Below are 57,671 nucleotides of genomic sequence, written 5' to 3' on the forward strand. Positions count from 1 at the left end.
GAAAGCTGTTTGACCAGTTACTTTCATTATTTGCAAATACACTGACTTTCATTAGTGAACGAGTTTTTCCAACAAAACCAATCTTAAATCAAGAATTAGAGCAAAAACAACTTATATTACCTGGAGGAGAAACAGGAGTACTGGATGTCGAAAATGTTTTAAATTTGCAGAGTTCTAAAGTTTTGAATGTCATTGTCATGTTTATCATTTTCATAATCGTTTGTCTTGTCGCTCTATATGTATATAAAAATGTTAAAAATTATAAGCGGCAATCTATTGATTCATATTCACCTTCCAATGGTTTTTTCTCATATATCTCGCCATTTATTGAAAGAAAAGGGATTAATCCTCGATATAGTGATGTAGATAATGAGATTAGAAAAGCAATAAGGTCACTTGAAAAATACGCAAATAAAAGGGATTTGGGTCGCTATTCAAATGAATCATTAAGAGAATGGATTAGTAGAATCGGTGTATCAATGTCTAAAGAATCCGTTACTATTTATGAAAGTGTGAGATATGGAAGTGTACAGGCAACAACTATGGAAATTAATCTTTTTTTAAAAGATATGAACACAGTAAAAGGGAAATTAGGAGAAATAAGTAAAAAAATGAAAGAATAATGGTGCAATAGTTGGGTATATATTTTTTTAAGTGCATTTTTGGTGCTCAACCATTGACGAATCACCTAAAATTGGCTACTTTTGTATTAGGAAGCACAATAAATTTTTGCTTTGGGAAAAGGAGACGATTAAGAATGATTGAAAAACAATTTACAGTAACGTCTGACACAGGAATTCATGCAAGACCTGCTACAATGCTAGTACAAACTGCAAGCAGATTTTCATCTGATGTTCAACTAGAATACAAGGACAAAAAAGTTAATTTAAAATCAATTATGGGTGTAATGTCGCTTGGAATCGGCAAAGGGGCTAACATTACAATCAGTACAGATGGAAACGATGAAGAAGAAGCAATGGCTGGAATTGAGGAATTGTTCCAAAAAGAAGGACTTGCTGAGTAATGTCCACTATTTTAAAGGGGATAGCAGCATCTAGTGGAATTGCCATCGGAAAAGCATATCGGCTAATAGAGCCGGATCTTTCATTTAGTAAAACCGCTATCTCTAATGCTGATGATGAAATCAGCAGGCTTCATTCGGCAGTAAATTCTGCCAAAGCGGATCTAGAAGTAATTCGGGGGAAAGCATTAGTAGATCTAGGAGAAGATAAAGCGTCGATATTTGATGCTCATCTCCTAGTATTAAGCGACCCCGAATTATTAACATCCATTGAGGATAAAATCAGAATGGATATGAAAAATTGCGAAAGCGCTTTAAAAGAAACAACGGACATGTTCGTTTCCATGTTTGAACAAATGGAAAATGAATATATGAAAGAGCGAGCGGCAGATATAAAAGACGTGTCAAAACGAGTAATGGCTCATTTACTCGGAGTCAAGCTACCAAATCCAGGCTTAATTGCTGAAGAAGTAGTCATCATTGCAGAGGACTTAACACCATCTGATACTGCCCAATTAAATAAACAGTTTGTAAAAGGATTTGCCACTGACATTGGTGGGCGTACGTCACATTCAGCTATCATGGCACGCTCGATGGAAATTCCTGCTGTGGTAGGTACGAAAAGTGCATCAAACGCGATTGAAAATGGCGATATAATTGTTGTAGATGGACTTCATGGCGAAGTACATATTAATCCAACACAAGAAGTCATTAAAAAATATGAAGATGAATTAAGAAGCTTTGAGATGCAAAAGTTGGAATGGGCTCTTCTTAAAGACGAGGCAACCGAAACTCTTGATGGTAAGCATGTTGAGTTAGCAGCAAATATTGGATCTCCTCAAGACATTGAAAAAGTACTTATCAATGGTGCTGAAGGGGTAGGTCTTTATCGAACTGAATTTCTTTATATGGAAAGAAATCAGTTACCTTCTGAAGAAGAACAATTTGAGTCATATAAAACAGTCCTAGAAAAAATGAATGGTAAGCCTGTCGTAGTTCGTACTTTAGATATTGGTGGAGATAAACAACTCCCATATTTAAATTTGCCGTCAGAAATGAATCCATTCCTTGGTTTTAGAGCGATACGTCTTTGTCTCGAGGAACATGATATTTTTAGAACACAGCTTCGAGCTTTATTACGAGCTAGTGCGTTTGGAAATTTAAAAATCATGTTTCCAATGATTGCAACTCTTGATGAATTTCGTTCAGCGAAGGCATTATTGCTTGAAGAAAAAGAAGCTCTTGTTGAAAATGGAATTTTGGTAGCAGATGACATTGAACTAGGTATCATGGTAGAGATTCCATCTACAGCTGTTTTAGCAAACCAATTTGCGAAGGAAGTTGACTTCTTCAGTATCGGTACGAATGATTTAATTCAATATACAATGGCCGCTGACAGAATGAACGAACGTGTTTCGTATTTATATCAACCGTATAACCCTGCGATTTTGCATTTAGTCAAAATGGTTATAAATGCAGCGCATAATGAAGGGAAATGGGCCGGCATGTGTGGCGAGATGGCCGGAGACGAAATTGCGATTCCAATTCTTCTTGGTTTAGGATTAGATGAATTTTCCATGAGTGCTTCATCTATATTGAAGGCAAGAAGTCTAATTAAAAAGCTTAGCCAAAATGAAATGAAACAACTAGCTGAGGAAGCATTAGGAATGCAAACGGCTAACGAAGTAATGGATCTCGTTAAAAATAAAATTTTGTAACAAATTTGTAATATGTTTTATGTGTATATTTTTGAAAAGGGTGGTATAGAATAATAATCATGATTGATATGACGATCTCCTAGTCATTTCATTCTCATTTTTCCCCCTTTTTTTTGCCGGACAAATTGTCTGGCTTTTTTTTTGAAATTTAATTGGAACGATAAAGAATAGGTGTGATTAGTCTAAATTGAGGAAAAAAGTTTTATAAAGGTAAGCGATAGATTTTGTATAACCAAATAACTTTAAAATATATATGTGTTGGAGGCGTCATTCAATTTAAGAAAAACCTAAGAAAAGCGATAATTCTTTTTATAGGTACTTCAAACGTATGCAATTCTATTTAGGTAAATATTTTAATTTGAAATTAGTATAAAAGTAAGTTTTATTTAATGTTTTTTTTTGACTATTTTATAGAATTGTATCATAGACAATGTTGACGTAAAGTGCTAGTATGGTAGTATCTCAGAAGAACTTAAAAATAAAAACAACTTACAAAGATATCAACTATTAATCGTGTGAATTATGATAATATTTCTTTAAAGGAATAGATTTTGTTATTCAGTTAAGTTATGGGTATTTTTACCGGTAAAATAATATAGAGTAGAGATTTTATTAATAACTAGAAAAGGTCTGAGGTGAAAAATATTTATTCCTAAAAAAGATAGCGTTTTCAATCAATGTCCATAAGAATGACAAGGTGCAACTATTTTAATAAATTATGTAAGAGGTGAATAATATGATAAAAGTGGCAATTATCGGTAGTGGGGCTATTGCTCCATCTCATATACAAGCCTATTTACAATTTACAGAAAGATGTGAAGTTATTGCTATTTGCGATATTTATCCTGAAAAAGCAAGAAAAACAGCAGAAAAGTTTCAATTAGAATCAGAAATATATGATAATTACATAGAGATGCTCAAGAGTACAGACATAGATTTAGTTTCCATTTGTACACCACCATACACTCATGCGGACATGGCTATTGATTGTCTAAATGCCGGGAAGCACGTGCTTGTTGAAAAGCCGATGGCGTCTTCGTTGGAAGAATGTGATCGGATGATTGAAGCGGTTGAAAAAAACAAAAAGATTCTTTCAGTCGTCGCCCAAAATCGTTTTAGGACTCCAATGATGAAACTAAAAAAAGTACTAGATTCTCAGTTAACAGGTCAAATTGTCCATACACAAGTCGATTCATTTTGGTGGAGAGGTCATAGCTATTATGATCTATGGTGGAGAGGAACTTGGGAAAAAGAAGGAGGTGGCTGTACTTTAAATCATGCTGTTCACCATATTGATATTTTTCAATGGATGAATGGAATGCCTAATGAGGTTACCGCTGTAATGAGTAATACCTCACATGATAATGCGGAGGTTGAAGATATTTCAATCGCTATTTGTAAATATAACAATGGAAGTCTTGCTCAAATTACAAGTTCTGTTATCCACCATGGAGAGGAGCAGCAGTTAATTTTCCAAGGTAAAAATGCCCGTGTTTCTGTTCCTTGGAAAGTAAAGGCTTCCCAATCACAAGAAAATGGCTTTCCATTAGATGACCTGCATTTAGAAAAGAAAATTACAGAATTATATTCTAGTCTTCCTGAAGTGGAATATGAAGGACATCCAGGTCAGATAGATGATGTCTTAACTGCAATTGAGGAAAATGACGAAGTATTAATCAGCGGGAAAGAAGGCAGACAGACTCTAGAATTGATTACAGCAATCTATCAATCTGCAAGTCTAGGCGGTACTGTTAAACTACCATTAGATAAATCATGTCCATTTTATACGAGAGAAAGTGTAATGAAAAATGCCATTCATTTTTATGAGAAAAAAACAAGTGTAGAGAATTTTACGGATAATAAGATTTCAACAGGCGGTAACTATTGAGGAGGAATGAACACATGAACAAAAATGACGGAATGAATTACGCTCCAAAAGGAACAAAATTAAAAAAAGTAGTCGATAAGGGAGAATTCTTATTTGCTGCCATTGGTTTAGATCATGGGCATATTTATGGTATGGCAAATGGACTGATTGAAGCTGGTGGAGAACTTGTGGCTGTTTACGATCCGGATCCTGAAAAAGTAAAAAAATTTTGTGATGCATATCCAAACGTACAAGCGGCTGAATCTAAGGAAGAGATATTAAATGATCCGTCTATTCATCTTATTGCCTGTGCAAGCATTCCTTCAGACCGGGCTGGTGTTGGATTGGAAGCAATGGATCACGGTAAGCATTTCTTTGTAGATAAGCCAGCATTCACAACATTAGAGCAATTGGAAAAGGCCAAACAGAAAACAGCCGAAACAGGATTAAAATGGGGCATCTATTACAGTGAAAGATTACATGTAGAGAGCTCGATATTTGCAGGTCAACTTATAGAAGAAGGTGCAATAGGAAAGGTTGTTCAAGTAATGGGGACAGGTCCTCACAGAGCAAATGTTCAAAATCGACCTGACTGGTTCTTTGATCCTAAATATTACGGAGGAATATTATGTGATATAGGCAGCCATCAAGTCGAGCAATTTTTATTTTTTGCAGGTGCAAAAGACGCTGAAGTTTTACATAGTAAAGTAGGAAATTATCATTATCCTCAATACGAAAAATTTGAAGACTTTGGAGATGCCACTCTAGTAGCAGATAATGGAGCGACTTTCTATTTCAGGGTTGATTGGTTTACTCCAGATGGGCTAGGTACATGGGGAGATGGAAGAGTATTGATACTTGGAACAGAAGGCTATATAGAAGCGCGAAAATATATTGATATTGCTCGCGATTCTAGTTCTGACCACGTTTACTTAGTAAATAAAGACGGAGAAAAGCATTTCGAATGTGCTGGTAAAGTAGGTTTTCCATTTTTTGGAGAGTTCATCCTAGACTGCCTAAACGGCACGGAGAATGCGATGCCGCAAGTTCATGCTTTTAAAGCTGCGGAATTATGCATAATTGTACAAGAAAAGGCAATGAGAATACAAACGAATGGCCAAATGCTTCATAAATAGGAGAAATGATCATGATCGAAATAATCGGAGTACATCATATTAGTTTATCAGTTACTAATTTAGAAGAATGTAAACATTTTTATGGGAACATTCTTGGCTTAGAGGAAATAAAGAGACCAAATTTTAATTTCAACGGTGCTTGGTATCAAGTTGGTCATCAACAGCTTCATTTAATTGTGCATCCTGAGGCAAATACATTAAGAAAAATAGAACAAGTTGATACGAAGGACGGACATTTAGCGATAAGAGTTGCTGATTATAATGCTGCTGTTAAACAATTAAAGGAACATAACGTCCCATTGATGGAAAACCACGGTTCGAAAAGTGGGTTTGTCCAAGTGTTTTGCCTAGATCCGAGTAATAATCTTATTGAATTAAATATCGATAATGCAGATAATATAACTTAAGCCGTAATTCTTTCGGCTTAGTTTTTTAAACAATGTATAGTATACTAGTATAATTAATATGGTAAGTGTTTTGAATGGAGGATTTTTTTGTGATTAATAAAGAAGCACATCGTGGTTCAACGAGGGATTATTCCTATAAAAAGCTAAAAATGAAAATTCTTAATCTTGAACTTGAACCTGGAACGAAGATATCAGAAAAAGAAATTGCCGACGAATTCAATGTGAGCAGAACGCCGGTCCGCGAAGCTTTTATGAAATTGGCACAAGAAGAATTATTGGATATTATCCCTCAAAGTGGTACGATCGTTTCTCGGATAAACCTTGATTATGTTGAAGAAGGAAGATTTATTCGAGAAAAAATTGAAAAGGAAATAGTGATGCTGGCATGTAAGGAATTCCCCGATGATTACCTATTTCGTCTTGAAACTAATCTTGCCCTACAAGAGCTTTGTATCGGAAAAAATAATTTTTATCAGCTTTATGAGCTGGATGAAGAGTTTCATCGAATACTGTTTTCCGGTGTTGGAAAAGCAAGAACATGGAAAATGCTACAGCTTTTAAATAGTCATTTTAATCGCTTAAGGCTATTAAGGTTGTCCAAAGATTCCAATTGGGAAAGTATCATTTCACAGCATAAAAAGATCTATAAACTAATTATCGAAAAAAATCCAGAAGAGGCAAGTCAAATGATGGAGCGTCATTTACAAATGGCCGTTTTTGAAAAAGAAATGCTGAAGGAGAAATACCCACATTATTTTATATAAATTATAAAAGGAGATAATCGATGATCGTTTCATTCAGATGGTTTGGTAGTAATGATGATAGTGTTTCCTTAAAACATATAAAGCAGATCCCAGGAATTGATGGAATTGTTGGGGTGTTATCAAATATTCCCGTTGGAGAGGTTTGGCCTTTTGAGCAAATAATAAAATTAAAAGAAGAAATTAATTCGAATGGTCTAAAGTTTGAAGTTGTAGAAAGTGTAAACGTTCATGAAGATATAAAGTTAGGATTACCTACTCGGGATCAGTATATTAAAAATTATAAAGAGACCATTCGAAACTTAAGCAAAGCTGGCGTAAAGGTAATTTGCTATAATTTCATGCCCGTTTTTGACTGGACTAGATCTGATTTAGAAAAAATGCTCCCCGATGGTTCCACTGTTTTAGCATATGAAAAAGAAAAAATAGAAAACATTCAGCCTGATGAGCTTATTCAAAGCATGGAGGAATTTTCTCGTACCTATTCATTACCAGGTTGGGAAAGAGAAAGGCTAATAGAAATAAAATCGTTATTCGAAAGCTATAAAGAAGTAACGGAAGAGGATTTGTTTAATCATTTACAATATTTTTTAGAGGAAATTATTCCGGTGGCTGAACAGTGCAATATAAAGATGGCGTTGCATCCTGATGATCCTCCGTGGTCAGTGTTTGGTTTGCCTAGAATAGTTATAAACAAGAATAATTTAGAACGAATTGTTAATATGGTAGATAGTCCTTCAAATGGTCTTACACTTTGTTCAGGCTCGTTAGGGGCAAATCCAGAAAATAATATTCCGAAAATCATGGAATATTTCTCCGAAAAAGGAAAGGTACCATTTGTACATATTCGTAATATTAAAATCTATGAGAATGGTGACTTTGTTGAAACTTCTCACAGGAGTGAAGACGGGTCTCTAGATCTTTATGATATTGTGGAAGCGCTTCATAGAACAAACTTTAATGGATATTTCAGACCTGATCATGGGAGAATGATTTGGGGTGAGAAAGCACGTCCTGGATATGGTTTGTACGATCGTGCTCTTGGAATTATGTATATATTGGGAATATGGGATAGTTTAGAAAAGCAAAGAAAGGGTGAAAAAAATGCTTCCAATCTATGAAGGCTTAAAAGGTAAAACGGCTGTAGTTACGGGAGGTGGTGGTGTACTTGGCAGTTATATGGCAAAAGAGCTTGCTAGACAGGGTATGAATGTAGCTATTTTAAATCGTACATTTGAAAAAGGGCAAAAGATAGTTGAAGAGATTACTAGTCAAGGCGGAAAAGGGATTGCTGTACAGTGTGATGTTGTAAACTTGGAAAGCGTTAAAAAGGCAGAAGAAGAAGTTTTTCAAATCTTTGGGAAATGTGACGTATTAATTAATGCAGCAGGAGGAAACCATCAAGAAGGCATCACGACAAATGAAATATTTTCTGTTAAAGATTTGGAGGATAATGAAGTTAAGACTTTTTTTGACTTGACTTTACAAGGTTTTGAATTTGTATTTAATTTAAACATAATAGGTACACTACTTCCTACGCAAGTTTTTTCAAAAAGAATGGTGGAAGGTAGAGGGAATATCATTAATATATCCTCTATGAGTGCCTATTCCCCAATGACAAAAGTGCCAGCTTATAGCGCTGCAAAAGCAGGCATTGAAAATATTACGAAATGGCTAGCCGTCCATATGGCAGAAGCAGGTATTCGTGTTAATGCAATTGCACCTGGATTTTTCCTTACTAGGCAGAATCAATCTTTATTAAAAAATCCAGATGGCACAAATACGAAGCGTACAGAAAAAATTTTAGCTCATACTCCAATGAAACGATTAGGAAATCCTGAAGATTTGCTTGGAACATTACTATGGCTTGTTGATGATACGGCGAGCGGTTTCGTTACGGGGATAAGTGTACCAGTGGATGGAGGATTTATGGCATATTCAGGGGTGTAAAACGATTAATAGGGAGGTTGTAATTGTATGAAGTATAGACCTTTAGGAAATACAGGAATCAATGTGAGTGAAGTAAGTTTTGGAACGTGGGCAATTGGTGGTTCTTGGGGGAAGACTAATGATGAAGAATCATTGAGAGCTTTGGAATATGCAATAGATAAGGGCGTTAACTTTTTTGATACAGCAGATGTGTATGGTGATGGACATAGTGAGGAACTTTTAGCAAAGGCAACAAAAGGTAAGGAAGATAAGGTATTTATTGCTACTAAATTTTGTAGAGCTGGAGATATACACTCTCCAGACAATTATACATATGAAGCAGTTCGGACTTATTGTGAAGATAGCTTAAAACGTTTAAATAGAGAAGCCATTGATTTGTATCAAGTTCATTGCCCGCCATTTGCCATTTTAAAAGACGGAAAAGTGTTTGAAGTGTTAGATCGCTTACAGGAAGAAGGAAAGATTCGTCATTATGGGGTAAGTGTAGAAACAGTAGAGGAAGGACTTTTTTGTTTAGACAATCCTAATCTTAAAGCGTTGCAAGTAATCTTTAACATTTTTAGGCAAAAGCCTTTAGAAGAACTCTTCCCAAAAGCAAAAGAAAAAGGAGTCGGCATTTTAGTGAGATTACCGTTAGCTAGCGGATTGTTGACCGGTAAATTTACTAAAGAGCATACTTTCGAAAATGATGATCATCGACATTTTAATGAAAATGGTGAATCTTTCAATGTAGGTGAAACGTTTGCAGGCCTGGGATTTCATAAAGGATTGGAGCTTTCAGATCAATTAAGATGGATTGCGGAAGACAGAACATCAATGGCAACAGCTTCTCTCAGATGGATTTTGGATCAGCAAGATATAAGTTGTGTCATTCCAGGTTTTAAAAACAAGAAACAAATTGAACAAAATTTAGGTTCACTTCAAGAGAAACCATTTTCAAATGAAGAACTTGAACGACTTAATACTTTTTATCGTGAAAAGGTCAAAGATTATATTAGAGGACCTTATTAAGTTATAGGCTTATCCCTATTGATATAGGGATAGCCTTATTTTTACGTCCTCCGAAAAAGACATATTAATATGTTTATATTGTAGGGAGTTAGATAAGAAGAAGTAGAATTCTATATTTGAATTGAATCCGAATCTGTTTCTCTATGAAAAACAAATCAAAGTGGATTTCATCGAGAAATTCGCCTCCATTCTCGACGAAAGTTATTCATAAATGGACTTGGTCGATAATCTACTTTTAATTCTCGATGAAAGTCATTCAAAAATGGATTTGATCGAGAAATCAGCTTTAATTCTCGATGAAAACATTTAATAATGGAGTTGGTCGAGAAAAACTTCATTATTCTCGACGAACACTCTCCAATAAAGATTAAATTAAAGGTCTTGTATTGATTTCTTCTAAAATCCGTCTGAAATATAGAAATATAAGGGATTTGATCAAAGTGATTTAGATTAACCTTACTTATTTCATTAGAAAAAAAGAGGAAAATGGTATAATAGGAATAAATTTTCATGATAGATGGGAGGACTTTTGATGGAACTAGGTCTGAAAGGAAAAAACGCATTAATCGTAGCATCGAGTCAAGGGTTAGGAAGGGCAATTGCAGAGCAGTTTGTAAAAGAAGGCACGAATGTTATGATTGCGAGTCGAAATGAAGAGCAATTAAAAACTGTACATACAGAATTAGAAAGTTTGAATGGTGGAAATGTAAGTTGGATCCGTTGTGATATTACAAATCCGGAAGAAATTAAGGAAATGGTTAACAAAACAGTTGAAGTTTTTGGTGGGATTGATATTTTAGTCAATAATGCAGGAGGACCTCCAGCTGGTGGCTTTGAAGATATGAGTGATGAGAATTGGCAAAAATCTTTTGAGCTTAATTTGCTTTCCTATATAAGAATTATTAGAGAAGCACTTCCTCATTTGAAACAAAATGGCGGGAGAATAATAAATATAGCTTCAAGTTCAATTCGTGAACCTATCCCGGGCTTAATCTTATCTAATACGTTTAGAGTTGGGATCGCGGGGTTGTCAAAAACTTTGGCAGATGAATTTGCTCCATATAATATTTTGGTGAACACAGTTGCACCAGGAAGAATCTATACTGATAGAATCAAACAACTAGATCAATCAAATGCTGAAAGAAAAGGTATTCCTGCTGAAGAAATAGCAGAAAAAGCACAAGAGAGCATTCCATTAGGAAGAGATGGTCAGCCTGAAGAGTTTGCCAAGGTAGTCGTGTTTCTGGCATCAGAAGGAAATACATATATGACGGGAAGCAGCTTTTTTGTTGATGGTGGAAAATTAAGATCACTATAGATACTAATGGAGGCGTAAATATTTTGAATACGAATAAAACAATTGGTTTTATCGGAATAGGTGTAATGGGAAAAAGTATGGCCAGTCATTTGTTGTCGGAAGGATTCAAATTATTAGTGTATAGCCGTACAAAAGAAAAGGCAGAAGTTCTATTGGCAAATGGTGCAGAGTGGAAAGAAACTCCTAAAGAAATTGCCCAAAATGCCGACATTATTATTACAATGGTAGGTTATCCTCATGATGTGGAAGAAATTTATTTCGGAGAACAGGGTCTATTTGCAGGAGTAAATAAAGGATCTGTCTTAATTGATATGACTACTTCAACCCCAACATTGGCTAAAAAAATCAATGATGAGGGAAAAAAGATTGGAGTATATACTTTGGATGCTCCTGTTTCTGGAGGAGACATTGGTGCTAAAAATGGAACTCTTTCTATTATTGTTGGGGGAGATTCTAACACCTTCGAAGAAATGAAGCCCATTTTTAAGATGCTAGGTGAAAATATCGTCTATCAAGGAGAAGCTGGTGCAGGTCAACATACAAAAATGTGTAATCAAATTGCCATTGCGTCGAATATGATTGGGGTTTCTGAAGCAATTGTTTATGCAAGAAAGTCTGGGCTGAATCCTGAAACCGTACTAAAGTCAATTAGTAGTGGAGCTGCGGGTAGCTGGTCATTGTCCAACTTAATCCCCCGCGTTCTTAAAGAAGATTATTCACCTGGATTTTTTATTAAACATTTTATTAAGGATATGGGTATTGCATTAGAGGAGGCGGAAAAAATGAATCTTCGCCTACCGGGACTTGAATTGGCCAAAAAAATGTATGATTCTCTTGCCGAACGAGGAGAAGAAAATAATGGAACACAAGCGTTAATTAAATATTGGGAATAATTATTGAAGGCATTGAAAGGTAGGATAGTATATGGAGGATCATTCCGGAATTCTGCTTGAAAGCGGAACGAATGAACTAGAAATCATTGAATTTGATATTAATAACAGTAAGTTTGGGATTAATGTTTTAAAAGTTAAGGAAATCATTAATCCTTTACCTGTTACACCTATTCCTCATGCACATCGGAATATCGTAGGGATTATTCAGCTGCGAGGGGAAGTAATGCCTGTCATTAGTTTAGAGAAAGCGTTAGGATTAACTCCAAATAAAGTTAAGAGTCCGTTGAATGAAAAATTTATTGTAGCGGAATTTAATTTACTGAAAGTTGTATTTCACGTCCACCATGTGTCAAAAATTCATCGGATTTCATGGGATAATATTGAAAAACCATCTGAACTATATGATGTTGACTCTTCACAAGTAATCGGAGTCATTAATAACCCTGATAACATGATATTGTTACTTGATTTTGAAAAAATTATTGTAGATATTAATCCTGAAGCAGGCATTCATAAAGGTCAAATTAAAAGACTTGGTGCTAGAGAACGTTCAAATAAAAAAATTGTTGCTGCCGAAGACTCACCATTATTAAGAAAACTTATTCATGAAACGTTGTCGTTGGCAGGTTACGAAAATGTTGAATTTTTTGAAAATGGTAGAGATGCACTTAGTTTTTTAGAATCTTTGGCGAATGATGGGAAAAATATTTATGATGAAGTTCAGCTTGTCATTACGGATATCGAGATGCCTCAAATGGATGGGCATCATTTTACTAAAAGAATTAAAGAGAATCATAGACTCTCAAAATTACCAGTCATTATTTTCTCATCTTTAATTACGGATGACCTTCGTCATAAAGGGGAACAAGTTGGGGCTGCGGATCAAGTAAGCAAACCAGAAATTAATGAGCTAGTATTAAAAATTGATCAGCATATTTTATAGCAAGCGTAAGCTTTCAGTGTTTGGTCCCAAGTAATAAAAACAGTAAATGTCTCTACTGTGAATATTAATAGCTGACCTTGAGTCAATGGTGCCATATATATAAACGAAAGCTTAAATATAAATGTTATGACTATTATAATATTTTATAATTACCTTGTATCAAAACCCGGATCTTTAATTAGTTCCGGGTTTTAATATTTCATCAAAAAAAACTATCACCTAGTTTTTTGAAAACAGGCTTCTGTGGTGAAGTCTGTTGATTTTTGCTATCTTCTTTTAAGCCGGTATATTGGATGAGAAGTTGTTTTGCCAAATTTAGTGACATGCGGGCTTTTGGGTTGCGGGAATGTTGATCAAGATGTCCAAGATGAGGCAAATGTTCAAAATCTTCTTTTGTTGGTGGAATATGAAAAGTATAGTCGCCACATTCAACTAATACATCAGATTGTTGCTGGCTAAATTTTGGATTTCTCGAAAAGTGAAGTCCAATTTTGGTTGCTTTTTTTTCTAGAATCATTTTATGCAAGGCGTTTTTTTTCAGGGAATATAAAAATTTGGGGTTAATTGCTGTTTTAGCATGACGATTTACTGTGAATATCGCTTGTGAAAGATTCTGTAATGTAGGTTCTAAAAGGTTGTTGGTTCGATTATCCATACATGGAACCCCTTTCCATCAAATTAAATGTCTGAATAATTAATATTATATCACTGAATTAAGTGTAAGGGAAGAAGCTTTCAATTATGAGAATATCGCTTTTACCTCTTGTACTTCTCTAATGTCAATGTTATATTTATCTATGCCCATTTTTACGCTCTACAAAGAATTGGAGATGATAAGATGAGGAAAAACAGTAGATATGAAATGATTTTCATACCAACAAACTCTGGAATGGTTAAAATATATATTTACGGATTCAAGCCCTACGGTTCTTGGGGGCATATCATTGCATCCATGAATGGTTTATCCGTCAATACTAAAGGGTATAACAGAAAAAGAACCATCGTTAAAGCGCTGGCCTTATTAAATGAATCAATTTTAAATATGAAAGAAGAATAAATAAAATTATTAACATTCCAAATAAAAACTGTCCGTTTGGACAGTTTTTTCTTTGCAGGAATTTTTAGAGGGAATCAGTGTTTTTAACTTTTAAGCAGGTATTCCGTCTGGATAAGCTGCCTAGCGCTAGATTAACTTTCTTTCGCTTTCTGTTAGCGTAAATTAAAAAAGGTTTGCCAAGGTGTCTTACTCTTGGCTATATGTGGTCATAAAGAAGTGTGTATGCTGTTTTCTGACCCACATTCTGCGAGTCTATGAAACAAAAATGTTCTACGGCAAAAGCTTCATGATTTTACTGACTGTACTGGTACAAACACAGCGACAGTGCGTTACGATTTTAGTTTTTTCTTGATCTTTCAGGGGCTTTCCGCTTTTGTTTATTTTTCGTCTAAAATGTTTTATTTTGCAAAGGCTATGGAGAGTAAAGAAATTATTCTTCTAAGCTTAGATATTTTAGTTTGATTTCTTCCTACATTCTCGTTTATAATTTTTTTGTCTTTCCAAAAGAAAGGGGCTTAAATAAAATGTCACAGTTATTAAGTATTATTCAAAGGCTTCAAGCAATGCAAAAAACAGAGGCACACGAGGATATACCTCAAAGGCTCTTCGAAGTTAACGGAAAAACGTTGTGCCAAGTTAAATATTTTCCAGGAACAAAAACATTTGAAGTTGAAGAGTATGATAAGGATTCAAACAAACAGAAATATCAGTTTGACGATATTGATATAACTGCAATTGAAATTTTTGAAATTGTACAGGAAGAAAAAAATCCCTCCTAACCCTATAGGAAATCATTTTGTATTTAGACATTAAATCGAGTAAGAATGTCATTTTCTTACCATGATTTATGTTAAAATAGAAATGAGAAGATAATAAAGAGATGAGGGAGTTTGCTTATGATTTCCTTACAAAGTCATGAATTTATGGATCCGAAAATTAGTGATTATATAATTCCATCTGAAAAAGTAGCTCATGTACAAATTGGAAATAGTCTAGAACATGCATTACTTGTTTTAACTAAAAGTGGTTATTCTGCAATTCCTGTCTTGGATGCCCGCTTTAAGCTGCACGGATTGATTAGTTCTGCCATGATAACGGAAGCGTTACTTGGTTTAGAGCGTATTGAATTTGAGAAATTGACAGATAAAAAAGTTGAAGATGTAATGGCTGTAAAAATTCCAAGAGTAGGGTTAAATGACAAATTTGAAAAAGCTTTAGCTCTTCTAATTGATAATCCTTTTTTATGTGTAGCAGATGACGACGGATATTTTGAAGGAATCTTCACGAGAAGAGCTCTTTTAAAAGAACTTAATCATTACATTAGAAAAATCAATCACGTATAACAAAGTTAATACTTAAAAAATCGGCTCCCACATAAAAGGGAGCCAAATTTTTTAATTTTACCCATTTAAAAAATGAGATTAAGGAGTTTCATTATGTCATTTTCAGATTACGAATTACTCGTCGTCCTTGCTAAAGAATCAAATATGAGAAAAGCAGCGGAAAAACTGTTTGTTTCTCAACCTGCTTTATCACAAAGGTTGCAAAATATTGAGAAACAATGGGGCGCCAAATTGTTTATTCGAACCCAAAAAGGTGTAATCCTCACACCATCAGGTGAAATGGTTGTTAATTTTGCTCAAAAAATGTTGGAGGATAAAGAACGTGTATATGAAGAAATACAAGAACTTAACACGAAAGTACATGGAACTCTAAAGATAGCCTGTGCATCTATTGTAGGACAAAACTGGCTTCCTAAGGTGCTAAAACAATTTGTAAGCGCTCATCCACACGCAAAAATTTCATTAATTACTGGATGGAGTAGCGAAATTTTAAAAAATCTATATGAAGGGGAAGTTCATGTAGGAATTATTAGAGGAGCGACAGATTGGAAAGGAGAAAAGTTTCATTTATTTGAAGATAGTCTTTATCTTGTTGATCGGGAAATAAGTAATATTGAGCAAGTTATGGAAACCGATCGACCATTTATTCAATTTAAAAGCGACTCGAATTATTATCAAGAAATTCAAAACTGGTGGCATAGACAATTCCAAACTGTCCCGAAACGTACTATCATTGTAGATCAAATAGAAACATGTAAACAAATGACATACAATGGTATAGGATATGCAATTTTACCAGCTATTACGTTGACGGGATCTGAAAAAGATGTTTATAAAATACCTCTTTTGGACGAAAAAAATAGACCAATAAAAAGAGATACATGGTTATTAGGATATGAATCTGCTTTTGAATTAAAACAAGTTAAGGCTTTTTTGGAGATTGTACAAAAATATTTGCAATAATAAATAAGAACTTTTCACAACCTTTTTCGTCTAAACATATATAGGGATTCTCAAGGGGGACAATTATGGTCTATATAAAGAAATTATCAATATCATTATTATTTATATTTCTAGTTTGGCAAATAGTATATACACCTTCCGTTTTTGCAGAAAAGGCATCTATCGAAATATCTATGCAAGAGGGCTATGAAGGAATGATAAAAGGTGGGCGAGGCTTTCCCATAAAAGTTATTTTGAAAAATAACGGCCCAGATTTTAACGGAGATATGTTAATTTCATTTTCTAGTGACTACAATGCAGGCGGGGCAAAAGCTATTAAAGTTGACCTTCCTCAAAAAAGTGAGAAAACATATGAAGTCATAATGCCTGGTATTTCTCTATATGATTCAAATTTAATTAAAGAAAATATTTCTTTATACGAAGGAAGCTGGAAGAAAGGGAAAAAGGTTTCTACTACAGGTAGAGCAAAATTAACCTATCGTTCAGTTGAAAACAACCAAGCAACAATAGGGCTTATTAGTGAGAATCCTGATCGATTAAAAGAATTACAAATTATTAAATTCAATGGAAAGCAACCGATTATGGTTCACTTAACAAAAGAAAATATTCCAAATGATGCAACCGGACTGCAATTTTTTGATTATTTAGTTATAGACGACTATTCAGTATCGGAATTGTCTGAAAAGCAACAAAAAGCTATTACGGGCTGGGTAAATGGAGGAGGTTCAATACTTGTAGGTGCATCCGCTAAAGCCCAGCATACGTGGGGGGATCTTGAGCAATTTTTACCAATGCAAGCATCTCATAAAGAAACAATAAATGATTTATTCTTTTTGCAATCAATGGATGAAAAGCCATCTTTTACTTCACTTGAAATTCGAACAGGGGATGTAGCAAAAGATTCCGAAATAAAACTGGCTACAGGTAATATGCCGATTATTGTTATGAGAAAAATAGGTGAAGGAGAAGTTTGGCAAACGGCCTTTTCATTAGGTGAGGAGCCTTTATCCTCGTGGAAAGGATATTCAGAATGGTTGCATTCCATTCTATCTATGATGAATTCTAAATATAATAGCAATTTTAAACAAGAAGGGATTTTTCAACCAATTTATTATACGCTTGGTTCAACGAATGAATTATTTTCCGCTTCAACTTTTTCTATTGGTACAGTCGTGTTAATTATGATAGGATACATGGTCATCATTATTCCGATATTATATATTGTTTTAAGGAAACTAGATAAGAGAGAACATGCATGGTGGATAATACCAACTGTATCAATTATTATGTCGACTGGTATTTTTGTTATTGGTGCAAAAGATCGTCTTAAAAGTCCTCAACTCGCTGAGATGGGTGTATTTAAGGCAAATCAGAGCGGAGAAATTAGAGGAATGTATACTGCAACAGTATTTTCGAATCGCAGTGGAGATTATCAATTAACTGTTCCAAAAGAGCAGTTTTATGGGATTCCTATTAGTAATGGTGACGTATTCGTTGGGGATAAGAGGTTAGAAAAAGCAATAATATCAGAAACGAGAAGTGATTTTAAGTACGATTTTGCTGACGTAGAGTATTGGTCAGCTAGATCAATTGTGGGCTATGCTACAAAGCAAGTAAGCGGACAATTTGATATTGATCTTGAAGTTAATAATAACAGCCTGAAAGGAAAAATTGTCAATCATTATCCATATAATTTTGAAGAATTATATCTTTGGTCGGGGAATTTTGCCTATAAGCTTGGTGCGGCAAAAGAAGGTGAAACTATTGATGTAGACCTGAAATTGAAAGAAGCAATTTTAACAGCACCTACTGATGATGGAAACTATGGTTACCAAAATAATGGAGAACTTGAAGAGATGAAAAAAGAAGAACTAAAGATGGCGATTATTTCTAATGCCACTTCTTTCACCTCTACTGATAATTTGCCGATTGTTTTTGGATATACAAACAACAAAATTATTGAAGTTGGACTATCGAATAAAAAGGAAAAAAATAGTCGCTCCTCTGTTATCTACCAACCATTTTCTGCAAGTGGAAAGATTACAGGACCATTTGCCTTGCAGAGTAGTCAACTATCGATTGATATAACTCCAATCGAAGGAAATATATATGATAAAGTCGAAATGTATGAAATTGCATTGGAAGATGGGACTTATCAGATATTGTTAACATTACCTGAACAGATTGACTCGAGTAAGGCAGTGTTTGATTCTATACAATACAGTACGAATGGATACGGTTCTTACAAGCTTTACTTTTTAAATGTGAAAACGGGTGATTATGTTCCAATGGAAGAAGGGCAATCAGGAGTAGAAAAGGATCATTTAGGGGAGTTTGTTTCTGATAACGGGCAAATTACAATAAAGTTAGAAAAATTCAATTCAATTAACGAACCATATATTAGTATCCCGGAGTTTGTCGTAAAAGGAGCGGTAAAATAATGATAGAGATAAATGGATTAACAAAAAAATACGGCTCCTTTACAGCACTGGATTCATTAACAATTAATATAGGGAAAGGAATTGTTTTTGGAGTAGTAGGTCATAACGGTGCGGGAAAATCTACTGCATTTTCAATATTAGCTACATTACTTTCACCAACATCGGGTACGGCAGTAATTAATGGGGCTAGTGTAACTCAAGAACCTGAAAAAGTTCGGAAGCAAATAGGATATATGCCAGATTTCTTTGGGGTGTATGATCATTTACGAGTTAATGAATATTTGGATTTTTATGGTGCGAGTTATTCGATATCTGCAAGAGATCGAGCAGAGCTTATCCCACAATTATTAGATTTAGTTAATTTAACAGAAAAGGAGAATTCCTACGTGGATGTTCTCTCCCGTGGAATGAAACAGAGACTTTGTCTTGCTAGATCTCTAATCCACGATCCTGAAGTGTTGATTCTAGATGAACCTGCTTCAGGTCTTGATCCTCGTGCTCGTGTTGAAATGCGGGAAATATTGAAAGAACTAAAAAATATGGGGAAAACGATACTTATCTCATCTCATATTTTACCTGAGCTCTCTGAAATGTGTGATCAAATTGGTGTAATTAATAAAGGAAAATTAGTTGCTCATGGAACTGTTGCTGATATACAACATCAGCTCCAAGCCGATAAGGTGATTATTGTTACATTTTATAGAGATGTGGAAAGGGCTATTTCCTTTTTTGAAGATGCCCCTTCTGTTTCTAGAGTTACTAGATTGGAAAATAATACAATTCAATTCCAATATGCCGGCGCTGAAGAATCACAAATAAAATTACTAAAAAAAGCAATTTTAGCCGATTTGCCTATTTTAAGTTTCAAACAGCTAGAATCCAATCTTGAAGATGTCTTTATGGAAATAACGAAAGGAGTAGACTTAAATTGAAGAGTTTGTTTATCAACCCTGTATTAAATAAAGAATTTAAACTCAGATTTCGCTCTTTTCGCACTTTCTTAGGCCTTTTATCATATTTAATTGCGATTGGCATTGTAGTGATCGGCTATATGCTCCTTGAAACATCTTTTGGTGGAGGTACACAATATATACGCCCAGCACAAAGCAGAACAATGTTCATGGTACTTGCTTATTTACAATTAGGGCTAATTTTATTCATTACACCTGGATTAACTTCCGGAGTCATTAGTGGTGAGCGGGAGCGTCAAACGTTGAACATATTATTAACAACTGCTCAAAGCTCCACCAGTATAATAATAAGTAAATTAATCTCTTCCATATCATATTTACTGTTGCTTCTAGCTGCCAGTCTTCCGTTCTATTCCTTAGTCTTTCTGTTTGGAGGGGTTTCGCCGGCTACGATTGCAAAAGTGATGGGCTTTTACTTGTTTACAATTTTTGTTTTTGGAAGTTTCGGGTTATTTTTTTCCACATTGATTAGACGAACAATTGTATCCATGATTTCAACATACGGTGTAACCCTGTTTCTCTCAGGTGGTGCAGCATTTTTATTTGCAATTTCAATTAGCTATTTTAACTATGCCAATATTCAACCTCCTTTAGTGCTTCCATATATATTGGCAGCATTTAATCCACCAATTGTATTTAGCGGATTGTTTGAAGAAGGGATTAATCAAGCATTTATTGATACGACAGGGATATCCTTTCCTTTAATTTGGAGTTATTTTATCATCTATTCGATCTTAGCGGTTCTAGCACTATGGGTGAGCGTTAAAAAGCTACGGCCTAACATGAATCCGAAAAAAGGATGATTTCTATGAATGTAAGCAAAACTATTCATTCGCTGCTTAAAATAGTGAGAACGCAATTGATGGCTGAGCATGCTGTTAAGGAAATACAGAATTTTCTTTTGGTGTGCAGTGGTTTTATTTTCTGTTTGCAAATATTGGCTCGTTTTATCGTGATAATCGATACGAATGTTTATGCTATAGCATTCGTATTGATTTCAGCGATTGTTTTCTTCTCAAGATATTGGGTTTCGAGGCCAGATTTAAAAACTGCAGCGTTTTTATATGATCAATATTGTGAAGAAAATAGAGCCTCAACTGCTCTTTCGTTTATCGAAAAAGAAGAAACAGTATATATATTGCAAAGAAAAGAAGCTTTGATTCATATGAAAAAGGTTGAACCTAATGTGTTAAAAAGAAAGAAAAAATATGTATCACCTTTTTCCTTAGGATTAACGCTTTTCTTTATTGCGCTGACTTCTGTTATGTTTCTTTTACCTAATGAAAAAATGATAGAAGCCAAACAGTTGAAAAAAGAAAAGGCCATTGTTCAGGAAACGAAGAAAGAACTCGAAAATCTAATTAAGACAAAAAAGAATCCAGTTACTAAAAAGGCCATTGAAACAGCGATAAATGAGTTAGAAGATATAAAAAAAGCAAATGAAGCATTAAAAAAGCTTACAAAGCAAAGCAATGAACTAATGCTGAAGAAAACACAATCAGATGAAAATCAGACTGCATTAAATAAAGTTGTTAATATGTTGGAATCCGGAAACTTCAATGAATTAGCAAAAGCAATCCAAGATCAAAATAAGGAAATGCTTGAAAGAGAAATAGAAAAATTACAAGAGCAACTTGGGCAATTAAATAACGATCAAAAGGAATTGCTTTCCCAACTGATTCAAAATGGGGCTGACCATATTACTCCACAAGATTTAAATTCTTTAAAAAATCAGCTTAGCAGTATGATAGATAAGTCATCTCAATCTTCACAGTTGGCCAATTCCCAAAAAGTCATACAACAAGCAAGTCAATCACTAATAGAAAAAATGCTTGCTAATAATATCCAGCCTTCCAAGACGATAGCCATGGGCCCAAATAGTCAAAATGGAAAAAATCAAAATGGAAACAGAAATAATGATGTCCCGCAAAATGGACAACAAAACAGTTCTACTAACGGAAATGAAAGCGGAGGACAAGGTCAGGGTCAAGGACAAGGTCAAGGACAAGGACAAGGACAAGGTCAAGGTGGTTCCGGAGGGAATGGAAAAGGCGGTAATTCTGGATCCGATAGTAATGGTATTGGCAATAGTGGTGCGGGGCTGGGAATGGGGTCACGAACATTAACAATTCCTGAAACGGTAGATGGGAAACTAAATATTGAAAAAGATTCTGGGGAAATTGGTGAAGGAAAGCCTGCTGAACAAGGGGAGGGTAACGGTCCCGTATTAAAAGGGGCAATCCGACCTTATGAAGAGGTATACAATCAATATGAGAAAACCTCCCGTGAAAGTACCAATCGATTACAGTTGCCATCCGAATTAGAGTCTATTGTAAAAAGCTATTTTTCTAAGATAAAACCAGATCGGGAGTGAAAGGGATGTCTACCATCAGTGAACAAGATTTCATTCAAGCTACAGAAAAACTTAAAAAGATAAAAAGTGAAATCCAAGCATTTATCGTCGGCCAAGATGAAGTTATCGATCAAATGCTTTGGACCATTTTTTCTGAAGGCCACGCTTTACTTGAAGGGTTGCCTGGACTCGGAAAGACCATGCTCGTCAAAACAATATCAGAAGTTCTTGATCTTTCATTTTCAAGAATTCAATTCACTCCGGATTTAATGCCATCAGATATTACGGGTACAATGATGATTCAGCCTGATGAATCAGGAAAGCAGAAATTTGAATTATTTGAGGGGCCTATTTTTTCAAATATTGTGCTTGCAGATGAAATCAATCGGGCTACTCCGAAAACTCAAAGTGCATTACTGGAAGCAATGGGAGAAAAAACAGTGACCATTATGGGAGATACAAAGAACATGGAGAAACCGTTTTTTGTGCTCGCTACTCAAAACCCAATTGAAATGGAAGGTACGTATCCATTGCCAGAAGCACAACTTGATCGATTCACTTGTAAAATAAACGTCTATTATCCTGATAGACAATCACTAAAAGAAATTATTCACCGTACCACAGGAACTGTAAAACCACAGCTAAAAAAAATTATGACAAGCGAAGAGGTAGTACATATTCAAAAGCTTATTAAGCATATGATAATTTCTGATGACATTCTTGATCTTGCTGTTAATATAATTGCCGGAACTCATCCGGATGATGAAGGTGCATGCTCTTTAGTCAAATCATATGTTCAATACGGATCAGGTCCTAGGGGACTACAAAGTATGATCAATCTCGCAAAAACACGAGCTCTATTTTCCGGAAGATTTCACGTTTCAATCGGAGATATTAAGCAAGTAGCAAAACCAGTCCTACGGCATCGGATTTTACTCAATTTTGAAGGGGAAGCTGCTGGTATTTCTCCTGATAGATTGATTGATGAGACAATTGATTGGGTTCAAAATGAAGGTGCGTTATCATGATGTTTTCGCATGAATTTCTTGCGCGGCTAAGAAAGTTACGATTAGTTGTTGAATCAAAACGGACTGGAGCCCATAAAGGAATCCGCCGGTCCCATAAATTTGGAACCTCTTTGGAATTCTCTGATTTTCGAACGTACCAACCAGGTGATGATGTGAGACTAGTTGATTGGAATGTTTATGGACGGACAAGACGCCATTATATAAAAAGGTACTTAGACGAACAGGAAATTAATGTAGCCATTTTTCTAGACTGCACATCTTCTATGAGGGCATTAGAAACTAAATGGCTACTTGCGAAAAAGATTGCAGCAGCTTTAAGTTATATAACACTTGTTAATGAGGATAGATTATCATTTTCCCCAATCTCTGCTTTGGATACAAGAAGTATAGAAAGAAAAGGAAGCATTTATGCAAAACAAGTTCTTTCTGATATTCTTCAACTACAGCTTAGTGCAAGGACTTCCACTTTTACTAAGGAAATAGGAACGAATCTTCAAAAAGGAAAACAATTATCTATCATTATCACAGATGGAATGGAGCCAATTGCAGAATATGAAAAACTTCTTTTTAAAATTGCCTCTGTAAAATCAAAAATATTATTTATTCATATTTTAAGTAAAGAGGAGATAGAACCGGGGTATACCGGCGATGCAAAGTTGATAGACAGTGAATTGGAATCGGAAGTAAATGTCAGCATTAGTCCAAAACTTGTTTCGAACTATCAATTACGTCTTAAGCAGCACAATGAACGATTAGAACATACTTGCCGGAAGCATCATATTCAATATCTTTTTTTTAATGATGAAAAAACGGCCGAAGAATTACTTTTATCCGACTTTATTACTTGGGGAATTGTACAATGAGGTGACGAAATGGGATTAATGAATCCACTATTTTTATTATTGGCGTTTTTTATTGCATCAGTTCTAATTTTTTATATGTTTCGGAAACGCTATGAAAATAAAATGATCCCTTCTAATCTTCTTTGGGAACAAGTGATGAATGAATGGCAGGCATCGCCATGGATTGAGAAACTTCAAAGAAATTTATTACTATTTTTACAACTATTGATTTTACTATTATTAATGTTTGCTTTGACTCGACCATACTGGATGACTAAAGGTATTGAAGGTGAACATATTATCTTAGTCGTTGACACTTCTGCCTCAATGTCTGCGCTCCATGATGGAATTACAAGGTTTGATGAGGCGAAGGAAGAAATATCTGCAATCATAAAGGATCTTAAACACCAGGAAGTTACGATTATTACCGCAGGAAGTGTGCCAAATTTATTAATCAATAAAGAAGTTAATATAAATAAAATTAAAAAGGTTGTAGACGGCCTTAAATTGTCTTATGAATATAGCGATATGGAGAAAGCGTTTAGACTTGCAAACTCACTTGCAGTGAATAAGGATACAAGTCTATTTGTTTTTTCTGATTCTATTAAGGCAGAGGATTTAAATGGGATGACAGGTTCAATACCTATTTCCGTTTTTAATATGGGAAATGAAGGAAACAATGTATCACTTAAGTCTTTCGGTATTGGGGAAAAGGAACATCATGTCACAGGAATCTCCGTAATTGAAAATCAAAGTAAGGAACTAAAGGCGGCTACTTTACTAATTAATACAAATGAAAATAATGTATTTGAGGAAAAAGTGACGATAGAGCCAGGTGAACAAAAGTTCGTCAAGATTCCAAAACTTCCTGTAAGTGAGTATTATAAAGCCAAAATAGAGGTGAATGATGATTATTCGATAGATAATGAGCTTATTGCTGTAAGTCGTCCATCACTTATGAAAGTGTATCTGGTCGGTGATGTAAGTCCTTTTATAATGAAAGGGTTAGAAAATATAGGGTATGAAACGATCCAAATGACGGAGGAGGATGTTGAAAGAGACTTGTCCAATGGAATCGTCGTAGTAGAAAATATTCCAATGGAAGTATGGCCAAAAAGACCATTACTAGCTATCACTCCCGATAATAATAAAGAAATCACAATACAAAGTGAAATAAAAACAGAAAATGACCCTGTTTTCCAGTATGTTGAATTTAATAAAACTTTTATACAATCTGCTTTTTCAAGTAATAACATTAATCTTCCTGTGATTGCGAAGAGTGGTGATATCCCATTAATTCAAAAAGGAACTGTAAATGGGTTTCCTGCAATGGTTATTCAATTTCCTATAGAAAATACTGATTGGCCGCTGCATACCGGATTTCCTATTTTTTTATACCAATCTTTTCAATGGCTTGCTGCAAATGAAGAGTTTTTTGGCTTTTTTCTTCCAGGTGAGCATCGTTGGCTTAATGTTGATGCTGATAACAATGAATGGAAAGTATTTACTGGAAATGGAAAATTCATTGAATCATTTAATTTGCTTGAAGAAAGCTTCACTGCTCCACAAAAGCCAGGAATTTACCAAACAGTAGCTAATGAGAAGACGATGTATTTTGCGGTGAACTTGGACGACCGTGAAAAATCAATCCCATATTCACCATCTTTTAGAATAAACCAGCCTTTAAAAGAAAGTGATCAAAATGTCGTGAATCACCCCTATGATGGACTTTGGTTTTGGTTAGTCTTTGTTGCATTAATTGTTCTGTTTATCGAGTGGGAGGTGATGAGGCGTGGGACTCGAATTTAAATATCCGTATTTACTGTTAATATTAATTATTTCTGCCATCGTTCTATTTTTATTTATAAAGCACTCGAAAGGTTATAATCATATTGAAAAAATCTGGATTACATGTATAAGAGGGTTGGTGTTTACACTCATTATTATAAGTCTAGCCACGCCTCAGTTAGTTTTTAAAATAGATGAAAGAAATGTAGTTTTTCTTGTTGATTCTTCAGCAAGTATGATTGGTACTCAAGATGAAATATTATCTTGGATTGAAAAAGGTGTTATATCAAAAAGGGAAAAAGATCAGTTTGCTATTATATCTTTAGGAAAAAATGCGGCAGTTGAACAGTCTTTGAATGTCAATAAAGATGTGATTCAAGAACTATCAACAAATATAGATAAATATGATACAAATATTGAACAAGGAATCCAATTGGCGAGTTCTATCTTCCCGAGTAATTCTAATGGGCGTGTAGTACTATTTTCTGATGGAAATGAAACTGTGGGGAATGTTCTTGATGCGGCAAGATTGCTTAGGCAAAGAGGAATTGTGTTAGATTATATACCAATTACTAGGCATTTTGGACAGGACATGGCAGTAACGGAATTTTCTGTACCTTCATCTTTATACGAAGGGGAAACTGTTAAGTTAACAATGAAAGTGGAAAGTAATTATGCCGCAAACTCAAAAGTGCGAATTACTTTAAATGATGAAGAGATCATTGAAAAAGATGTAAAAATAAAAGAAGGTACAAATTTAATAACCTTTTCCCACGAAGCGACGGAAACAGGCTTTTATATATATAAAGGTGAAATTGCAGCTACAGGGGATACTTTTGCTGAAAATAATCATTTAAAAGCTATATCCAATGTTAAAGGGACACCAAGGGTATTAGTAGTTCAGTCCGAACAGAATGAAGGAGTAAGTGAGGCTCTTATATCTTCTGGACTGATTGTAGAACAAATATTACCGCAACAATTACCTTCTACTCTTTCTGGTTATTTGCGTTATCAATCTATACTTTTTAATAATGTTGCAGCTACTGACATTGGTGAAAAGAAAATGAATCTTATTAATCAAGCTGTAAAAGATTTCGGAACAGGTTTTGTGATGGCTGGAGGAGAAAACAGCTTTGGTCTTGGAGGTTATTTTAAGACACCAATAGAAGAATTACTCCCTGTTGATATGGAAGTGAAAGGGAAACAAGAGCTTCCATCACTTGGACTTATTATTGTATTGGATCGTTCAGGAAGCATGGAGGGGGATAAACTTTCACTTGCCAAAGAGGCAGCAGCAAGATCTGTTGAGTTACTTCGTGAAAAAGATACACTAGGCTTTATAGCATTTGATGATCGTCCATGGGAAATTATTGAAACAGCTCCAATTACCAATAAAAAAGATGCAATCGAAAAAATCCGCTCCGTGCCAGCTGGTGGAGGAACGGAAATCTATTCGGCTCTCGAAGCAGCTTTTAATAGACTAATACCTTTAGAGTTACAGCGAAAACATATTATCTTGCTTACAGACGGACAATCAGCAACAAGTAATGATTATCACTCTCTTATTGATAAAGGGAAAAAAACAAATATCACACTTTCTACTGTTGCTCTAGGACAAGATTCGGATAAGAGGTTGTTGGAGGATTTAGCTGATTACGGAGCAGGTAGATTTTACGATGTTGTAGACGATACAGTAATTCCAAGTATTTTATCGAGGGAAACAGCTGTTCTAACAAGGACTTACATTGTGGATGAGCCTTTTTATCCAACTATACATCCGAATTTTGATTGGGACCCATTATTTAAGGATGGAGTTCCAGAAATGAATGCTTATATTGCTGTCACTCCGAAATCAACATCACAAACAGTTCTTTCTAGCAATAAGGAAGATCCTGTCCTTTCGGAATGGCAATTTGGACTTGGCAGAACAATAGCTTTTACATCCGATTTTAGCGGGAAATGGGCAGGAAATTGGGCAAAGTGGGAGATATGGCCACATTTTATTAATAAACTAATTAGTAAAACATTACCATCATTTAACAGTGAGCCCTACACTGTTCACGTCGAAAATAAGAATGGTCAAACTGTTATTCAATTGCAGTCATCCAGTAGCGATTTAAATCCTATTGAAACAGTAGTCGTATCCCAATCTGGGAAAAAAGTTAATTCAAGTATGAAAATAACTGCACCCGGTAGGTATGAACTGGTTATGGATCAAGATCCTGGTATGTATTTTATTAGCATAAAGCAATTATCGGAAGACGGGGATGAGAAGTTATATAAAACTGGATTTACAATACCTTATTCTGATGAATTGTTGTTAAAAGGAGATAACTTTTCGCTACTAAAAGAAGCTTCAAACATTACCGGGGGAAAACAACTAACGAAAGAAAAGATGGCTTTTGCTCCTATTCCTCATTTTTCGGTAAAAAAGCAATCTATCACTTCTTTGTTGATCTTTATAGCTTTTTTATTCTTTTTTCTCGAAATAGCGATAAGAAGGTTTGGCTTACCTAATGTAACATCTTTATTTAGAAAGTATGTTAAACCTAGACAGCACCTTATTAAGGATACTGAAGTTCCAAAACTCAGAAAAAAAATACGTACAGAATCATATTCATCTAAAACTATTGAAGTAAAGGAGTTCTCGCCAAAGTTCAAAGATACTGATAAAGAGAATTCAAATAGAAATATTGAGGATAGGATTGAGGATAACAGTAAACGAAACCCTCATGATAGTATGAAAAGACTTCTTGAAGCGAAAAAACGGACTAACAGATAGTATTCGACAAAGAGCATTTTATTTTATTATTATTTTTACTAATGATAGGATTAAATTAGGAAGTTGTTGAAAATGGATGAATGACATCTCACAAAAATGGTGATAATAAAATTGAAATCACTATTTACTTATAGTTATTATAAATAAGTTTGACAAAGTTCGACATTATGCCTATAATATACTTTGAGACTTATTAATAGTTGAGAATTTCATCATCATTTTCTCAATGAAATAATAATAAAACGGAGGTTTTTCATCAATGGCAGAACGTATGGTAGGTAAACAGGCACCACGCTTTGAAATGGAAGCAGTAATGGCTAACAAGGAATTTGGTAAAGTAAGTTTGGAAGAAAATATGAAAAACGATAAATGGACAGTTCTTTTCTTCTATCCAATGGATTTTACATTCGTATGTCCAACTGAAATCACTGCTCTTTCTGACAGATATGAAGAATTCGAAGATTTGGATGCAGAAGTGATCGGTGTTTCCACCGATACAATTCATACTCATTTAGCTTGGATTAAGACAGATCGTAAAGATAATGGACTTGGTGACTTAAACTATCCACTTGCAGCTGATACAAATCATGCTATTTCAAAAGAATATGGTGTATTAATTGAAGAAGAAGGAATTGCACTTCGCGGTCTATTTATCATTAGCCCTGAAGGAGAGCTAATGTACTCCGTTGTTAACCATAACAATATTGGCCGTGATGTTGATGAAACTTTACGAGTACTTCAAGCTTTGCAAACTGGTGGTCTTTGCCCAGCTAACTGGAGACCAGGACAAGCAACATTATCAGTTTAAAAGTTTTTGGACAGGCATCCTCAATGCCTGTCCTTCATATTAATGAGGGGAGAATCATATATGAAACTTCGTGAACCAATGCCCGAGCTTGTAGGTGCAACAGAATGGCTAAATGGTCAAGTAACAAAAGATGAATTGATTGGTGAAAAACCAACTTTATTTCATTTTTGGTCTATAAGTTGTCATCTTTGTAAGGAAGCAATGCCACAAGTAAATCAATTTCGCGATGAGTTTAAAGATAAATTGAATGTCGTGGCTGTTCATATGCCTCGTTCAGAAAATGATCTTGATATTGAAGAAATTAAGAAGGTAGCTTCTGAACATGCTATTACACAACCAATTTTTGTGGACAGTGAATTGAAGTTTGCTGATGCGCTTGAAAATCAATATGTGCCCGCTTATTACGTCTTTGATAAAGAAGGAAAGCTACGTCATTATCAAGCTGGAGGCGGCGGTATGAAAATGCTTGAAAAGAGAGTTAATCGAGTTCTTAATGAAGTTGAAAAAGCATAATAATATTTATATTTGAATCAACGACCCAATTATTTATTGGGCGTTTTTTTGTGTGATGCTATAGTTAAAATAAAAAATGGAGAGTTCAATTTGTATATTATTTCAATAAAGGTATATTTGACATAGTCAGCTGTTTAACAGAAATCTAGTGTCTTGAGCGCTAATTTGCTTGATTTTTGACTAAAATTTTGTATTAATGGTTCTACAGAAAAAATATATACTCATTTCAGACTTTTGGAGTAGAAAGTTTCCGAAATTGGGAGGATTGGTAAAAAAATTTAAAAAAACAGTGGAAAAATATTTCGGAAGCCGATATATTAGTTATTACGGCCAATTGCCAAAGGGGAGGGAATTGTATGGACACATTTAAAAAGTTGAGGCAATATTACTGGCCATACAAACAATACTTTTTCATTTCAATGTTCTTTTTGCTATTTGTGACGGCGGTTACAGTAATTTATCCGATCATTCTTCAGCTAACGATTGATGAAGTAGTATTGAAAGGTCAGTACAACTTGATTGCACCATTAACATTTGGTTTTTTAGGAATTATGATCATTAAAGGAATTGTTACTTTTATCCAGCAATATACTGGAGAAATATTCGGAATCAAAGCTGTATACAGTTTACGTAACGCATTATATGAAAAATTGCAGTTTTTGCCATTTCGTTATTACGATAATGCAAAAACAGGTGATTTAATGTCACGTTTAACGGCTGATGTGGAATCGTTCCGTTTCTTTTTATCTTTTGGATTTTCAGAATTATTCCGCTTTATATTAATGTTAACTGTTGCGTTTGGGGTCATGTTTTATTACTCGATTCCACTTACACTTGCAACGATGATATCCCTGCCATTTTTATTTTTTGTAGTATATAAGTTTGATAGGGCAGTTCATCCTGCTTTTCGTGGAATCAGAAAATCTTTTGGGAAACTAAATACAAATGTACAAGAAAATATCTCAGGGATTAATACAGTAAAATCATTATCGAAAGAAGAATTTCAAACTGGAAAGTTTAACGATTCAAATGCAGACTACAAAGATAACATGATTTCTACTTCTAATATTTGGGCTAAGTATTTCCCGTTGATGGAGTTTCTTGGAAATGTTTGTGTGGTTGCATTGCTTTCATTTGGGGGCTATTTAGTTATTAAAGGATCGCTTAAACCTGGTGAACTTGTTGCTTTTTATAGTTTAGTAGGATATATATTATGGCCTATTATGAGTTTAGGTTTTACAATCAATATGTTCTCTCAGTCAAAGGCTTCTGGGGAAAGGCTTCTTGAAATATTAGAAGCTAAGGAAGATATTGTTGATAAAGAAAACGCTTATGCTCCTGACCGTTTAAAAGGTGAAGTGGAGTTTAAGAACGTATACCTTAGATATGCTGGTGATGATAACTCAGCTTTGAAAGATATTAGCTTTAAGGCAGAAGCAGGAAAGATTATCGGACTTGTTGGTTCAACGGGTTCCGGTAAAACAAGTATTACTCAATTGATTACTAGATTTTATGAGCCAGAATCCGGCGAGGTTTTAATTGATGGGAAAAATGTAAATGAGTACGCTTTAAAATCACTCCGAAGCAATATCGGTTTTGTACTGCAAGAAAGCTTTTTGTTTTCGTCAACAATTAAGGCAAATATCGCATATGGGAGACCAGATGCGACAATGGATGAAATCATTGACGCTGCAAAAAGAGCGGACGCGCATAATTTTATCGTAGAATTGCCTGATGGATACGATACGATCTTAGGTGAGCGTGGGATGGGATTGTCAGGTGGTCAAAAACAAAGGATTTCCATTGCTAGGGCGATTTGTCTTAATCCGAGCATTCTTATTTTGGATGATGCAACTAGTGCTGTTGATATGGAAACCGAATTTAAAATCCAAGGTGCAATGAGAGAAGTAATGAAAGGGAGAACTACCTTTATTATTGCTCACCGAATTTCCTCTTTAAAGCATGCGGATGAAATACTGGTATTAGAAGACGGTAAGATCGTCGAAAGAGGCACACATGATGAGCTAATTCATAATGGCGGTCAATACGAACGCGTCTATAAAATCCAGTTCCAAGATCAAAGGGCAATATTGCAAGGCCAGAGAGGGTGAGGCAAAGATGGAAAAGACTAAAAAAATTAATCCACTCGTATTGGAACGTTTTCGCTATTCATCTGAACAATTAATTGATAAACCATTTAACTGGAAGCAAATGGGGAGGCTGTTTGAATATTTAAAACCTTACTCAAAGAATTTATTGACTGCTTCCATCATAACTGTATTGATAAATACAGCAGTGCGGCTCATTATTCCGATTTTAATTGGGGTTTATGCGTTAGATAAAGCCATAAAGCAACAGGGAAGTATGTCTTACTTAATGTGGGTTGTAGCAATTATTGCCGTGCTTTTCGTTGTGTCATACGTTTCCAACATATATCGCATAAAATGGAGCAATGAACTTGGTCAAAAGGTAATATATGACTTGCGTAAACATGTGTTCACTCATGTGCAAGGACTATCTCATTCATTTTTCGATCAAAGGTCAGCAGGTTCAATCCTTGTTAGGATTATGAATGATACGAATTCATTGCAGGATTTGTTTACTAATGGGGTTATTAACATTTTTATGGATATGTTAATGCTTGCTGGAGTAATTGTAATCCTATTTACATTAAGCCCAGAGCTAACTCTTGCTGTATTAGTTATTTTGCCGTTAATGTTTTTAATTTCAACCACATTGCGTAAAAGCATTCGTAGAGCATGGCAGTTTATGAGAATTAGACAATCAAAATTGAATTCACATTTGAATGAAAGTATTCAAGGAATTCGAGTAACACAAAGCTTTACTCAAGAAAGAGAAAATATGGCATTTTTTGATGGTGTCAATCAAGAAAACTATGAAGCATGGCAAGTAGCAACGAAGAAAAGTGCATTTTTCCGTCCTTTGGTTGAATTGACTAATGCGATTGGTACAGGAGTGCTTATTTGGTATGGTGCACACCTAATACAAGCTGATTCATTAACGTTAGGACAGTTTGTATCCTTTGCTTTTTATCTTGGTATGTTTTGGGAGCCAATTTCAAGGCTCGGACAATTGTACAATCAGCTATTAATGGCGATGGCTTCATCAGAACGTATTTTTGAATATTTGGATGAGCGTCCAATCGTCAATGAGACAAATGATCCAATTGAGCTTAAAGATATTGCTGGACGTATTAATTTTGATCAAGTTGAATTCTCCTATGACGATAAGCGTCAAGCATTAAAAGGAATAACGCTTGAAATGTTACCGGGACAAACAATCGCTTTAGTTGGGCATACAGGCTCAGGGAAATCAACGATAGCAAACTTGATTTCGCGTTTCTATGATCCGACTGGCGGTTCAGTGAAAATAGATGGCCATGATTTAAGGGAAGTTTCACTTCAAAGCTTGCGTCACCAAATAAGTGTCGTCCTTCAGGATACATTTATCTTCTCTGGAACAATCATGGAAAATATTCGGTTTGGTAATCCGATGGCAACGAACGAACAAGTTAAAGAGGCGGCACGTGCAATTGGTGCAGACAAATTTATTGAAAATTTACCAATGGGATTTGATACTGAAGTAGAAGAACGGGGAAATATATTATCTGTTGGAGAAAGGCAGTTACTTTCTTTTGCAAGAGCATTGCTTGCAAATCCTCGAATCATTATTCTTGATGAAGCAACAGCAAGCATTGATACGGAAACGGAAATTCAAATCCAACATGCTTTAAAGACGTTATTGCAAGGAAGAACATCCATCATTATTGCACATAGATTATCAACAATCCGTGATGCTGACAAAATATTCGTATTAGAACACGGTAATATAATCGAAGAAGGCAATCATGATGAGCTCATAGCCCAAAGAGGCGAGTACTACCGTCTAATTGAAGCTCAATTTAAGGTTATGGATTCAATTTAAATAAAAAAGGGATGTGCACGTAAGTTGCACATCCTTTTTTTATGTTTTCATTTCTAAATGTGGGAGATGCATTGCATCTATTATCCTCTCCGGGTGTGAATAAATATTAAGCTTTTCCTTTCTAACAAATCCAATAACCGTTATTCCGAGATCCTTTGCCAGTTCAATTCCTAGAGTTGTAGGAGCAGATTTGGATATTAATATTCCTCCTCCTATTTTAGATATTTTTAATATTACTTCAGAGGAAATTCTTCCACTAAAAACGATTACCTTATCTTTAACTGTAATGTTATGTTGTAAGACATGGCCATAAAGCTTATCTAATGCATTATGTCTCCCTATATCGGAATAAGAAAAAAGAATATTATCATTAGTACAGAGTGCTGCATTATGAACTCCGCCAGTTTGCTGAAAATCGATTGAGCATTCCTGTAATTGTTTCATTAACGAGAAACATTCATTTATGGAAATAGTATGTCTACTCATAATCGTTTTTGCTGTGTTAGCATCATTATAAAAATAAAACTGTCTGCTTTTTCCACAACATGAACCGATCATTCTTTTTGAGAAAAACTCTTTATTGATAGATTGTTTAATTTTCAGATATACATATGCATATCCTCGATGTTCGTCAATATCTATTGAAGAAATTTGATCTACGTTTCTTATTAAACCTTCTGAAGCAAGAAAGCCAATGACTAGTTCTTTTATATTTGTTGGACTGCAAACAATCGTGGCGAACTCCTCGTCTTCGAGATAAATGGTAAGGGGATATTCTACAGCTGCTATATCAATGGTTTCAAGCAAATCATTGCCTTCGTATTTTAATATGTTTAGCTCACCTTTGATTTGATTGCTCATTACATCGCCTTCTTAACTAATATCTTGTTCAACATCTTCAATCCTTTTTTCTACATACTTTGTATCTTTTTGTGAAAGGTATAAATCAGCTTTTTCAACAATTACACTTGCGTTATATTCTGGAATTCCAGCATATTTTTCATAAACACCTTTAGGGATTAACACATTTCCTTCTGGCCAGTAAACTGAGATATTGCCTTTTCTTGTATTAGCGTATTTTGCTTTTCCTTGAAAGGTTCCATATTTGTTATAGACAACAATGGCTTCTCGATCTAAAATACCAAGAGATTTAGCATCATCAGAGTTAATAAGTACATCATATCGATCAGCATCATTAAATGGATCTGTATCACTGTATATCATAGAATTGAATTGCTTTCCTCGTCTTGTTGATAAATAAAATTGACCATCAGGCTTTCTCACTTCAGGCAATTCAATTGGTATAAGATTAGCCCTTCCATCTTCTGTAGGACAAATTCCATCTTCACACAGCCAAGCGCCTCCCCATTGAAATACATCACCACGTTCTTTTAAATGCTGGATTCCGTCATAATTAGGATTAGCAATAGAAATTTCAGCTCGTATTTGCTCAGCTTCACTAAAATTCAACAAATGCTTTTGTTCGGGCTTAACAAGTCTTGCAAGTTCAACGTAAATCTCCCATTCGCTACGAGCTTCTTCTATACGTGGACCTTCAATTTCTGGTGAAAAATAAACCATTCGTTCGGTTGAGGTGGATGTACCGCCTCCTCGTTGTTCGTATCTTGTCATGGCAGGGAGTACTATTACTTCTTCTTTTGCATCAACAAGAGTAGAGCTGTTTAAGATGATATCTTGATGAACACGTAAATCAATATTTTGTAAACATTTCTCTATAAATAAAGGATCAGGCATCGTTTCAAGAAAATTGCCTCCCGATGTATAGAAGATCATTGTTTTTCGCTCGTGGTTCTCAGGCAACATTGCATTTTCTAAAGATACTCCGACAATATCGCCTTGCCATTTTGGGATGTCAAAATTCCATATCTTTTCTAGACGCTCAATATTCGCTTTATCAAATTCTCCACCTGGAAGAGAAAAAGGATCAGCACCCATTTCACCCGAACCTTGAACTCCTGAATGTCCACGGATTGGCATTACTCCACAATATTTTCTTCCGATAAATCCTCTTAAAATTGCTAGATTTGCCACTTGTGAAATATTATCAGTGCCAAATCGATGCTGTGTTAATCCCATTGACCAGACAAAAACGCCGCTTTTTGCATTTGCTAGAAGAGTTGCAAATTCTAGCATTCTTTCCTTAGATATCCCTGAAGATTTTTCAAGAATTTCCCATTCTAACTTTTCCACATGTTCTTTTAAACTCTCTAAGCCTTTTGCATGATTGCGAATAAATTCATGATCAATCGCAGAACCAGGCTGATTGTTTTCCATTTCAAACCAATGTTTGATGACTCCATTCATAAATGCGATGTCTCCACCAATATTAACTTGGTAAAAATCATCGGCTATTTTTGTGCCGAATAAAGCTGAATCTGGGATGGAAGGTACCCAATAGCCATCCATCGCTGGTTCTCTATATGGATTGATGCAAATGATTTTAGTTCCTTTTCTTTTTGCGGCATACATATATTTGGTTGATACAGGTTGGTTGTTTGCAGCGACAGAACCCCAAAATATTAGAACGTCGGTACCAATCCAGTCTTGATAGTTACAACTTGAAGCACCAATTCCTAGTGATCTTTTCAATGCAGTCTTACTAGGTGAATGACAAATTCGGGAAGCGTTATCAATATTATTTGTTCCTAAAAATCTCGCTAGTTTGCCGGCTGTGTAAAAAACCTCATTTGTGATTCCTCTTGCAGTTAAGAAAAAAGCTAATTTCTTTGGATCTGTAATTTTAATTTTATTAGCTATTCTATTTAATGCTTCATCCCATGTAATTCTGCTAAACTTATTTTCTCCAGGTTTTCTTGATAGAGGATAAGGAATTCTGCCTAGTTTGCGTAGATCTTTGCTTTTTAATTTTCTTAGTTCACTAATATCACTATGCAATATTTTTTCATTTATTGCGGGCATCGTATTTAAACGCAATACGTTAAGTCGTGTTGTACAAAGATGCGGTCCCTTTAACGTTTGATCATTTAGTCCTGAAACTCCAAGCGCACAGCCATCACAAACACCTTGCGTAAGGATACGATAGGCGTAAGGGAGATTATCTCGATTTTCCATAACTACTTTCATCGTGTCACGAATATGTTTTGGCTTTACCTTTCCAAGGCCAAAAGGAATGGGACTAACCCAATGTGTTGGATCAGGTAATTTTGGTAGTTTCATAGGTCCAGGATGCTTAGTTTTACCCATTAAAATCATCCTTTCTCAGTTAATTTGAGCATTTACATAAAATTTCTGAAGATTATATAATATAATTCTATCATAGAGTTATAAATATCATAACCTAATTATTTTAGAGTTAGAGTATCGTGTTAGATTAAAACTAAAAAGTCGTTTACTTCTTGGGGGAACTTGAATGTTTCAATTATCAATGTTTAACTTTTTCTTTTATTGGGCGATGTCGATTATAAATGCTTTTTTTCCATTGTTATTCCGTTATAAAGGTCTTAGCCCTGGAGAAATCGGGATTGTTCTGGCAGTTGGTCCAGTTGTAGCGATATTTTCTCAACCGCTTTGGGGAATCATTTCGGATAAAAAGCAAACGGTTAAAAAAATAATCATTCTTTTATTAGTAGCAACTTTAATTATCGGATTGGCTATCTTTTTTAGTCCCACGATGTTGCTTTTAGTCATTTGTATGCTTGTATTTCATTTTTTTATGTCACCAATTCAACCGTTACTTGATAGTTTAACAACTACTTTTGCTAAAGAAAATGGAATCAGCTACGGATCTATACGTGTATGGGGATCCATCGGTTTCGCGACTGCATCATTTATTATCGGGTTTATTATTGGGAAAATCGGTATTCAATACTTATGGATTATATATACGATTATTATAGTTGGTGTTTTTTTAATTGCTTTAAAACTATCAGATTCAAAGGCTCCTAGAAAACCAGTTACAAAGGAAGGTTTTAAAAAAGCATTTCGTAATCCTCAGTTTTTTATTTTCTTAATTGCCGTTTTATTTATTGCGATTCCTCATAGGATGAACGATGGAATGTTAGCATTGTATTTAAAATCGTTGGGAGCAAATGAAGGATTGATCGGATTAGCATGGACTTTCTCTGCTTTAAGCGAGGCGCCTGTGGTAGGGATTATGTATATTTTAATGAGAAGGATTCCTCTTTTAGTTCTCGTTAGTATAGCAGGATGTTTTTATACCCTTAGGTGGTTTTTATATAGCCTTCTTTCCGAGCCAATATTAATTATTTCTTCACAAGCAATGCATAGTGTGACGTTTGCTATTTTTATGGTTGCATCACTTCAATATATAGCTTCTATTATCCCAAGAGAGATGATTGCGACTGGTCAAACCGCATACTTTGCGACGTTCAATGGTCTTGCTCCAATTATTGGGAGTTTGGCTGGCGGATACTTTATGGAACATTTCGGTGGCGGCTTTATTTATAGGATGGGTTCTTTTTCAGCATTAATTGGTACTTTCATTGTCATAGCTCTGTTTTTAAAAGAAAGGAAAACCAATAATGAAAAACAGTTCGCATAAACACAAGAGGAAATGAAATTTTTGTTTTCTTTATATTAAATGGTATAATTTGTCCTATTAACATAGGAATTACTGAAAGCAGGGATTAAATAGTGAAAGCCGGAACAGTAGTGACGCTCAGAGTCGCTAGAGAAGTGCCATTTGGATTTTTTTTAACTGATGGCGAGGAAGATGTGTTGTTGCATCGTACGGAAGCAACAGATGAAATTGAGATTGAACAGGAACTTGAAGTATTTTTATATCAAGACCACGAAGGAAGACTTTCTGCATCATTAACAATACCGACTGTACAAATTGATCATTATGATTGGGTTGAGGTTGTAGAAGTTAAAAAAAACTTAGGCGTTTTCGTAAACATCGGATTGAAAAAAGATATTCTTGTGTCAATGGATGATTTACCTGCGATATTTTCTTTATGGCCAACAATCGGAGATAAGCTATACTGTTCATTAAAAGTTGACAATAAAAATCGTTTATACGGAAAGCTTGGTACTGAAGAAGTCATGAGATCCTTAGCTATTCCAGCTGAACCACAAGTTTTTAATAAAAATGTGAAGGGAACGGTGTACAGACTTCTCCTTGCAGGCTCATTTATTATTACTGAAGAAGGATATATGGGTTTTATACATGAAAGTGAAAGAAAGGAAGAACCTCGTCTCGGTCAAGAAGTAGAAGGTCGGATTATCGATGTAAAAGAAGATGGGACAATTAACATTTCTTTATTGCCTAGAACACATGAACTAATAAATGATGATGCAAGTATAATCTATGAGTATTTACAGGGGCGTGGAGGATCAATGCCTTATTGGGATAAAAGTCTCCCTGAAGATATTAAAAGGCGATTCAATATGAGTAAAGGCTCTTTTAAAAAAGCTCTTGGAAAGCTAATGAAGGAAAATAAAATTGTCCAAGAGGACGGTTGGACGCATATAAAGGATCAAGAAAAGTAGGGTGCAAATAGTGCATCCTATTTTTTGTTTTTTTTTAAAAGTTCATTTTTATTAATGTAGTAAATTTATTGATACAAATTGCGTGAGTCTCCAGCAAGGTGTCTCGCCTAAGATGTATTGACCTATAGGATGGAGCAGTGGAAGAATGCATGTGTACTTAAAGATGTTGGAATAATCATGGGAGAGTGAAAGGCTAAGTTTCTACAAGCTAGGAATGGAATTATACAATCGCTTCAGCTTTGGATCCTCGCGTGAGACCTGATGAATTTAAGTAAATGCGGCAGAAATCAACGTTTCTATAAAAAATATTAAATAAATCCGCCTCTAGACGGAGAAAAAAATCAAGCTCTAGCTGGTTAATGATTCTTTTACTTTCCATTAAAGTTAAGTCATAGAGAACGGAAGGAGGAAAAAGTAATGAAAAAGTTTTTACTTATTACAGCTGCAGTAATTTTGGCGATTATCGCTTTATCAAGCATCGGTCATATTGTGGGGATGGCTATCAGCCTATTTATTGTTTATTTTTCTTATAAGCAATTTATGGCAACAAGTTCAACAGTAGGTAAGATAATTTGGGCTTTGATCGGGTTGATCGGTTTTTCAGGATTACTGGGAAGTCTACCAGCACTAGCAGGTATTGCTGCTGTGTATATCCTTTACACTGGATATAAAAATTGGGACAGAAAAAAAGAAGCTCCGACAGTTGCTAAAAGTGAAGATCCATTCGCAGGTTTTGAACGTGAGTGGGAAAGATTAAAACATCAAAAATAATAGCTTTTCAGGAAAATAGAAGAGCGAGAGCTAAAGAAAAAGGGCCGAATGAGGCCCTGCAAACAGAATGAAAATTATAAAAGTGAGGGACATAAAATGACAAATTTCTTCGAAAAAATGAAACAATCTATTATTGAGGATTTTCAAGGTGTTGCGGAAGTAAAAGTGAAACAAAATCCAATTGCATTATTAAACAAATATGTTCGCGATAGTGAGAAGGAAGTAGAAAAGGCAAGTAAATTAGTTGAAAGACAAAGATTGTTAAAAAATGAGTTTTATAAAGAATGGAAGCAAGCAACTACACTTGCAAACAAACGCAAAGAACAAAGAGATTTAGCGATTCAAGCCGGTGAGCATAGTTTGGCTGAGACTGCTCTTCTGTATCAAGCACAAGCTGAACAACAAGCTGATCGTCTTCAACAAGCTTATGAAACAGCAATTGAGCAATTGTCTGAATTAGAGCAAAAATATGAAGAAATGAAATTAAAAGTAAAGGATATGCACATCAAAAGATTAGAGTTAATGGGTAAAGAAAACGTCCTTTCAATGAAAGAGAAAATGAATAAATTATTAAGTGAATCAGAATTTGGTCATGCTGCTGAAAATTTTGAAACAGTAGCATCCGAAATGAAACAAAAAGAATCGAACTTTGATGACGAATATGAAATTACTATTTTCGACGCTAAGATTCAAAAGCTTGCAAAAGAAATTAATAATACAGAAAAACAAAACCATGTACAAGAAAACGTGGTACAATAACTACAGTTTAAGAAAGGCGTTCAATATCGCCTTTCTTTCCGCTTATTGTGTTTGTTGGAAAGGAGGAGGGGGAGTAAAATGAAAAATATGAGCAAAACGAGTCTAATCGGCTGGTTTATGTTAATTACCGCAATTGGAATGGGAATTGAAATTCTTTTTAATTGGCGGCTTTTTATCCCTCTAGTTATTGGTTGTTTTCTCTTATATACTGCGAGAAACGCTCGTAAAAAAAGTAATGTTCGATTAATCATTGGTTTGTTTTTAATTGCAATTCCAATTCTTTCATCAGCCTTTCTTAAATTTTTTATTTTTGTTGCAGTTATATATGCTTTAATAGAGTACTCAAAAACTAAAAAGCAATCCCATAAAATTGTTGTCCAAACAGTTGAACCGGAACCAAAATCTTCTGTAAAGAAAAAGCAACCTTTTATAAAGAACTTTTTTATAGGAAGTCAAAAAAAGGTTAATGAAGTTTTTGAATGGGATGATATTAATATTCAATGTGGACTTGGGGATACAGTTGTTGATTTGGGGATGACCATGCTTCCACCTGGTGAGAGTACAGTAGTAATTAGGAGTTTAATTGGAAATGTTCAATTGCTCGTTCCTTTTGATGCTTCCGTCGTTGTGAATCACTCTGGAATCAGTGGGAAATTAAAAGTTTTTAATGAGGAAACAGAAATATTTAATTCTAATATAATTTATCACCCTGATAGTAATGAACAAGCAATACGAACGATAAAGATTATCACAAATGTAATGATTGGAAATGTTGAGGTGAGGAGAATATGAGAATCCAAATCACATTCTCTATTTACTTTGCTTCAGCAACCTTTATCACATCTTTGTTTGTTGGGTTGGCCCTCTTTCTGTGGATAGATGCAGACTGGTATACTGGATTGCTTAAAGAAAGTGCTTTTTTGTTACCAAATGGTATATTTATATTACTTATTTGTATTATTTTCGGGGCAGTAACTGGTTGGATTGTTGGATATTCAGTTCGTCAAAAAAGTGATGAAGTGGCCGCTAGTTTATTAGAAATAGAGCAAGGAAATTACGACCTTAAGAATGAAAAAAGAAAGCAAAATGATGATTTTTTAATAATCTGGCATAGAATAGAAGGAATATCACGACGTCTTAAAGAACAAGCAATTATACAGCAAAAATTGGCAAACGAAAAAGTAGAATGGAATAATCAATTAAAAGAAGAAGTATTAACGAAGGAGCGAAACCGACTTGCCCGTGAACTACACGATTCTGTAAGTCAACAATTATTCGCTGCAACAATGCTTATGTCGGCAATCAATCAAAACCCAGATCCTGCGAGTGAAACAGCTGTAAAACAACGAAAATTGGTGGAAGGCATCATAAATGAAGCGCAAAATGAAATGAGAGCATTGCTTCTTCATCTTCGACCTGTTCAACTTGAAGGGAAAAGCTTGAAATCCGGAATAGAAGAGCTTCTTTCTGAATTAACTTCTAAATTACCTTTAGAGGTTATTTGGAATATTCAAGATGTTAAATTAGATAAAGGAGTGGAAGATCATTTATTCCGGATTGTACAAGAAGCCGTTTCAAATACTTTACGACATGCAAAGGCAAGCCGCTTGGAAGTAAACTTAAAACAAATTGACCAAATGATTTTTTTAAAAGTAATGGATAATGGTAGAGGATTTGATGTAGAGAATGCCAAATCGGGCTCATATGGATTAGCAAATATTAAAGAAAGAGCCTCGGAAATTGGTGGTAGTGTAAAGATGATAAGTATTTTAAGTAAAGGATCAAATATTGAAGTGAAAGTACCAATTTATTTTATAAAGGATGAGGAGAATGATTAAGGTACTTCTTGTGGACGATCATGAAATGGTCCGTATTGGTGTCTCGGCATATCTTTCTGTTCAAATGGATATAGAAGTAATAGGTGAGGCTGATAACGGTGCAAAGGGTTTTGAAATGGCCTTAGCCTTACGCCCAGATATCATTCTAATGGATTTAGTAATGGATCAGATGGACGGGATTGAAGCAACTAAAGCCATAATAAAGGAATGGCCACAGGCAAAAATAATTATTGTCACAAGCTTTTTGGATGATGAAAAAGTCTATCCTGCATTAGAAGCTGGAGCAACAAGTTACATATTAAAAACATCGACTGCCAGCGAAATTGCGGATGCTGTAAGGGCGACTTATAAAGGGCAATCTGTTCTTGAACCAGAAGTAACAGGAAAGATGATGGCGAGAATGAAAGAAAGAAATAAGCCGCTCCTCCATGAAAATTTAACAAATCGTGAATATGAAATACTATTGCTAATTGCAGAAGGTAAAACCAATCAAGAAATTGCCGAGGAATTATTTATTGGGTTAAAGACAGTTAAAACACATGTAAGCAATATATTAAGTAAACTCGAAATACAGGATCGCACTCAAGCAGCGATTTATGCATTTAAAAATCAACTTGTAAATAATTAACGATCACGAAGTGACAATACGGAGGAATTACGTTGAAAAAACAATTTGCAGTTATTGGACTTGGACGATTTGGCGGAAGTATTTGCAGGGAACTTGCAGAGCAAGGAATGGAAGTTTTGGCGATGGATAAAAATGAGGACCGCGTCAATGAATTTGCTTCAATTGCTACACATGCAGTTATTGCAGATACAACAGATGAAAATATATTAAAAAGCCTCGGAATACGCAACTTTGACCACGTGATAGTCGCGATTGGGGAGGATATCCAGTCAAGCATATTAACTACTCTCATGTTAAAGGAAATAGGCGTTAATCATATCACAGTTAAAGCACAAAATGATTATCATGAAAAAGTGCTTTTGAAAATAGGAGCAGATTACGTTGTGCATCCTGAAAGAGATATGGGAAGGCGTATTGCTCATTATATCGTTTCTAATAATATTTTGGATTATTTAGAACTATCGGATGAATACAGTATTGTAGAAATAAAGGTAAATGATCTACTTGCAGGTAAATCATTGATGGAACTCGATGTACGAGCAAAATACGGTTTGAATATTGTAGCAATTAAAAGAGGACCCGAGATTATAGTTTCACCTCAAGCTGATGATCCTCTCAAAAAGGATGATATCCTAATTGTAATTGGTGCAGACAGTGATATTAACAGATTTGAAAAGAAAGTAATGGAATAAAGGAATGGACCGTGGAATTTGTACCACGGTCCATTCACCATTTTTATTTAGAATTTGCATACATTGTATGTTAATTGGAGTGGAAATCAACATACCACACAAATTGTCAAACATTAATTAAAGAATTATACTTCCATAATTATAGGAAGAATCATCGGCTTACGCTTTGTTTTTTCGTATAAGAATGGAGTTAATGTGTCATTGATTTCGTTTTTAATCTCTGACCATTGGGTTGTTTTGCGTTCCATAATTTTATTTAAATGCTTACTTATCATTCTTTGAGCTTCATTTATTAAATCCCCAGATTCTCGCATATAGACAAATCCACGAGAAATAATGTCTGGTCCAGCAGCAATTGTATGATTTTCCATATCAATTGACACGACGACAATGACTAGACCTTCTTCAGAAAGAATTCGCCTGTCACGTAATACTATATTTCCGATATCCCCGATTCCACTTCCATCAATGTAAACAGAACCGGATGGTATTTTCCCAGCAATTTCTGCAGTTTTATCAGTTAAGGCAAGAACATCTCCGTTATCCATAATAAAACAGTTTTCTTCAGGAACGTCGCAATCTATTGCTAATTGCGCATGAGTTTTTTGCATACGAAACTCACCGTGAATCGGCATAAAAAATTTAGGCTTCATTAATCGAATCATTAATTTTTGCTCCTGCTGTCCACCATGGCCAGACGTATGAATATCATTTAATGATCCGGCAATAACATCAGCGCCTGCACGATACAATAAGTTTATTGTGCGATTAACACTAATCGTATTCCCTGGAATAGGGGATGAAGAAAAGACTACTGTATCTCCAGGTTGGATTTGGATCTGTCTATGAGTTCCATTCGCAATTCTGGATAATGCAGCCATAGGTTCTCCTTGACTGCCTGTACAAAGTATGGTCACTTTATTAGCTGGTAGTCGATTCAATTGCTGTGTCGAAATAAACGTATCTTTAGGTGCGCGAATATATCCGAGTTCTTGCCCGATTTCAATTGCTGCATCCATACTACGTCCAAAAACAGCGATTTTTCTTCCGGTAGCAACCGCCGCGTCTGTAACTTGTTGAAGTCGGTGAATATTTGACGCGAAAGTAGCGAAAATGATGCGACCGTCTACTTTACGGAAAATATCTTGGATGCTATCTCCAACTCTTCTTTCAGACATAGTAAAATGTGGAACTTCCGCATTCGTACTATCTGATAAAAGACACAGAACACCTTCTTTACCAATTTCGGCCATTTTCGTTAAGTTGGCTGGCTCTCCAACAGGTGTAAAATCAAACTTAAAATCACCAGTATGAACGATATTTCCGGGTGGTGTCTTTACAACAATTCCATATGAATCTGGAATGCTGTGAGTTGTGCGGAAAAACGTAACGGATGTTTTTCTAAATTTAATAACATCGTCTTCCTTTATTTCAAAAAACTTCGTTTGTCTCAAAAGACCGTGCTCTTCTAATTTGTTTTTGATTAGTCCAATAGCCAATTTCCCTGCATAAATTGGGATATTTACTTGACGAAGTAGGTAGGGAATACCGCCAATATGATCTTCATGGCCATGAGTTACGAATAAGCCCTTTACTTTGTCAATGTTTTTTACGATATAAGTGTAATCAGGTATAACATAATCTATCCCAAGTAATTCATCTTCTGGAAATTTAATTCCGGCATCAATTAAAATTATTTCATCTTGAAATTGAACAGCATAAGTATTTTTTCCAATTTCACCTAGTCCACCAAGAGCAAAAACTGCAGTTTGGTCATTTTTTACAAATTTCATATTGACAAGTTCTCCTGTAGTTTAAAATCCTCACTTTGCTTCTCGTATTCAAGATAAGCGCCTTCCAACAATTGAACATATTCTATATTTATCTGTTGGTCTTTCAACATTTTACGTACTGCACGTTCATTTTCTGCTTCAAAATACATTGAATTTGTTTTTTCTCTTACAGGCATTTCCAATTTACTATCTTGGTAATAAACTTTGTAAATCATTAAAATCTCTCCTTAACTCCGTTATCTAATTTTTAATATTGTTTTATAAACAAATTAATATAATAAAGAATAAGCCCTCCGAAAAAAACAGAGGGACCTTAATTGTTCATTAAGCAATTGTTTTTTTTCTTAGTAAATCTTTCCACCGTTTTAAAAGCTTTTCTCGCAGCTTCTTAAACATTGTGGATCACTCCTTAAATTCTATTTTAACCGATACTCGCTGAAAGTAAAAGCAACTTGCAAATAGAAGATGTAAATTTGTGCATATTTTATTTTTTTATTATATGCTTTCTATACGTTCTCTATCATAAGATACGTGAAATAGAAGATTTCAGAGGAGAAATGTCATGAAAAAAATAGTTTTCTTTGATATTGATGGTACTTTGCTTGATGATGAAAAAAATCTACCTGCATCTACTAAAGAGGCTATTAAGAGATTGCAGCAGAATGGTATTTATACAGCTATTGCGACTGGTAGAGCACCTTTTATGGTTACAAACTTGCTCGAAGAATTAAACATGGAGTCATTCGTTAGTTTTAATGGTCAATATGTTGTTTTTGGGAACGAGGTTGTATACACGAACCCTTTAGACACAAGGAAATTAAAAAAATTAATTGATACAGCGGAATTAAATAACCACCATTTAGTATTTTTAAATGAATCAACATTAAAATCGAACGTGGAATTTGATCAGCGAGTTAAAGAAAGCCTTGGAACGCTTCAAATGGTCCATCCTGAATTCGATCCAAGTTTTTATGAGAAAACGGAAATTTATCAAGCTCTTCTTTTTGCTAAAGAAGGTGAAGATTCATATCTAACAGAATTTGAGGATAATCTTACTTTTATTAGATGGCATGAGGAATCATTAGACGTTGTCCCAAAAGGTGGATCAAAGGCAGAAGGAATAAAAAAACTTATTGAGCGATTAGGATTTGAAATGGAAAATGTATACGCATTTGGAGACGGCTTAAATGATATTGAAATGTTGCAAACAGTCGGAACAGGGATTGCGATGGGAAATGCTCATGAAGCTGTAAAAATGCATGCAGATCTAATTACATCGAATGTTGATGACAATGGAATTGTAAAAGGATTAATTAAAGTTGGTTTATTAGAGGAAGATTTTGAATTAATAAAATAATGCCGGTATGTCAAAAAAGTTTTGAACTCATTGAAAAACGTGTAACTTAAGGCCGAATAATTACAAACTTTAGTGACTATTTATTTTAGATACAAACTATGCTCTTCTTAAAAAAAGTAAAGCTGCCATGTAATGTATGACAGCTTAACTTTTACCTTTCTATCGGTATAGCGCCTTCGGGAACGAAAAATGGATTATTTGTATCGATATGATCATAAAACATAATACCGTTTAAATGATCAAGCTCATGTTGGAAGACTATGGCTGGAAGACCTTTTAAACGCAATTTAATCTCATTTCCTTTAATATCGTATCCTTTAATTGTTATACGAGCATGTCTTAATACGTAGCCAGGAACAGTTCGATCCACTGACAAGCAACCTTCACCAGTTGTCAAATAAGATTTCTCTACAGAGTGGCTAATTATTTTTGGGTTTATCAATGAATATTGATACTTTTTACCGTTGTCATCTTCGAGTCGAACTGCGAACATTCTTTTTAGGATATTAATTTGTGGAGCAGCAAGACCAACTCCGCCTCTTAAACCATATTTTTCGCTGATTTGAGGATCTTGACTATTTTCTAAAAATTCTTGCATTTTATTTAAAATGTCTATATCTTCTTTTGTTGGGGGCAATTGGATTTCTTTCGCAACCTCTCTTAACGTTGGGTTGCCTTCACGGATAATATCTTTCATTAAAATCATTTTTTTCACTCCTGTTTAAGCAAGTAATGTATATGTGTAGCAAAAAAACAACTATTAATTTTATCTTATTTTATTATTTGCATTATTGTCAAATAGACGATATCCCAGTATAGTTAGGGTGGAAACAGTTAGGAGGATTTGGATGAGAAAAATACATACAATCATTTTTGTTGTATTAATAGCGGTTGTTTTGACAGCGTGTACCTCCAGTGGAGATAATATTTATAAAGCACTGGAAGCAACTGCTGCTAAGGAAGCAGATTTTGAAAATCAACAAGAACCCCTTAAGAAACTGGAAACTAGTGAAAAAGAAATCTTTGATCAAATTATGGAATTGGGCATGAAAGAGTTCGATCAGATTTCTAAATTAGCTGATAATGCAATAGCTAATTTAGATCAAAGAGAAGAGCATTTGAAAAAAGAAAAAAATTCAATAGAAGAATCGAAAAAGGAATTTCATCTTGCAACGGAAGAGTTTAAAAAAATTAAAGATGAAAAATTAAAGAATCAAGCAAATGAATTACAGGAATTAATGAATAAACGTTATGAATCGTATGATAAATTGTATTCAGCCTATTTGAACGGATTGCAAGAAGACAGGAAGATTTACGAAATAATTAAGAATGAAGATCTAAAGCTTGAGGATTTAGAGGCTCAAATTGAAGCATCTAATAAAGCATACGAGAATGTATTTGAAGCAAACCAACATTTTAATGAGCAAACAGAAAAATTTAACAAGGCAAAGTTAAAATTTTATGAGGATTCTGGACTAAAAATAGAAACAAAATGAACGTAAAAATGGAGGCGGTTTTCCGTTTCTTTTTTTTGTGTGATTTTCATGACAAAATTTGATTTTCTGCAGTGTAGATTGGCAGTTATATTCAAACTGTCTAATGTATAACAGGCAAGACAGAATTTCTTTTTTTATAAAACAGAATAAAGATATTTAATAGTACAGTTAACGTTTGTAAATAATGGTATTACGTCTCTCAAACTTATTTCATTGACGAATAAACTGTTTTCATGTACTCTAAATGTGGAAAAACTTTGTATTAATTTTTTTTTGTAATAGATTAGTACAGTTCATTTTTCAAGTTGGGAAAGTTTTTCTGTTTTTCTTGATGAGAAATGTGGAAAACCTATACTAGTATGAAGTCCGGTACATGAATAATCTCCCGCTGAAATAAGCAAAGCAGGGCAATTTTATTATGTCCGTTATCAAATAATATGTTTAGAAAGGATAGGTGGCTTCAATGGCTTCTAAAACAAAGAAGACACAATTCGATGCTGTTAAAACACTCGAAAATATTGAAAGTCAATTTGAAATGGTTCAGATCTTGAATGAAAAAGGAGAGATCGTGAATGATGAGCTTGTTCCAGATATATCTGATGAACAACTTACGGAATTAATGCGTCGTATGGTTTATACAAGAATTTTGGATCAGCGTAGTATTTCATTGAACCGTCAAGGTCGCCTTGGTTTCTATGCTCCTACTGCAGGTCAGGAAGCATCACAGCTTGCATCACATTTCGCACTTGAAAAAGAAGATTTTATTTTACCTGGATATAGAGATGTACCTCAAATTATTTGGCATGGACTTCCACTATACAAAGCGTTCCTTTTCTCTCGTGGACATTTTGTTGGAAATCAAATTCCTGAAGGTGTTAATGTTATCCCACCGCAAATCATTATTGGCGCTCAATATGTTCAAGCTGCAGGTGTTGCTCTTGGAATGAAAAAGCGCGGAAAAAAATCAGTTGCCGTTACATATACAGGTGATGGTGGTTCGTCTCAAGGAGACTTTTACGAAGGAATCAACTTTGCAGGCGCATATGGTGCTCCAGCAATCTTTATTGTGCAAAATAACCAATTTGCTATTTCGACTCCGCGTGACAAACAAACTGCAGCTACAACAATTGCTCAAAAGGCAGTTTCCGCAGGTATTCCAGGAGTACTAGTTGATGGAATGGATCCACTTGCTGTGTACGCTGTTGTAAAAGAAGCACGCGAGAGAGCGATTAATGGCGGCGGTCCAACATTAATCGAAACAATGTGTTATCGCTATGGTCCTCATACTATGGCTGGGGACGATCCTACACGTTATCGTACTTCAGATACAGATAGTGAATGGGAGAAAAAGGATCCACTAGTAAGATTCCGTAATTTCTTGGTTAATAAAGGAATTTGGAACGAAGAAATTGAAAACGAAGTAATTGAACAAGCGAAAGAAGATATTAAAGTAGCGATTAAAAAAGCGGATGATACTCCGAAACAAAAAGTTACTGATTTGATTTCTAACATGTATGAAGAGCTTCCTAACAATCTACAAGAACAGTATGAAATATATAAAGAGAAGGAGTCGAAGTAAGCCATGGCGCAAATGACTATGATTCAAGCTATCACGGATGCGCTTCGCACTGAATTGCGCAACGATGAAAATGTACTAGTGTTTGGAGAAGACGTCGGGGTTAACGGAGGGGTTTTCCGTGCTACAGAAGGTCTCCAAAAAGAGTTTGGAGAAGACCGAGTCTTTGATACACCACTTGCTGAATCAGGAATCGGTGGTTTGGCTATTGGGTTAACGACACAAGGCTTCCGCCCAGTTCCGGAGATACAGTTTTTTGGATTTTTATATGAAGTGATGGATTCCGTGAGCGGTCAAATGGCGCGTTGGAGATACCGTACAGGCGGAACATTCCATGCACCAATTACAATCCGTTCACCATTTGGAGGAGGAGTACATACACCTGAAATGCACGCTGATAGTCTTGAAGGCTTAATGGCTCAGCAACCAGGTTTAAAAGTAGTAATTCCTTCTACACCATACGATGCAAAAGGATTATTAATTTCGGCAATTAGAGATAATGACCCAGTCATTTTCCTTGAACATATGAAATTATACCGTTCTTTCCGTCAAGAAGTTCCTGAAGAGGAATATACAATTCCTCTAGGAAAAGCAGATGTGAAACGAGAAGGAACTGATTTAACAATTATTACTTATGGTGCGATGGTTCATGATTCATTAAAAGCTGCTGAGGAACTTGAAAAAGAAGGTCACTCAGTTGAAGTAATTGATCTTCGTACAGTTAGCCCAATCGATTTAGAAACAATCCTTGCATCCGTTGAAAAAACAAATCGTGCAATCGTTGTTCAAGAAGCTCAAAAACAAGCTGGTATTGCTGCAAATATAGTTGCAGAGATTAGTGATCGCGCAATATTAAGTCTAGAAGCACCTGTTCTACGAGTTGCTGCACCAGATACAGTGTATCCTTTCTCTCAAGCAGAACCGGTATGGCTGCCTAACCATAAAGATATTATCGAAACTGCTAAAAAAGTATTACTATTCTAATCACGCTTATCTTACAGGAGGGGAATACAATTGTCATTTCAATTTAAAATGCCAGATATCGGTGAAGGTATCCATGAAGGCGATATAGTAAAATGGTTTGTAAAACCCGGTGACAAAGTAGCCGAAGATGATGTACTATGCGAAGTGCAAAATGACAAGGCTGTTGTTGAAATTCCGTCTCCAGTAGCTGGAACAGTTGAAGAAATTCTCGTTGAAGAAGGCCAAACTGCTACAGTTGGAGACGTATTGATAAAATTTGACGCGCCTGGATATGAAGATCTCCAATTTAAAGGTGATCACGGAGAAGAAAAAACAGAAGCGAATGTCCAATCGACAGCAGAATCTGGACAAGAAATTAAAAAAGAGGAAGTTAAAGCTGAAGAAGCTCAAGAGGTAAAATCTGAGCCAACAGGTGCTGGTGCACAGCCTGAAGCAGAGGCTGATCCTAATCGCCGTGTAATTGCAATGCCATCTGTAAGAAAATATGCTCGTGAAAAAGGTGTAGACATTCGCCTAGTATCAGGATCCGGGAAAAATGACCGAGTAATGAAAGAGGATATTGATGCATTCTTAAATGGTCCATCAACAACTGAGACAGTCGAAACAACTGCACCAGCAAAAGAAGAAACAAAAGCTGCTGCTGCTGCTGCGCCGGTAATTCCTGAGGGAGAATATCCTGAAACTCGTGAGAAAATGAGTGGAATCCGTAAAGCAATTGCGAAAGCAATGGTAAATTCAAAGCATACAGCACCACATGTTACTCTTATGGATGAAGTAGACGTAGAAAAACTTGTTGCACATCGTAAGAAATTTAAAGATGTAGCTGCAGAAAAAAATATCAAACTAACGTTCTTGCCATATGTTGTAAAAGCTCTTGTTAGTGCATTACGTGAATTCCCTGCACTTAATACATCAATTGATGATGCGACTGATGAGATTATTCACAAGCACTATTACAATATTGGTATTGCTGCAGATACAGATAAAGGCTTATTAGTACCTGTAGTAAAACGTGCTGATACAAAATCTGTATTTGCGATTTCAAAAGAAATCAATGAACTTGCTGATAAAGCACGTAGTGGAAAGCTTGCACCTAATGAAATGAAAGGTGCTACATGTACAATCACAAATATTGGATCTGCTGGTGGACAATGGTTTACACCTGTTATCAATCATCCTGAAGTAGCTATCTTAGGAATTGGTCGCATTGCAGAGAAACCAATAGTTCGCAATGGTGAAATTGTTGCAGCTCCAGTATTAGCCTTATCATTAAGTTTTGACCATAGAATTGTGGACGGAGCAACTGCACAAAATGCTCTTAACCAAATTAAACGACTGCTTAACGACCCTGAACTTTTATTAATGGAGGCGTAAAACAATGGTAGTAGGAGATTTCCCAATTGAAACTGATACAATCGTCATCGGAGCTGGTCCAGGAGGTTATGTAGCGGCAATTCGTGCTGCACAACTCGGACAGAAAGTAACTATTGTAGAAAAAGGCAGCTTAGGCGGAGTGTGCTTGAATGTTGGATGCATTCCTTCTAAAGCACTAATCGCAGCATCACATCGATATGAGTCAGCTCTACATTCAGATGATATGGGAATAAAAGCTGAAAATGTAACAGTTGATTTCACAAAAGTTCAAGAATGGAAAGCTGGCGTTGTAAAAAAATTAACAAGTGGTGTAGAAGGCCTTCTAAAAGGGAATAAAGTTGAAATAGTTCGTGGTGAGGCATACTTTGTCGACGATCACAATATTCGAGTGATGGATGAAAATTCCGCCCAAACATATACATTTAAAAATGCTATTATTGCTACTGGGTCTCGTCCTATTGAATTGCCAAGCTTTAAATATTCCAAACGTGTTATTGATTCAACAGGTGCATTGAGTCTGGAAGAAATCCCTAATAAGTTAATTGTTATTGGCGGGGGATATGTCGGTACAGAATTAGGTACAGCTTATGCAAACCTTGGTTCTGAAGTAACGATTCTTGAAGGTGCAGACGATATTTTAAGTGGCTTTGAAAAGCAAATGACTGCACTAGTAAAACGTAACTTGAAGAAGAAAAATGTGGAAATTGTTACTAAGGCAATGGCTAAAGGCGTTGAAGAAACAGAAAATGGCGTTAAAGTTACTTTTGATGCTAAAGGTGAAGAAAAAACAATTGAAGCTGATTATGTTCTTGTAACAGTTGGCCGTAAACCAAACACGGATGAGCTTGGACTTGAGCAAGTCGGTATTAAAATGACTGATCGTGGAGTTATTGAAGTTGATAAACAATGCAGAACTAGTGTAAACAATATTTTTGCAATTGGTGATATTGTTCCTGGTCCGCCATTGGCACATAAAGCATCTTATGAAGGAAAAATTGCTGCTGAAGCAATTTCCGGCCATCCATCCGAAGTTGATTACTTAGGTATTCCTGCTGTTGTATTCTCTGAGCCAGAGCTTGCTACTGTTGGATATACAGAAGCACAAGCGAAAGATGAAGGCCTAGACATTACAGCTGCAAAATTCCCGTTTGCTGCTAATGGACGTGCTTTAGCATTAAATAATACTGACGGGTTTGTAAAACTAATTACTCGTAAGGATGATGGCTTAGTCATTGGAGCACAAATCGCTGGTCCGAGTGCATCAGATATGATTTCTGAGCTTGGGCTTGCCATTGAAGCAGGCATGACAGCCGAAGATATCGCTATGACAATCCATGCGCATCCAACGTTAGGTGAAATTACAATGGAAGCTGCAGAAGTAGCGTTAGGAACACCAATTCATATCGTAAAATAATTTTGTCAAAAAGGCTGTCTCAACTGAAGTGTTATTTACTTTCAGAAAAGGGACGGCCTTTCATTTTCAGTTATGTCTTTGCATAAAATTATATTAGCCTAAGGATTCGTGCAAAAACGATTGAAATGACGGTGATTCACAGATGGTAAAGAAATATGTAGCTCTTCTACTGCAATTAATGATTTGGAGCGGTTTTACTCTTGCAGAGTGGCTTTCAGGAAAAGATCATCTATTATCAAAAGTCATTTTATTTATTGTCTTTAGTTATCTTGCTATTATAATTGCTAGAAAAATAGTTAACTCTAATAAAGAAACTTTTATTGTTACTTTAACAAGCTTATTTGCCTATGGGTTGCTACACACTATGCTTCAATTATTTATTTAATTTATGTAAACTATAAAAATGAAACTCTATAATCCTACTTTAACGCAAGCATTTGAAAGGGGAGCAGTATGAGATTATCTAGCATCATAATGTCCGTTGCAATATTATTAGCTGCTTGCAGCGGTCAGACTGCCCAAAAGGAAGAATCTATAAAAAAAGATGAACCAGTAGCAGAAGAAAAAAAACCTGATTTGGTAGAACAAGAAGATGTACAATCGCCAGAAACTAATGTTGAAGAAGAAAAGGGTGAAGAGCCCATAGATGAAGTGGCTGCTCCTGAATATAAAATGAACGCTGTTTTTGCATTAGAACCAATCAAGGATGCAAATCCAAAAGTTGTTTTATTAACAATTGATGATGCACCTGATAAATATGCGCTAGAAATGGCTAAAACATTAAATGAATTGCAAGCACCTGCCATTTTTTTCGTTAATGGGCATTTTATCAACTCACCTGAAAAAGAAGCGATTCTAAAAGAAATATACAATCTTGGCTTTGAAATAGGGAATCACACATTCTCGCATGCTAATTTGACCTCACTATCTCCAGAAGAACAAAAGGAAGAAATACTTTCTGTTAATGATAAAGTTGAAGAAATAACAGGGGAACGTCCAAAGTTCTTTCGTGCTCCATTTGGAGCCAACACAGATGTTAGCAAGCAAATTGCTGCAGAAGAAAAGATGCTTGTCATGAATTGGACCTATGGATACGATTGGGAAAAGGACTATATGTCTCAGGATGCAATTGCAGATATAATGGTTAATACAGAATTATTAGTAAATGGAGCAAATTTACTTATGCATGACCGTGAGTGGACAAATGCTGGCTTAGAGCAAATAGTAAACGGTCTGAGGGATAAAGGATATGAAACTTTGGATCCGAAGCTAATTGAAACACCTCAATAAAAAAGGAGAGGCAGGGTTTAATGCCTCTCTTATTTATTCTAAAATGAATAATGCAAAATTTATTAATGGTTACTTTGAACTGTTTATTTCAGGTTACATGACTTATAGTCAATAGTCTTGCACCAAAGTAAAGAGTGCCTTGTGCTTTTCTTATTATCTAATTGCTTCAAATTCTTTTATAACCCTTATTGTCTTTAAGGTTTCATCTTCAAGTCCTTGGACGGGTAAGCCTACTTCAATGTTTTTTCTAATATACAGAAGATTTTCTTCTGTAATAATCTCACCTGGTATAAAGATTGGTATTCCTGGTGGATAAACCATAATAAATTCCGCGCTAATTCGTCCAGCAGACTCATTGAGTGGGATAATCTCCGTCTCAGAATAAAAAGCGTCTCTAGGGCTCATAGCAAGAAGTGGAATATCAGGCAGAATTACATTATGATGGTTTACGTCATTCTCTGCTTTTCCAAACTTCTCGGATAATTTTTCTAGAGCTTCAATTAGAATGGCTGCCTCTACATCAGTGTCTCCTGGAGTAACGATGCATAAAATGTTATACAAATCAGATAGTTCAACTTCTATTTGATATTCATTTCGGAGCCATTTCTCAGCTTCGTATCCATTTATTCCGAGATCTTTTACGGAAATAATGAGCTTGGTTGGATCGTAATCAAAAACTGCACCAGTCTCTAACATTTCTTTTCCGGGACACACGAGATGAGGGATTTTATTTACTTTTTGACGAATCTTTTCAGCGAGAGTGATAGCACCGCCTATAAGATCTCTTCCTTCTGTTGCAAGCCGTTTTCTAGCTGCGTCAAGTGAAGCTAACAATAAATAAGAAGTTGATGTAGTAGTTAGCATACTAATAATAGATTGAACCCGTTGTGGTGATACCAGTCCTTCGCGAACATTTAACACTGAACTTTGGGTCAAGGAGCCACCTAGCTTATGCACACTTGTAGCTGCCATATCTGCACCAGCTTCCATTGCTGAATAAGGCAATCCTTCATGAAAATGAATATGAACACCATGTGCTTCATCTACAAGAACTGGAACTTCGTAGGAATGAGCAATATCAACAATCTTTTTTAAATCAGCTGCTATTCCAAAATAAGTAGGATTAATAACAAGTAAACCCTTTGCATCTGGGTGAATTTCAAGTGCTTTTTCAACAGATTCTGTAGTAATCCCATGTGATATTCCTAGGTTAGGGTCAATTTCAGGATGAATAAAGACTGGAGTAGCACCAGAAAACACTATCGCTGACATTACTGATTTATGAACGTTACGGGGAACGATAATTTTATCGCCAGGTCCGCAAACTGACATAATCATTGTCATAATGGCACCACTCGTCCCTTGTACAGAAAAGAAAGTATGGTCAGCTCCAAAAGCTTCAGCTGCCAATTTTTGAGCATCTTTAATCATTCCTTTTGGGGAATGCAAATCATCTAATGGTGCTATATTTATTAAATCTATAGATAAGGCGTTTTCTCCAATAAAATCTCTGAATTCGGGATCCATTCCAGCACCTTTTTTATGACCGGGAATATGAAATTGAATTGGATTTGATTTGGCATGCTGCACCAGCCCTGTAAATAGTGGTGTTTCATATTGGGACAATGAAGTCACATCCTTTTATAAGTAATAGAAAAGATACTGAAACAAGAACAAATTATAACATCAATATATTGTTTTTCATAGACATATTTACACACATTATTGGTATACGACATAACAAGTGAACTCATAATACATAATAAGAACTAAAGGAGAGTTTAATATGGAATATCAGTACCCATTTTCACTAGATTGGACAACAGATGAAATAGTTGATGTTGTTCAATTTTATCAGACAATTGAAAAGGCGTATGAAACAGGAATCGAAAAAACAAAATTAATGAATTGTTATAGGAGGTTTAAGGAAATTGTCCCTAGTAAAGCGGAAGAAAAAAAGTTTGATAAGGAATTTGAAGAAGTAAGCGGTTATTCCTCCTATAAAACGATAAAAAAAGCAAAAGAAACTGAAAGTGATAAGATAATTAAAATGGGAACGTTATAATATTCATCTTCGAAAATGTATACGACGTTTATGTAAGTTTCTAAACGGGTACAAAAAAGCAAGAGCAGTTAGCTTTCATCCATACTTTTTAGACTTGCTAGGTGAACACACAATTTTGTTACCGCGTATATTGCGGCAACATACAATATAATAAGCTAAACCCGAAAGTTGAATAAATCTACCACCATTTCGGAAGGGGTGTTTTACCATGAAACAAGTAATGAATGCGTATAGGAAGAAAAATTTGGATAAACAAAAACTTGCAGTACTACGTTTGGAGTT

General features: G+C 35.2%; 54 protein-coding genes (2 of these 54 only partly in view). 47 read left to right on the forward strand and 7 right to left on the reverse strand.

The window, feature by feature from the left end; genetic code table 11:
• The 13 genes from MT489_RS01245 to MT489_RS01305 form a co-directional block, all read left to right on the forward strand.
• Nucleotides 1–623, forward strand: partial view of a hypothetical protein gene (locus MT489_RS01245; protein ID WP_244679691.1) — the 3' portion only. The gene continues 637 nt to the left of window position 1, outside the view; 623 of the gene's 1,260 nt are visible here — the last part of the coding sequence; its start codon lies off the left edge, out of view; the stop codon is at nt 621–623.
• A gap of 134 nt (nt 624–757) precedes the next feature.
• On the forward strand, nt 758–1,024 hold the full coding sequence (locus MT489_RS01250; protein ID WP_280518460.1) for a phosphocarrier protein HPr: 267 nt from the start codon (nt 758–760) through the stop codon (nt 1,022–1,024).
• Entirely contained in the window at nt 1,024–2,739 is a 1,716-nt protein-coding gene (gene ptsP, locus MT489_RS01255; RefSeq protein ID WP_244679692.1) for a phosphoenolpyruvate--protein phosphotransferase, read from the forward strand. The genes MT489_RS01250 and ptsP overlap by 1 nt, the downstream gene beginning before the upstream one ends.
• A 736-nt stretch (nt 2,740–3,475) precedes the next feature.
• The gene (locus MT489_RS01260; RefSeq protein WP_244679693.1) at nt 3,476–4,627 is read left to right on the forward strand and encodes a Gfo/Idh/MocA family protein; all 1,152 of its coding nucleotides are present in this window, start codon (nt 3,476–3,478) and stop codon (nt 4,625–4,627) included.
• A 14-nt stretch (nt 4,628–4,641) separates the two neighbouring features.
• Nucleotides 4,642–5,742, forward strand: coding sequence for a Gfo/Idh/MocA family protein (locus MT489_RS01265; RefSeq protein WP_244679694.1), 1,101 nt, complete (start codon nt 4,642–4,644; stop codon nt 5,740–5,742).
• An 11-nt stretch (nt 5,743–5,753) separates the two neighbouring features.
• A complete protein-coding gene (locus MT489_RS01270; RefSeq protein WP_244679695.1) occupies nt 5,754–6,149 on the forward strand; it encodes a VOC family protein in 396 nt (131 codons plus the stop codon).
• Between the two features lie 74 nt (nt 6,150–6,223).
• Nucleotides 6,224–6,913 carry a GntR family transcriptional regulator gene (locus tag MT489_RS01275; protein WP_370876350.1) on the forward strand — a complete coding sequence of 230 codons (690 nt, stop codon included), beginning with the start codon at nt 6,224–6,226 and terminating at the stop codon, nt 6,911–6,913.
• Between the two features lie 20 nt (nt 6,914–6,933).
• Nucleotides 6,934–8,031 carry a mannonate dehydratase gene (uxuA, locus tag MT489_RS01280; RefSeq protein ID WP_244679696.1) on the forward strand — a complete coding sequence of 366 codons (1,098 nt, stop codon included), beginning with the start codon at nt 6,934–6,936 and terminating at the stop codon, nt 8,029–8,031.
• Nucleotides 8,015–8,860, forward strand: coding sequence for an SDR family oxidoreductase (locus MT489_RS01285; protein WP_244679697.1), 846 nt, complete (start codon nt 8,015–8,017; stop codon nt 8,858–8,860). Before uxuA ends, MT489_RS01285 begins: the two co-directional genes overlap by 17 nt.
• A gap of 27 nt (nt 8,861–8,887) precedes the next feature.
• Nucleotides 8,888–9,871, forward strand: a complete 984-nt coding sequence (locus tag MT489_RS01290) for an aldo/keto reductase (protein WP_244679698.1) — start codon at nt 8,888–8,890, stop codon at nt 9,869–9,871.
• A 532-nt stretch (nt 9,872–10,403) separates the two neighbouring features.
• Complete coding sequence (locus MT489_RS01295; protein ID WP_244679699.1) at nt 10,404–11,189, forward strand: SDR family oxidoreductase; 786 nt, start codon at nt 10,404–10,406, stop codon at nt 11,187–11,189.
• Between the two features lie 23 nt (nt 11,190–11,212).
• Complete coding sequence (locus tag MT489_RS01300) at nt 11,213–12,082, forward strand: NAD(P)-dependent oxidoreductase (protein ID WP_280518461.1); 870 nt, start codon at nt 11,213–11,215, stop codon at nt 12,080–12,082.
• Nucleotides 12,083–12,113: 31 nt separating this feature from the next.
• A complete protein-coding gene (locus MT489_RS01305; protein ID WP_244679700.1) occupies nt 12,114–13,025 on the forward strand; it encodes a chemotaxis protein in 912 nt (303 codons plus the stop codon).
• Between the two features lie 202 nt (nt 13,026–13,227).
• Here the strand turns inward: MT489_RS01305 and MT489_RS01310 are convergent, their stop codons facing one another.
• On the reverse strand, nt 13,228–13,680 hold the full coding sequence (locus MT489_RS01310) for a YkyB family protein (protein WP_244679701.1): 453 nt from the start codon (nt 13,678–13,680) through the stop codon (nt 13,228–13,230).
• 183 nt (nt 13,681–13,863) lie between these two features.
• On the opposite strand from MT489_RS01310, the gene MT489_RS01315 reads away from it, so the two are divergent.
• From MT489_RS01315 to MT489_RS01390, 16 genes are all read left to right on the forward strand, one after another.
• Nucleotides 13,864–14,082 (forward strand): hypothetical protein, encoded by a 219-nt coding sequence (locus MT489_RS01315; protein ID WP_244679702.1) that lies wholly within the window; start codon nt 13,864–13,866, stop codon nt 14,080–14,082.
• Nucleotides 14,083–14,606: 524 nt separating this feature from the next.
• Nucleotides 14,607–14,861: a YkuJ family protein gene (locus MT489_RS01320; protein ID WP_244679703.1), complete on the forward strand. Its 255-nt coding sequence runs from the start codon at nt 14,607–14,609 to the stop codon at nt 14,859–14,861.
• Nucleotides 14,862–14,978: 117 nt separating this feature from the next.
• Entirely contained in the window at nt 14,979–15,425 is a 447-nt protein-coding gene (gene cbpB, locus MT489_RS01325) for a cyclic-di-AMP-binding protein CbpB (RefSeq protein WP_244679704.1), read from the forward strand.
• Between the two features lie 93 nt (nt 15,426–15,518).
• Nucleotides 15,519–16,388 carry a transcriptional regulator CcpC gene (locus tag MT489_RS01330; RefSeq protein WP_244679705.1) on the forward strand — a complete coding sequence of 290 codons (870 nt, stop codon included), beginning with the start codon at nt 15,519–15,521 and terminating at the stop codon, nt 16,386–16,388.
• Nucleotides 16,389–16,453: 65 nt separating this feature from the next.
• The gene (locus MT489_RS01335; RefSeq protein ID WP_244679706.1) at nt 16,454–18,829 is read left to right on the forward strand and encodes a hypothetical protein; all 2,376 of its coding nucleotides are present in this window, start codon (nt 16,454–16,456) and stop codon (nt 18,827–18,829) included.
• Nucleotides 18,829–19,761: an ABC transporter ATP-binding protein gene (locus MT489_RS01340; RefSeq protein ID WP_244679707.1), complete on the forward strand. Its 933-nt coding sequence runs from the start codon at nt 18,829–18,831 to the stop codon at nt 19,759–19,761. Before MT489_RS01335 ends, MT489_RS01340 begins: the two co-directional genes overlap by 1 nt.
• Nucleotides 19,758–20,603, forward strand: a complete 846-nt coding sequence (locus tag MT489_RS01345; RefSeq protein WP_244679708.1) for an ABC transporter permease — start codon at nt 19,758–19,760, stop codon at nt 20,601–20,603. Before MT489_RS01340 ends, MT489_RS01345 begins: the two co-directional genes overlap by 4 nt.
• A 5-nt stretch (nt 20,604–20,608) precedes the next feature.
• Nucleotides 20,609–22,174 carry a hypothetical protein gene (locus MT489_RS01350; protein WP_244679709.1) on the forward strand — a complete coding sequence of 522 codons (1,566 nt, stop codon included), beginning with the start codon at nt 20,609–20,611 and terminating at the stop codon, nt 22,172–22,174.
• Between the two features lie 5 nt (nt 22,175–22,179).
• Nucleotides 22,180–23,181, forward strand: coding sequence for an AAA family ATPase (locus MT489_RS01355; protein ID WP_244679710.1), 1,002 nt, complete (start codon nt 22,180–22,182; stop codon nt 23,179–23,181).
• Nucleotides 23,178–24,044, forward strand: coding sequence for a DUF58 domain-containing protein (locus tag MT489_RS01360; RefSeq protein WP_244679711.1), 867 nt, complete (start codon nt 23,178–23,180; stop codon nt 24,042–24,044). The genes MT489_RS01355 and MT489_RS01360 overlap by 4 nt, the downstream gene beginning before the upstream one ends.
• A 9-nt stretch (nt 24,045–24,053) precedes the next feature.
• Nucleotides 24,054–25,832: a vWA domain-containing protein gene (locus MT489_RS01365; protein ID WP_244679712.1), complete on the forward strand. Its 1,779-nt coding sequence runs from the start codon at nt 24,054–24,056 to the stop codon at nt 25,830–25,832.
• A complete protein-coding gene (locus MT489_RS01370) occupies nt 25,816–28,593 on the forward strand; it encodes a VWA domain-containing protein (protein ID WP_244679713.1) in 2,778 nt (925 codons plus the stop codon). The genes MT489_RS01365 and MT489_RS01370 overlap by 17 nt, the downstream gene beginning before the upstream one ends.
• Nucleotides 28,594–28,852: 259 nt before the next feature.
• A complete protein-coding gene (locus MT489_RS01375; RefSeq protein WP_244679714.1) occupies nt 28,853–29,401 on the forward strand; it encodes a peroxiredoxin in 549 nt (182 codons plus the stop codon).
• Between the two features lie 60 nt (nt 29,402–29,461).
• On the forward strand, nt 29,462–29,914 hold the full coding sequence (locus tag MT489_RS01380; protein ID WP_244679715.1) for a TlpA family protein disulfide reductase: 453 nt from the start codon (nt 29,462–29,464) through the stop codon (nt 29,912–29,914).
• Between the two features lie 356 nt (nt 29,915–30,270).
• The gene (locus MT489_RS01385; RefSeq protein WP_244679716.1) at nt 30,271–32,025 is read left to right on the forward strand and encodes an ABC transporter ATP-binding protein; all 1,755 of its coding nucleotides are present in this window, start codon (nt 30,271–30,273) and stop codon (nt 32,023–32,025) included.
• 7 nt (nt 32,026–32,032) lie between these two features.
• On the forward strand, nt 32,033–33,859 hold the full coding sequence (locus MT489_RS01390; protein WP_244679717.1) for an ABC transporter ATP-binding protein: 1,827 nt from the start codon (nt 32,033–32,035) through the stop codon (nt 33,857–33,859).
• Nucleotides 33,860–33,898: 39 nt separating this feature from the next.
• Here MT489_RS01390 and fdhD read toward each other — a convergent pair whose 3' ends face one another.
• Together fdhD and MT489_RS01400 are read right to left on the reverse strand one after the other, a co-directional pair.
• Nucleotides 33,899–34,720 carry a formate dehydrogenase accessory sulfurtransferase FdhD gene (gene fdhD, locus MT489_RS01395; RefSeq protein ID WP_244679718.1) on the reverse strand — a complete coding sequence of 274 codons (822 nt, stop codon included), beginning with the start codon at nt 34,718–34,720 and terminating at the stop codon, nt 33,899–33,901.
• Between the two features lie 12 nt (nt 34,721–34,732).
• Nucleotides 34,733–37,084: an FdhF/YdeP family oxidoreductase gene (locus tag MT489_RS01400; RefSeq protein ID WP_244679719.1), complete on the reverse strand. Its 2,352-nt coding sequence runs from the start codon at nt 37,082–37,084 to the stop codon at nt 34,733–34,735.
• Between the two features lie 166 nt (nt 37,085–37,250).
• On the opposite strand from MT489_RS01400, the gene MT489_RS01405 reads away from it, so the two are divergent.
• From MT489_RS01405 to MT489_RS01440, 8 genes are all read left to right on the forward strand, one after another.
• Nucleotides 37,251–38,402 (forward strand): MFS transporter, encoded by a 1,152-nt coding sequence (locus MT489_RS01405; protein ID WP_244679720.1) that lies wholly within the window; start codon nt 37,251–37,253, stop codon nt 38,400–38,402.
• A 92-nt stretch (nt 38,403–38,494) separates the two neighbouring features.
• Entirely contained in the window at nt 38,495–39,352 is an 858-nt protein-coding gene (locus tag MT489_RS01410) for a CvfB family protein (protein WP_244679721.1), read from the forward strand.
• Between the two features lie 417 nt (nt 39,353–39,769).
• On the forward strand, nt 39,770–40,123 hold the full coding sequence (locus MT489_RS01415; protein ID WP_244679722.1) for a lmo0954 family membrane protein: 354 nt from the start codon (nt 39,770–39,772) through the stop codon (nt 40,121–40,123).
• 96 nt (nt 40,124–40,219) lie between these two features.
• Nucleotides 40,220–40,882, forward strand: coding sequence for a PspA/IM30 family protein (locus MT489_RS01420; RefSeq protein WP_244679723.1), 663 nt, complete (start codon nt 40,220–40,222; stop codon nt 40,880–40,882).
• Nucleotides 40,883–40,960: 78 nt separating this feature from the next.
• Entirely contained in the window at nt 40,961–41,674 is a 714-nt protein-coding gene (liaF, locus tag MT489_RS01425) for a cell wall-active antibiotics response protein LiaF (RefSeq protein WP_244679724.1), read from the forward strand.
• The gene (locus MT489_RS01430; RefSeq protein ID WP_244679725.1) at nt 41,671–42,720 is read left to right on the forward strand and encodes a sensor histidine kinase; all 1,050 of its coding nucleotides are present in this window, start codon (nt 41,671–41,673) and stop codon (nt 42,718–42,720) included. Before liaF ends, MT489_RS01430 begins: the two co-directional genes overlap by 4 nt.
• Nucleotides 42,713–43,348 (forward strand): response regulator transcription factor, encoded by a 636-nt coding sequence (locus tag MT489_RS01435; RefSeq protein WP_244679726.1) that lies wholly within the window; start codon nt 42,713–42,715, stop codon nt 43,346–43,348. Before MT489_RS01430 ends, MT489_RS01435 begins: the two co-directional genes overlap by 8 nt.
• A gap of 32 nt (nt 43,349–43,380) precedes the next feature.
• On the forward strand, nt 43,381–44,040 hold the full coding sequence (locus tag MT489_RS01440; RefSeq protein ID WP_244679727.1) for a potassium channel family protein: 660 nt from the start codon (nt 43,381–43,383) through the stop codon (nt 44,038–44,040).
• A gap of 125 nt (nt 44,041–44,165) precedes the next feature.
• Here the strand turns inward: MT489_RS01440 and rnjA are convergent, their stop codons facing one another.
• Together rnjA and MT489_RS01450 are read right to left on the reverse strand one after the other, a co-directional pair.
• Nucleotides 44,166–45,833: a ribonuclease J1 gene (rnjA, locus tag MT489_RS01445; protein WP_244679728.1), complete on the reverse strand. Its 1,668-nt coding sequence runs from the start codon at nt 45,831–45,833 to the stop codon at nt 44,166–44,168.
• A complete protein-coding gene (locus tag MT489_RS01450) occupies nt 45,830–46,048 on the reverse strand; it encodes a DNA-dependent RNA polymerase subunit epsilon (protein WP_244679729.1) in 219 nt (72 codons plus the stop codon). The genes rnjA and MT489_RS01450 overlap by 4 nt, the downstream gene beginning before the upstream one ends.
• A gap of 347 nt (nt 46,049–46,395) precedes the next feature.
• Between MT489_RS01450 and MT489_RS01455 the strand changes: the two genes are divergently transcribed.
• Nucleotides 46,396–47,190, forward strand: a complete 795-nt coding sequence (locus MT489_RS01455; protein ID WP_244679730.1) for a Cof-type HAD-IIB family hydrolase — start codon at nt 46,396–46,398, stop codon at nt 47,188–47,190.
• A gap of 151 nt (nt 47,191–47,341) precedes the next feature.
• Here MT489_RS01455 and def read toward each other — a convergent pair whose 3' ends face one another.
• Nucleotides 47,342–47,896: a peptide deformylase gene (gene def / locus MT489_RS01460; RefSeq protein WP_244679731.1), complete on the reverse strand. Its 555-nt coding sequence runs from the start codon at nt 47,894–47,896 to the stop codon at nt 47,342–47,344.
• A 142-nt stretch (nt 47,897–48,038) separates the two neighbouring features.
• On the opposite strand from def, the gene MT489_RS01465 reads away from it, so the two are divergent.
• The 7 genes from MT489_RS01465 (at nt 48,039) to MT489_RS01495 (ending at nt 55,324) form a co-directional block, all read left to right on the forward strand.
• A complete protein-coding gene (locus MT489_RS01465) occupies nt 48,039–48,686 on the forward strand; it encodes a YkyA family protein (RefSeq protein WP_244679732.1) in 648 nt (215 codons plus the stop codon).
• Nucleotides 48,687–49,149: 463 nt separating this feature from the next.
• Nucleotides 49,150–50,265 carry a pyruvate dehydrogenase (acetyl-transferring) E1 component subunit alpha gene (gene pdhA, locus MT489_RS01470; RefSeq protein WP_244679733.1) on the forward strand — a complete coding sequence of 372 codons (1,116 nt, stop codon included), beginning with the start codon at nt 49,150–49,152 and terminating at the stop codon, nt 50,263–50,265.
• A 3-nt stretch (nt 50,266–50,268) separates the two neighbouring features.
• The gene (locus MT489_RS01475) at nt 50,269–51,246 is read left to right on the forward strand and encodes an alpha-ketoacid dehydrogenase subunit beta (RefSeq protein WP_244679734.1); all 978 of its coding nucleotides are present in this window, start codon (nt 50,269–50,271) and stop codon (nt 51,244–51,246) included.
• Between the two features lie 30 nt (nt 51,247–51,276).
• Entirely contained in the window at nt 51,277–52,620 is a 1,344-nt protein-coding gene (locus MT489_RS01480) for a dihydrolipoamide acetyltransferase family protein (RefSeq protein WP_244679735.1), read from the forward strand.
• 4 nt (nt 52,621–52,624) lie between these two features.
• Nucleotides 52,625–54,034 carry a dihydrolipoyl dehydrogenase gene (gene lpdA / locus MT489_RS01485; RefSeq protein ID WP_244679736.1) on the forward strand — a complete coding sequence of 470 codons (1,410 nt, stop codon included), beginning with the start codon at nt 52,625–52,627 and terminating at the stop codon, nt 54,032–54,034.
• 142 nt (nt 54,035–54,176) lie between these two features.
• Entirely contained in the window at nt 54,177–54,419 is a 243-nt protein-coding gene (locus MT489_RS01490; protein ID WP_244679737.1) for a hypothetical protein, read from the forward strand.
• A 68-nt stretch (nt 54,420–54,487) separates the two neighbouring features.
• Nucleotides 54,488–55,324 carry a polysaccharide deacetylase family protein gene (locus tag MT489_RS01495; RefSeq protein WP_244679738.1) on the forward strand — a complete coding sequence of 279 codons (837 nt, stop codon included), beginning with the start codon at nt 54,488–54,490 and terminating at the stop codon, nt 55,322–55,324.
• A gap of 153 nt (nt 55,325–55,477) precedes the next feature.
• Here MT489_RS01495 and MT489_RS01500 read toward each other — a convergent pair whose 3' ends face one another.
• On the reverse strand, nt 55,478–56,950 hold the full coding sequence (locus MT489_RS01500; protein WP_244679739.1) for an aminotransferase class I/II-fold pyridoxal phosphate-dependent enzyme: 1,473 nt from the start codon (nt 56,948–56,950) through the stop codon (nt 55,478–55,480).
• Nucleotides 56,951–57,110: 160 nt separating this feature from the next.
• On the opposite strand from MT489_RS01500, the gene MT489_RS01505 reads away from it, so the two are divergent.
• Together MT489_RS01505 and MT489_RS01510 are read left to right on the forward strand one after the other, a co-directional pair.
• Nucleotides 57,111–57,389: a UPF0223 family protein gene (locus MT489_RS01505; protein ID WP_244679740.1), complete on the forward strand. Its 279-nt coding sequence runs from the start codon at nt 57,111–57,113 to the stop codon at nt 57,387–57,389.
• Nucleotides 57,390–57,597: 208 nt separating this feature from the next.
• Nucleotides 57,598–57,671: the 5' end (the start) of a hypothetical protein gene (locus MT489_RS01510; protein WP_244679741.1), read on the forward strand. 121 nt of this gene lie beyond the right edge of the window; the window shows 74 of its 195 coding nt (coding positions 1–74); the start codon lies at nt 57,598–57,600; its stop codon lies off the right edge, out of view.

This window comes from Lederbergia wuyishanensis (assembly GCF_022900255.1).
Lineage (GTDB): Bacteria > Bacillota > Bacilli > Bacillales > Bacillaceae_C > Lederbergia > Lederbergia wuyishanensis.

What these genes read in the sequence shown, in the direction of transcription:
- MT489_RS01250 (WP_280518460.1), top strand. Translation starts at nt 758, where the DNA reads ATGATTGAAAAACAATTTACAGTAACGTCTGACACAGGAATTCATGCA.
- ptsP (WP_244679692.1), top strand. Translation starts at nt 1,024, where the DNA reads ATGTCCACTATTTTAAAGGGGATAGCAGCATCTAGTGGAATTGCCATC.
- MT489_RS01260 (WP_244679693.1), top strand. Translation starts at nt 3,476, where the DNA reads ATGATAAAAGTGGCAATTATCGGTAGTGGGGCTATTGCTCCATCTCAT.
- MT489_RS01265 (WP_244679694.1), top strand. Translation starts at nt 4,642, where the DNA reads ATGAACAAAAATGACGGAATGAATTACGCTCCAAAAGGAACAAAATTA.
- MT489_RS01270 (WP_244679695.1), top strand. Translation starts at nt 5,754, where the DNA reads ATGATCGAAATAATCGGAGTACATCATATTAGTTTATCAGTTACTAAT.
- MT489_RS01275 (WP_370876350.1), top strand. Translation starts at nt 6,224, where the DNA reads ATGGAGGATTTTTTTGTGATTAATAAAGAAGCACATCGTGGTTCAACG.
- uxuA (WP_244679696.1), top strand. Translation starts at nt 6,934, where the DNA reads ATGATCGTTTCATTCAGATGGTTTGGTAGTAATGATGATAGTGTTTCC.
- MT489_RS01285 (WP_244679697.1), top strand. Translation starts at nt 8,015, where the DNA reads ATGCTTCCAATCTATGAAGGCTTAAAAGGTAAAACGGCTGTAGTTACG.
- MT489_RS01290 (WP_244679698.1), top strand. Translation starts at nt 8,888, where the DNA reads ATGAAGTATAGACCTTTAGGAAATACAGGAATCAATGTGAGTGAAGTA.
- MT489_RS01295 (WP_244679699.1), top strand. Translation starts at nt 10,404, where the DNA reads ATGGAACTAGGTCTGAAAGGAAAAAACGCATTAATCGTAGCATCGAGT.
- MT489_RS01305 (WP_244679700.1), top strand. Translation starts at nt 12,114, where the DNA reads ATGGAGGATCATTCCGGAATTCTGCTTGAAAGCGGAACGAATGAACTA.
- MT489_RS01310 (WP_244679701.1), bottom strand. Translation starts at nt 13,680, where the DNA reads ATGGATAATCGAACCAACAACCTTTTAGAACCTACATTACAGAATCTT.
- MT489_RS01315 (WP_244679702.1), top strand. Translation starts at nt 13,864, where the DNA reads ATGAGGAAAAACAGTAGATATGAAATGATTTTCATACCAACAAACTCT.
- MT489_RS01320 (WP_244679703.1), top strand. Translation starts at nt 14,607, where the DNA reads ATGTCACAGTTATTAAGTATTATTCAAAGGCTTCAAGCAATGCAAAAA.
- cbpB (WP_244679704.1), top strand. Translation starts at nt 14,979, where the DNA reads ATGATTTCCTTACAAAGTCATGAATTTATGGATCCGAAAATTAGTGAT.
- MT489_RS01330 (WP_244679705.1), top strand. Translation starts at nt 15,519, where the DNA reads ATGTCATTTTCAGATTACGAATTACTCGTCGTCCTTGCTAAAGAATCA.
- MT489_RS01335 (WP_244679706.1), top strand. Translation starts at nt 16,454, where the DNA reads ATGGTCTATATAAAGAAATTATCAATATCATTATTATTTATATTTCTA.
- MT489_RS01340 (WP_244679707.1), top strand. Translation starts at nt 18,829, where the DNA reads ATGATAGAGATAAATGGATTAACAAAAAAATACGGCTCCTTTACAGCA.
- MT489_RS01350 (WP_244679709.1), top strand. Translation starts at nt 20,609, where the DNA reads ATGAATGTAAGCAAAACTATTCATTCGCTGCTTAAAATAGTGAGAACG.
- MT489_RS01355 (WP_244679710.1), top strand. Translation starts at nt 22,180, where the DNA reads ATGTCTACCATCAGTGAACAAGATTTCATTCAAGCTACAGAAAAACTT.
- MT489_RS01360 (WP_244679711.1), top strand. Translation starts at nt 23,178, where the DNA reads ATGATGTTTTCGCATGAATTTCTTGCGCGGCTAAGAAAGTTACGATTA.
- MT489_RS01365 (WP_244679712.1), top strand. Translation starts at nt 24,054, where the DNA reads ATGGGATTAATGAATCCACTATTTTTATTATTGGCGTTTTTTATTGCA.
- MT489_RS01375 (WP_244679714.1), top strand. Translation starts at nt 28,853, where the DNA reads ATGGCAGAACGTATGGTAGGTAAACAGGCACCACGCTTTGAAATGGAA.
- MT489_RS01380 (WP_244679715.1), top strand. Translation starts at nt 29,462, where the DNA reads ATGAAACTTCGTGAACCAATGCCCGAGCTTGTAGGTGCAACAGAATGG.
- MT489_RS01385 (WP_244679716.1), top strand. Translation starts at nt 30,271, where the DNA reads ATGGACACATTTAAAAAGTTGAGGCAATATTACTGGCCATACAAACAA.
- MT489_RS01390 (WP_244679717.1), top strand. Translation starts at nt 32,033, where the DNA reads ATGGAAAAGACTAAAAAAATTAATCCACTCGTATTGGAACGTTTTCGC.
- fdhD (WP_244679718.1), bottom strand. Translation starts at nt 34,720, where the DNA reads ATGAGCAATCAAATCAAAGGTGAGCTAAACATATTAAAATACGAAGGC.
- MT489_RS01400 (WP_244679719.1), bottom strand. Translation starts at nt 37,084, where the DNA reads ATGGGTAAAACTAAGCATCCTGGACCTATGAAACTACCAAAATTACCT.
- MT489_RS01405 (WP_244679720.1), top strand. Translation starts at nt 37,251, where the DNA reads ATGTTTCAATTATCAATGTTTAACTTTTTCTTTTATTGGGCGATGTCG.
- MT489_RS01415 (WP_244679722.1), top strand. Translation starts at nt 39,770, where the DNA reads ATGAAAAAGTTTTTACTTATTACAGCTGCAGTAATTTTGGCGATTATC.
- MT489_RS01420 (WP_244679723.1), top strand. Translation starts at nt 40,220, where the DNA reads ATGACAAATTTCTTCGAAAAAATGAAACAATCTATTATTGAGGATTTT.
- liaF (WP_244679724.1), top strand. Translation starts at nt 40,961, where the DNA reads ATGAAAAATATGAGCAAAACGAGTCTAATCGGCTGGTTTATGTTAATT.
- MT489_RS01430 (WP_244679725.1), top strand. Translation starts at nt 41,671, where the DNA reads ATGAGAATCCAAATCACATTCTCTATTTACTTTGCTTCAGCAACCTTT.
- MT489_RS01435 (WP_244679726.1), top strand. Translation starts at nt 42,713, where the DNA reads ATGATTAAGGTACTTCTTGTGGACGATCATGAAATGGTCCGTATTGGT.
- rnjA (WP_244679728.1), bottom strand. Translation starts at nt 45,833, where the DNA reads ATGAAATTTGTAAAAAATGACCAAACTGCAGTTTTTGCTCTTGGTGGA.
- MT489_RS01450 (WP_244679729.1), bottom strand. Translation starts at nt 46,048, where the DNA reads ATGATTTACAAAGTTTATTACCAAGATAGTAAATTGGAAATGCCTGTA.
- MT489_RS01455 (WP_244679730.1), top strand. Translation starts at nt 46,396, where the DNA reads ATGAAAAAAATAGTTTTCTTTGATATTGATGGTACTTTGCTTGATGAT.
- def (WP_244679731.1), bottom strand. Translation starts at nt 47,896, where the DNA reads ATGATTTTAATGAAAGATATTATCCGTGAAGGCAACCCAACGTTAAGA.
- MT489_RS01465 (WP_244679732.1), top strand. Translation starts at nt 48,039, where the DNA reads ATGAGAAAAATACATACAATCATTTTTGTTGTATTAATAGCGGTTGTT.
- pdhA (WP_244679733.1), top strand. Translation starts at nt 49,150, where the DNA reads ATGGCTTCTAAAACAAAGAAGACACAATTCGATGCTGTTAAAACACTC.
- MT489_RS01475 (WP_244679734.1), top strand. Translation starts at nt 50,269, where the DNA reads ATGGCGCAAATGACTATGATTCAAGCTATCACGGATGCGCTTCGCACT.
- lpdA (WP_244679736.1), top strand. Translation starts at nt 52,625, where the DNA reads ATGGTAGTAGGAGATTTCCCAATTGAAACTGATACAATCGTCATCGGA.
- MT489_RS01490 (WP_244679737.1), top strand. Translation starts at nt 54,177, where the DNA reads ATGGTAAAGAAATATGTAGCTCTTCTACTGCAATTAATGATTTGGAGC.
- MT489_RS01495 (WP_244679738.1), top strand. Translation starts at nt 54,488, where the DNA reads ATGAGATTATCTAGCATCATAATGTCCGTTGCAATATTATTAGCTGCT.
- MT489_RS01505 (WP_244679740.1), top strand. Translation starts at nt 57,111, where the DNA reads ATGGAATATCAGTACCCATTTTCACTAGATTGGACAACAGATGAAATA.